Source organism: Vibrio splendidus (assembly GCF_001557875.1).
GTDB lineage: Bacteria > Pseudomonadota > Gammaproteobacteria > Enterobacterales > Vibrionaceae > Vibrio > Vibrio splendidus_F.
In genome coordinates this window covers 115,343-173,013 of sequence record NZ_LNRF01000010.1, presented here as the reverse complement: position 1 = coordinate 173,013, position 57,671 = coordinate 115,343, and the positions used below count along the sequence as shown (strand labels likewise).

Genomic DNA, 57,671 nt, shown 5'->3' with positions numbered 1-57,671 from the left:
AATCATGCAAACTATGGGGTTTGAAGACCCGTATATTCTAGAAAAGTAAATTGATTCTAGTAAAGTAGGTTGCAGAGAAACAATAACTCATCGAACCTGTGATTTCCGCAGGAATCTGAGTTGTAACGTGTGCTATCACACTTCTGATAGCGTTATTTTTTGAGAAATCATGAACGAAGGTAACCCCCCCACTTCTGAGGGAAGTAAAAAATCTGAAGGTCCGAGTAGAAAGTCCTTCTTTGAACGCCTAGGCCAACTATTTCAAGGTGAAGTAAAAGATCGCCAAGAGCTCGTGGATGTAATCCGCGACTCAGAAATTAATGACCTAATTGACCATGACACGCGCGACATGCTCGAGGGTGTTATGGAAATTTCAGAGATGCGAGTACGCGATATCATGCTGCCTCGCTCTCAAATGGTTACAGTTGAACGCACCGATGATTTAGATACATTGATTGCGCTTATTACTGATGCTCAACACTCTCGCTACCCAGTGATCAGTGAAGATAAAGACCATGTTGAAGGCATTCTATTAGCGAAGGACCTACTTAAGTATTTGGGTTCAGAAAGTGCCCCATTTGATATCGAACAAGTGATTCGCCCTGTCGTGGTTGTTCCTGAAAGTAAGCGAGTTGATCGCCTGCTTAAGGAGTTCCAAGAAGAGCGTTACCACATGTCTATCGTTGTCGATGAGTTTGGCGGAGTTTCTGGCCTGGTAACCATTGAAGATATCCTCGAAGAAATCGTTGGTGAAATTGAAGACGAGTTCGACGATGAAGAAGAGCTAGATATTCGTAAGCTGAGTAAGCATACCTTCTCTGTAAAAGCTTTAACTACTATTGAAGAGTTCAACGATACGTTTAACACTGCCTTTAGTGACGATGAAGTGGATACGGTAGGCGGCATGGTTATGACAGCACTCGGTCACCTGCCTGTTCGTGGCGAAATTGTAGAGATTGAAAACTACCATTTCAAAATAACATCAGCAGATAACCGCCGTGTGATTCAGCTACAGGTAACCATTCCTGACGAGCAACCTCTTCCGACTATCGAAGAATAACAACTTCTCTCTAAAGAGATGACAGAAATTAGATGACTAAGACCTTTATTCATCGCCTATTACGGCCGCTTGCGGCCGTTTTTGTTGGCGCTATAACCACCCTTTCATTCGCTCCATACTCTATATGGCCTCTTGCTATTCTCAGCCCAGCTTTGTTGCTGTTACTGATTCATAACCGCTCTCCTAAAAGTGCGCTTTGGATTGGCTACGGATGGGGTTTAGGTCAATTCACGACAGGTATCAGCTGGGTATACGTCAGCATTGATGGTTTTGGTGGTATGCCACTGGCAGCTAACCTATTTTTGATGGCATTACTTGTTGGCTACCTAGCTGTTTACTCAGGTCTATTTACTTGGAGTTTGAACAAGTTCTTCCCTGCTAATAATCTAAGCCGCTTTTTCCTCGCAGCACCTGCATTATGGTTAATCAGTGATTGGCTACGTGGATGGGTAATGACGGGGTTCCCTTGGCTTTGGTTAGGCTACAGCCAAATCGATTCGCCATTAGGGTCCTTTGCACCGATTGGCGGCGTAGAGTTAGTAACTCTAGCGATCATTGTTTCAGCCTCTGCATTCGCTTATACGGTTATCAATAGAGCATGGAGCATCGCAGTCATTCCTGCTGTTGTATTCAGTACTGGCTTTGGTATTCGCAACATCGATTGGGTCACGCCGAACCCTGAAAAAACCACGTCAGTCGTTTTAATACAAGGCAACGTCGATCAAGACAGCAAATGGCTACCAAGTCATCGTTGGCCAACCATGATGAAGTACACCGACCTAAGCAGAGAAAATTGGGACGCTGATATCATCATCTGGCCTGAAGCCGCTATCCCTGCGTTTGAGGTAGAGATTCCTTCTTTCCTACGTAACTTAGATAGCGCAGCGAAGATGAACAACAGCTCTATCATCACAGGCGTGCTTAATCAGTCTGAAGATAAGAAATACTACAACAGTGTTCTTTCACTTGGCGTGAACCCATATGGCGAGTACAGTTACGATCCAGACGAACGCTATCATAAACATCACTTATTGCCATTTGGTGAGTTTGTCCCGTTTGAAGATATCCTACGCCCGTTGGCACCATTCTTTAATTTGCCGATGTCATCATTCAGCCGTGGTGATTTTGTTCAACCAAACATCGTGGCAAATGGACGCCACTTAGCGCCAGCGTTGTGCTATGAGATCATCTTTAATGATCAAGTTAGACAGAATGTGACTGATGAGACTGACTTTATCCTCACTCTCTCTAACGATGCATGGTTTGGTCGTTCTATTGGGCCATTGCAACATATGGAAATCGCACAAATGCGTGCTCTGGAGCTTGGTAAGCCACTTATTCGCTCTACCAACAATGGTGTGACGGCAGTTACCGATTACAAAGGCAACATCATCAAGCAAATACCTCAGTTCGAAACGGCAGTGTTAAAAGCTGAGCTCATTTCAACGGATGGGCAAACGCCTTATCACACAGTAGGTACTTGGCCACTGTATATTTGGGCGATGCTCAGCTTGGTGATTGGTTGGCTAATAAGACAGCCAAAGAGCTAGATTCGAGATTCGACGAAAAGTGATTTTAGATTCGAGGGTTGACTGGTTGGGTCAACCCTTTTTTATTGCCGCGGTTTGAAGTTAATTACATGTTTACGGCTTAAGTGCTTTGCGGCTAAACCCTGTAGAGCCACATTTAATGCATGGAATGATATTGGTTGGGTGGTTATATTCGGTTTGATGGCCACACTCGTCACATACCAAGGTGCCTAACCCAATGACTTCACCCGCTTGATATAAGCCCTGATGTTCAAGATCTTGGAACAGCTCAACCCATTCAACTTTCGTTCGATCGGTTATGTCTAGAAGCCCCTGCCAAATAGAGTCAGCAATCATCAGATAAAATGGACCGCTTTTGCTTTCTTCGTAGCTCTCAGAAAACTCTTTCAAGTCTGACTTCACATAAGCTGAGATCAGCGATAGTTCATCTTTGGTCATGTCATTGGCGGCTTTCGCATATTTGCCTGATGTTTCGATTTTGTTGTTGAGCTCTTCAGGACTATGCTTCAGCGTTTCGATAACCTCTTCAACCACTTCTTCATAGAGTGCTTTTTTCTTCGGCATAACAACCTCCTTAAGATAACCAACGTTATAGTGAGTAAACGAAGCGCTGCTATGCACTCTCGCTTACAAACAAATGCAATTCATACTCTTAAGTATAGTTGCCCTGCGAAATTCAGTGAAAATTACACAATCTACTAGGCAGCAACTGCAAGTATGAAGGGTATAACTATTGTTGTACTCAGCTCCTTTAGGTATTCTATGACGATCTGTAAGATTCTGTTCTAACCGAACTCACAAATTCCAAGATAACCGGATACCATCGATGCAAGAACAATATAACCCGCAAGAGATTGAACAAAAGGTTCAACAACACTGGGATAACAGCGAAACTTTCGTTGTAAGTGAAGACCCAAACAAAGAAAAATTCTACTGTCTTTCTATGTTCCCTTACCCAAGTGGCCGACTGCACATGGGTCACGTGCGTAACTACACCATCGGTGATGTGGTATCTCGTTTCCAACGTCTACAAGGCAAAAACGTAATGCAGCCAATTGGTTGGGATGCATTCGGCCTACCTGCAGAAAACGCAGCTGTTAAAAACAACACAGCGCCTGCGCCATGGACTTACGAAAACATTGAGTACATGAAAAACCAGCTTAAGCTTCTAGGCTTTGGTTACGACTGGAACCGTGAATTCGCGACCTGTACTCCAGAATACTACCGCTGGGAACAAGAGTTCTTCACTAAGCTTTACGAAAAAGGCCTGGTGTACAAGAAGACTTCTTCTGTGAACTGGTGTCCAAACGACCAAACCGTACTGGCAAACGAGCAAGTAGAAGACGGCTGCTGCTGGCGTTGTGACACTCCAGTAGAACAAAAGAAAATTCCACAGTGGTTCATTAAAATCACTGAGTACGCTCAAGAGCTACTAGACGATCTAGACAACCTTGAAGGTTGGCCTGAAATGGTTAAGACCATGCAGCGCAACTGGATCGGTCGCTCTGAAGGTGTTGAGCTATCTTTCGCTGTTAACGGCGAAGAAGCACCACTAGAAGTGTACACAACACGTCCAGATACACTAATGGGTGTTTCTTACGTTGGTATCGCAGCAGGTCACCCTCTTGCAGAGAAAGCATCTAAGAACAACCCTGAGCTTGCTGCATTCGTAGATGAGTGTCGTAACACTAAAGTGGCTGAAGCAGAACTAGCTACGATGGAAAAGAAAGGTATGGATACAGGCCTAACGGCTATCCACCCTCTTAACGGTCGTGTTGTTCCTGTATACGTAGCAAACTTCGTTCTTATGGATTACGGCACAGGTGCAGTAATGGCGGTTCCAGCTCACGATCAACGTGACTACGAATTCGCAACTAAGTACGGCATCGATATCATCCCAGTAATCAAACCTGAAGACGGTTCTGAGCTAGATGTGTCTGAAGCGGCGTACACTGAGAAAGGCTTATTGTTCGATTCTGGTGAGTTCGATGGTCTTGTATTCCAAGAAGCATTCGATGCAATTGCTGCGAAGCTAGAAGCTGAAGGCAAAGGTAAGAAGACAGTAAACTTCCGTCTACGTGACTGGGGCGTTTCTCGTCAGCGTTACTGGGGTGCTCCAATCCCAATGGTAACCACTGAAGACGGTGAAGTTCACCCAGTACCAGCAGACCAACTGCCAGTGATTCTTCCTGAAGATGTAGTTATGGATGGCGTAACGAGCCCAATCAAAGCTGACAAGTCTTGGGCTGAAACAACATTCAACGGTGAACCAGCTCTACGTGAGACTGATACGTTCGATACGTTCATGGAGTCTTCTTGGTACTACGCTCGTTACTGTTCTCCACAAGCAGACGACATTCTAGATCCAGAGAAAGCAAACTACTGGCTGCCAGTTGACCAATACATTGGTGGTATTGAGCACGCTTGTATGCACCTACTGTATTCTCGTTTCTTCCACAAATTACTACGTGACGCAGGTTACGTAACATCTGACGAACCGTTCAAGCAACTACTATGTCAAGGCATGGTTCTGGCTGACGCGTTCTATCACACCAACGAGAAAGGCACCAAAGAGTGGATTGCTCCGACTGACGTAACGGTTGAACGTGACGGTAAAGGTCGCATCGAAAAAGCAGTCGACGATCAAGGCCGCGAAGTTGAACACTCAGGCATGATCAAAATGTCTAAGTCTAAGAACAACGGTATCGATCCACAAGAGATGGTAGACAAGTACGGCGCTGATACAGTACGTCTATTCATGATGTTTGCATCACCTGCAGACATGACGCTTGAGTGGCAAGAGTCTGGCGTTGAAGGAGCTAACCGCTTCCTTAAACGTGTTTGGAAATTGGTTCACGCTCATTCTTCTAAAGGTGCAGCTGAATCTGTTGACGCTTCAGCTCTATCTGGCGACCAAAAAGCACTTCGTCGTGATATCCACAAGACTATCGCGAAAGTAACGGACGATATTGGCCGCCGCCAAACGTTCAACACAGCTATCGCTGCAATCATGGAACTGATGAACAAGCTAGCGAAAGCACCTCAAGAGTCAGTACAAGATCGTGCAATTCTTGATGAAGCGCTAAAAGCAGTAGTTCGTATGCTTTACCCAATGACACCACACATCTCTTACGAAATGTGGATTGCGCTTGGTGAATCAAACGTAGACTCAGCAACATGGCCAACTTTCGATGAGAAAGCGCTAGTTGAAGACGAGAAGACTATCGTTGTAATGATCAACGGTAAGCTACGAGCGAAGCTAACGGTTGCTGCTGACGCGACAGAAGAGCAAGTTCGTGAACTTGGTCTAAATGATGAGAACGCTAAGAAGTTCCTAGATGGTCTAACGATTCGTAAAGTTATCTTCGTTCCTGGTAAGCTTCTAAACATTGTTGCTAACTAATTTCGTTAGTACAGTGCAATTACTAAAGAATTAACGAACTTAATTCATCAAAAGCAGTCTGTAGACAGGGTAGCTAATTGCCCTGTCTACTTATTTAAGCGCTTTAGATTTGAGCCTAACAACTCAAACTAGCTAAAGCCTTTAAATAAGTATTCTACCTTCATGAGAGCCATCAAATAATGCGCCTGATTTCACTATCTTCATTGAAAGTTACTATTGTTGTTTTAACCGTCAGCCTGTTAAGTGCGTGTGGTTTCCACCTGCGTGGTGATTACTCCGTACCAGAAGAACTCAACAAGATCTCCGTAACCAGTTACGACCAATACAGTACGTTTACACGTATGATGAAAGGTCAGCTACGTATGAATGATGTAGAAATTGTGCCACCGGCTGAAAATACCCCTAACCTGCACATTATTAGTGAGAGCGTTGGTGAGCGTACCCTTTCTCTATACCAAAACACTCGTGCAGCAGAAAAAGAGCTGACATTCCGAGCAAGATATCGAGTTACTATCCCGGACCTAGGCTCAAAAACATTCTCAACTAGCGTAACCCGTAGTTACCTAGATAACCCACTGACAGCACTTGCGAAGTCGGTTGAACGCGACATGATCGAAGATGAAATGCGTAAGCTGGCAACAAGCCAAATCCTGCGTCAGATGGCTCGACTAAAAGCCAATATTGCCGCAGGTAGCATGAATCTAGAGTCATTAGAAAATGTTCAAGTTAAAGAGCTTGAGAAACAATACAACATTAAAAATATCGAAGTTGAAGACGTTGAGATCGTACCGGCTTCAGAAGAACAGCCAACAGAAAACGAATCGACTGAGTAATAGGTTTATTTGATGCGTATTTTTGCTGACCGCTTATCAGAGCAACTTGCTAAACAGCTATGCAGTGTTTACCTCATTTTTGGTAACGAACCTCTGCTGTTACAAGAAAGCCGAGAAGCAATTCAAAAAGCTGCAAAACAACAAGGTTTTGAAGAACGTCACCGTTTTGCTATTGATAACAGCCTCGACTGGAATCAAGTCTACGACTGCACTCAAGCACTGAGCCTATTCTCTAGCCGTCAAGTCATCGAACTTGAATTGCCAGAGTCAGGCGTCAATGCCGCGATAGCAAAAGAATTACTCGCGATCTCCGAACATATCCATAGCGATATCTTGTTGATCTTAGTGGGCACTAAATTAACTAAAGCTCAAGAAAGCGCTAAGTGGTTTAAGGCGCTCTCGAATCAGGGCCATTGGATAAGTTGCTTAACACCAGATGTCAGTCGATTACCTCAGTTTGTCCAAGCGCGCTGCCGTCAAATCGGTTTAACGCCAGATCCTGAGGCGATACAAATGCTGGCGCAATGGCACGAGGGTAATCTATTTGCACTAACCCAAAGCCTAGAAAAACTGGCTCTTCAATACCCAGATGGAAAGCTCACATTAGTACGCTTAGAAGAATCGCTAAGTCGACACAACCATTTTACTCCATTCCATTGGAGTGATGCGTTATTAGCAGGCAAAGGAAACCGAGCACAACGAATCCTAAGACAATTGGAAGCAGAGGGTATAGAGCCCGTCATTTTACTGCGTAGTATCCAACGTGAACTTGCCTTGTTGTTGCAAATGCAGCAACAAATGAAACAAATGTCGATTGGTCAAGTCTTCGACAAACACCGTATCTGGCAATCTAAAAAGCCTCTTTATAACGCCGCGCTAACAAGAGTTTCGATTTCTCAATTACACTCTTTGTTCGCGTTGCTCACTCAAGCTGAATTGATGACAAAAACTCAATATGAGCAGTCGCCTTGGCCACTAATTCATCAGTTAAGCGTAGAGTTTTGTATCCCTTCAGCTTCAATACCATTCCACGCATAAAAGCGTGGTATATTCTAGGGTCAACAGCCCCTAAAAAGCTAAATTCAGATTAAAGGAACACCCCGTGTTACGTGAAGAACTAAAAGATTTTCTTGCAGACAAAGCTGACGACATGAAAGCAGAATCGATTGTGACTATCGATGTAGAAGGCAAATCAAGTGTTACTGATTACATGATTGTTTGTACTGGCACCTCTAAGCGCCATGTTGCCTCTATTGCACAGCATGTTGCTGATGAAGTACATAAAGCAGGCATGCAACCACTAGGCATGGACGGCCAGCAAGAAGGTGAATGGGTTGTTCTAGATATGGGCACAAGCATGCTTCACGTTATGCAAGAAGAACACCGTGAACTGTACCAACTAGAAAAACTTTGGGGCTAAGCTTTGAAGATCCAGTTAATCGCAGTTGGTACAAAAATGCCAAAGTGGGTTGAAGAAGGCTTTAAAGAATATAAACGCCGCTTCCCTCATGACATGCCATTAGAACTTATTGAAATCACTGCGGGCAAGCGCGGTAAAAATGCGGATATTGCACGAATCCTTCAAAAAGAAGGCGAAGCAATGTTGGCAGCCGTTCCAAAAGGTAACCGTATTGTCACTCTTGATATCCCAGGTAAAAAATGGGATACCCCACAGCTGGCAGAGCAATTGGAAAGTTGGAAATTGGATGGACGCGACGTTTCTATCCTTATTGGCGGGCCTGAAGGATTAGCACCTGCATGTAAAGCGGCAGCAGACCAAAGTTGGTCTCTATCGGCACTTACTCTCCCTCACCCATTAGTACGCGTTATCATGGCTGAAAGCTTGTATCGAGCTTGGAGCATCACTGCTAACCATCCTTATCATCGAGAATAAGCGTTAATGTTACGTAAACGTAGCCAAATCCGTGACTACAAAGCAGAAGCACGACTATTTACTAGCCGTGCTTTTGTTGCGTTTGCAGGGATCATAGTGATGATGTCGATGTTGGTTATGAACCTTTACAACATTCAAATCAACCAATATCAGGACTATAAAACCCGATCTAACGACAACCGTATCAAGGTCGTTCCAATCGCACCCAACCGTGGTTTGATTTACGATCGCAACGGTGTACTTCTTGCAGAAAACCGCCCTGTTTTCAATCTAGAAATCACACCAGAAAAAATAAAAGATATGGATGACACGCTCGCCCGCCTACAAGCGTTAATCGAGATCCCACCAGAACGTGTCGAGCGTTTTAATCGTGATCGTCGTAATTCACGACGCTTCAAGTCAGTACCGATTCTGAACCAACTCACCGAAGAACAAGTTGCGGTCTTCTCTGTAAACCAACATAAGTTCCCTGGTGTTGAGGTCACTGGCACGTTAAAACGTTTCTACCCTTATGGCGATGTGCTGACTCACGTTATTGGTTATGTATCGCGTATCAATGACCGTGATATGCAGCGCCTAGCACGAGAAGAGAAAGACGCCAATTACCAAGCGACTCGTGACATAGGTAAACTTGGCATTGAGCGCTACTACGAAGACATGTTGCACGGTACCGCTGGTTATCAAGAAGTCGAAGTAAACAGCCGTGGACGAGTGATCCGCACTCTGAAGTTTGTGCCTTCGGTTCCGGGTAAAGATATCGTGCTCAACTTGGACATCAAGCTACAGCTGTACGTACATAAATTACTTGATGGTCGCCGTGGCTCAGCCATCGTTCTCGACCCTAAAGACAATGGCGTGTTAGCCATGGTATCTAGCCCAAGCTACGACCCAAATGCATTTGTGCATGGTATCTCCTCTAAAGGTTATAACGCGCTACTTCAAGACAAAGACCGCCCTTTGGTTAACCGTGCAACGCTAGGTATTTATCCACCAGCATCGACGATCAAGCCATTCATTGCTGTTGCGGCTCTGCAAGAAGGTGTGATTACACCTAATACAACGCGTAATGACCCAGGTTATTGGAAAATCCCTAACTCAAAAACAAGACCATTCCGTGACTGGTTGCGTTGGGGACACGGTGTCGTTGATATCGAGAAAGCGATAGAAGAGTCAGTGGATACTTTCTTTTACCAAATTGCTTATGACCTTGGTATTGATCGCATATCCAAATGGATGATGATGTTCGGATTCGGTGATTATACCGGCATCGATATTTATGAAGAAAGCAAAGCCAATATGCCAACTCGTGATTGGAAAATGGCAAGACATCGTGTGCCTTGGTACCAAGGTGACACTATCCCTGTAGGCATTGGCCAAGGCTACTGGACAGCAACACCAATGCAGATTGCAAAAGCCACATCAGTTTTAGTTAATGAAGGGGAAGTAACAGCCCCTCACCTACTGCGTTCAACCATTGATAACGGTCGCCCATTCGATGAACAAATTATGTCGGATATTGAAACTTATCCACCGCTAACCGGGGTTAAGAAGAAGTATTGGGATATCGCTCAGGAAGGCATGAGACTGGCTAACCACGGTAAGAAAGGCACAGCAAGACGTTCATTCCAGAAGATGTCTTACCAAACCGCTGGTAAATCGGGTACCGCGCAGGTGTTCGGCTTAAAAGAAGATGAAGAGTACAACGCGGATGAAATCGCAGAGCACTTACGCGATCACGCCCTCTTTACAGGTTACGCACCTTTTGAAGATCCTGAAGCCGTCGTGACTATCGTTCTAGAAAACGCAGGTGGCGGCTCTTCTAACGGCGGCCCAGTAGTAAGAAGGATTTTAGACCATATTATCCTTGCAGAAGATTATCAAAGTGAGCCAATTAAATAATGAAACTTGATCCTTCAACTGGACGAAATAGAGCCCTATTCGAAAGGCTGCATATCGACCTACCACTTTTGCTTGGCATTCTGGTTTTAATGGGCTTTGCCCTACTGATCATGTACAGCGCAAGCGGACAAAGCCTTGCGATGATGGATCGCCAGGCGATGCGTATGGCTCTGTCTTTAGGTGTAATGATCTTCCTAGCGCAAATCTCACCTCGCACTTATGAGACCTTGGCACCACTACTGTTTGCAGGTGGTGTCATCTTGCTATTAGGCGTGTTGTTCTTTGGTGAAGCCTCTAAAGGTGCACAGCGTTGGTTAAACTTCGGCTTTGTTCGATTCCAACCCTCAGAGCTGTTAAAGTTGGCGGTACCTTTGATGTTGGCGCGATTTATCGGTAAGCGCTCACTTCCACCCACCTTCCAAACATTAGCGATCTCGCTAGTGATGGTGTTTGTACCTACGATTTTAATCGCAAAGCAACCAGACCTAGGCACATCTATCCTTATCGCCGCATCCGGTATCTTCGTGATATTCCTAGCAGGTATCAGTTGGAAAATCATTGCTAGTGCGGCAATAGCGTTGGGGGCATTTATCCCAATCTTATGGTTCTTCTTGATGCGTGAATATCAAAAAGTACGTGTAAGAACCCTTTTTGATCCTGAATCCGATCCATTAGGTGCGGGTTACCACATCATTCAAAGTAAGATTGCGATAGGTTCTGGTGGTATATCAGGAAAAGGTTGGCTGCAAGGCACTCAATCCCAACTAGAGTTCATTCCAGAGCGCCATACCGACTTCATTTTTGCGGTAATTGCCGAAGAGTGGGGCATGATTGGTATCTTGTTCTTGCTTGCGATCTACCTGTTTATTATTGGACGTGGCTTAGTGCTCGCGAGCCAAGCTCAAACCGCATTCGGCCGAATGATGGGCGGTAGTATTGTACTGAGCTTCTTCGTCTACATTTTTGTAAACATTGGCATGGTAAGTGGCATTCTACCTGTGGTTGGTGTTCCTCTTCCTCTGGTCAGTTATGGCGGTACTTCAATGGTTACCCTTATGGCTGGTTTTGGTATTTTAATGTCAATCCATACACACAGAAAAGCATTCTCAAAGGCGACCTAATCGATGTCTATTACAACGTTTCCAAAAAAAGCATCCTTGGTTGATGAGCTGCCAATCAAAAAAATAGTCTCTATCTTAGGGCTAGCAGTTTTAATCAATGGGTGTTCTTCACAAAAGCCAGCTGGTCGCTACGATATTGATTCAGATATTGCGCCAGACGCACCGATTTCGGTAGAGCATTTAGAAGATGCTCACCCTCAGTATGAACCTTATAGTTTAGGTGGTAATACGGATTACACTCTGCGTGGCGAAGACTACAAGATAGTAAAAAAGACCGAAGGGTTTACTGAGAAAGGCAAGGCCTCTTGGTACGGTAAAAAATTTCATGGTCACTTAACGTCTAACGGCGAGATCTACGACATGTATTCGATGTCAGCAGCTCACAAAACATTGCCAATTCCAAGCTATGTAAAAGTGACGAATACCGACAATGACAAAACCACTATTGTTCGTATCAATGACCGTGGCCCATTCCATGAAGGCCGAATCATTGACCTTAGTTATGCGGCAGCTTACAAGCTCGATGTGTTGAGAACGGGCACGGCAAATGTTGAGATTGAAGTCATTACTGTGGCTATGCCAACCGACGCAAATAAAAAGGCAGCTTTACCGCAATTTATTATTCAAGTCGCGACATCTCCACATGAAGATAGAACCGAAAAGTTAGCGAAAGATCTAGCCGAAAAGCTAGAAGTAGCAACGTTCTTGCAGCCAAATGATGACAACTACCGCCTGATGATTGGGCCATTTCATGACTATGCTCTGACTCAAGAGAAATTAGAACAAGTTAAGCTAATGGGTTACCCGTCAGCTTATATAAAAAAACACACCCTAACTCGCTAATTAATCTAACAGTTACTTCTGGTAATCAGCGCTCTGGTGTGACAGAGTGATTCTGTTAATATATGAATAGTTCACCAAATAATTGCATTCAAAATGATTAAATCTAATAAACTTGTTAAATCGATTTTTGCTACTTCTGTTGCTCTTTCTGCAACGATAGCTACATCGTCATTCGCCGCTCCTATTGTTGTTCCTGATGCACCTCAAATCGCCGCTAAAGGTTTTGTTCTGATGGATTACCATTCAGGCAAAGTACTAGCAGAGAAAGAGATGAATACTCAACTTTCTCCAGCAAGTTTAACCAAGATGATGACGAGCTACGTAATAGGCCAAGAGCTAGAGCGTGGCAACATCAACTTAAACGACGATGTTGTAATCAGTGAAAATGCTTGGGCTAAAAACTTCCCAGATTCATCTAAGATGTTCGTTGAAGTAGGTACAACGGTTAAAGTTGAAGAACTGAACCGCGGTATCATTGTTCAGTCAGGTAACGATGCTTGTGTTGCGATGGCTGAACACATCGCCGGCTCTGAAGATGCATTCGTTGACCTAATGAACGCGTGGGCAAGCTCTATCGGTATGAAAGACACGCACTTTGCTAACGTGCACGGTCTAGACAACCCGAACCTATACTCAACGCCTTACGATATGGCGCTACTTGGTCAGGCGCTGATTCGTGATGTTCCTGATGAGTACCGTATCTACTCGCAGAAGAAATTCACTTACAACGGCATCACCCAGTACAACCGTAACGGTCTGTTATGGGATAAGAGCATGAACGTTGATGGCATCAAAACGGGCCACACAAGCAATGCAGGTTACAGCCTAGTAAGCTCAGCGACCGAAGGCAAAATGCGCCTAGTTGCTGTAGTTATGGGTACCAAGAATGCTAATGCTCGTAAGACAGAAAGTAAAAAGCTGCTTAGCTACGGCTTCCGCTTCTTCGAAACAGTGGCACCACACACAGCGGGTGAAACCTTCGTAGAAGAGAAGATCTGGATGGGTAGCAAGGACACAGTTGCACTGGGTGTCGACGAAGATACTTTCGTTACGCTACCTCGTGGTCAAGCTAAGAACCTGAAGGCAAGCTTCGTTCTTGAGAAAGAGCTAGAAGCGCCAATCAGCAAAGGCGATGTAGTTGGTAAACTATTCTACCAAGTAGACGGTGAAGACGTTGCTGAATACCCACTACTAGCACTTGAAGATGTAGACCAAGGCAGCCTATTTAGCCGTCTATGGGACTACCTAGTTCTTCTGTTCAAGGGTTTATTCTAAACAAGCCAAAGGTTTGTTCTAGGTAAAACCTAAGCTTGTTGTATAGCTAACCTAATGAGTAAATTCATGATTTACTTATTAGCGAACCAAAAGCCGCCATGTGCGGCTTTTGTTGATCTTGAGTTCGGTGATATTTACACGTAATATTCCGCCTTATTACTCGTGTCTGTTGACCGAACACGCTTTTTATCGACATTTCGCCAATTTGCGAGCGTCTAGCCTTTTGGAGCTAATCATGAACATCAATTCTGATGCAAAACTAAAAGACCTCTTAGAGTTCCCTTGTTCATTCACTTACAAAGTAATGGGCCACGCTAAGCCAGAACTGACTGAGCTAGTACTAGAAGTGATCCAGCGTCATGCTCCTGGTGACTACAGCCCAACGCTAAAACCGAGTGCAAAAGGTAACTACCACTCTGTTTCTATCAATATTACTGCGACTTCAATTGAGCAAGTAGAAACTCTTTATAAAGAACTGGGCGAGATCGAAATCGTTCGTATGGTTCTGTAATCTCTAGTTGCATATGAGAAAACAGCGGCTTATTGCCGCTGTTTTTGTTTAAAGCCCCGTAAAGAACTCAAATTCACTCAACTTAATTTTCAATAAATACAAAGAAAGTTGAAAAACCTTGCAGTCCGTCTGTAGTTAGAATCATGTTTCGCGTTTATAATGCGTTCACTTTATTAATCCTTGAGGGAGTGCAGCTTTGCAAAATAAGCTAATCGTAAAAAAATTAGGCCGTCAGGATTACGAACCTGTATGGAAAGCCATGCATAAGTTCACAGACGAACGCACGGAAGAAGACGTAGACCAAGTTTGGTTGGTTGAGCACAACCCTGTCTTCACTCAAGGACAAGCAGGCAAAGCTGAGCATGTATTAAATGCCGGTGATATCCCTGTAATACAAAGCGATCGCGGTGGCCAAGTGACTTACCACGGTCCAGGCCAATTAGTTGCTTACTTTCTGATTAACATCCGCCGCAAGAAATTCGGAGTACGCGATTTGGTTACTCATATTGAGAACCTCGTAATCAACACTCTGAAAGCTTACAATATAGATTCAGCTGCCCGACCTGACGCTCCTGGTGTTTATGTCGATGGCAAGAAAATCTGTTCACTCGGATTACGTATTCGACGTGGCTGCTCATTCCACGGGCTAGCATTGAACGTCGATATGGATCTGTCTCCGTTTCTACGCATTAACCCATGTGGTTATCAAGGTATGGAAATGGCACAAGTCAGCCAACTTGGCGGCCCAAGTGAACTAGAAAACGTTGAGCAACAGTTAATACAAGAGCTCGTAGAGCTACTCGGCTATGACCAAGTAGACATTCAAGCCACCAGTAACATTACAGCAGAAGCATAAAATCATGAGCAAACCAATCCAAATGGAAAAAGGCGTTAAATATCGTGACGCTGACAAAATGGCATTAATTCCCGTAAAGAATATGCCTGCTGAACAGAAAGAAGTTCTACGTAAGCCTGAATGGATGAAGATTAAACTTCCTTCAGACAGCCATCGTATTCAAGAAATCAAATCAGCAATGCGCAAAAACAACCTGCACTCAGTTTGTGAAGAAGCGTCTTGCCCTAACCTAGCCGAGTGTTTCAACCACGGTACGGCAACGTTTATGATTCTTGGTGCTATCTGTACTCGTCGCTGCCCGTTCTGTGATGTTGCCCATGGTCGTCCTGTTGCTCCTGAAGCAGAAGAGCCGAAGAAACTGGCTAAGACGATTAAAGACATGAAACTGAAGTACGTAGTAATCACTTCAGTTGACCGTGATGACTTGCGTGACGGCGGTGCTCAGCACTTTGCTGACTGTAACCGTGAGATTCGCGAACTAAACCCAAATATTCGTATCGAAACACTGGTTCCAGACTTCCGCGGTCGTATGGACGTTGCACTTGATCTAATGAAAGACAACCCGCCAGATGTTTTCAACCACAACCTAGAGACAGCGCCACGTCTATACCGTAAAGCGCGTCCAGGTGCGAACTACAAGTGGTCTCTTGATCTACTGAAGAAATTCAAAGAGCAGCACCCTGATATTCCAACAAAATCGGGTGTGATGATGGGTCTTGGTGAGACGAAAGAAGAGATCGTTCAAGTACTGAAAGACCTTCGCGAACATGGTGTGACTATGCTGACACTAGGCCAATACCTAGCACCAAGCCGCCACCACTTACCAGTAGAACGCTACGTGCCGCCTTCTGAGTTCGATGAGCTGAAAGAGATTGCTCTAGAGCTTGGCTTCACTCACGCAGCTTGTGGTCCATTTGTACGTTCTTCTTACCATGCAGACTTGCAAGCTCAAGGTATGGAAATTAAGTAAGTCATTACTTAACTCCCCTCTATTTGAAAGGCGCATCCCCTCAGGTATGCGCCTTTTTAGTATCGACAAACTGTCACGTTACATCGCCATCATTCAGATACAACAAAGCCGCTCTATGAGAGCGGCTTGGTTAAATTAAGACGAGTGAACAATAGACAAGCAAACAATAATGGCTAATTAGCCGAAAGAAGCCCAGATAACCGTTGCTACCAAGATTGGGCACACGAACTTCACATACATAGGCCAAACCTTACCAAACCAACCAAGTTGAAAGTCCGGACAACCTTGCTCAAGCTCTTTCACTTTCGAAGCTCGGCTCCATACCCAACCACCAAATACACAGAACATCAATGCAGCGACCGGTTGAAGGTACTGAGTCGCAATCATCGCAACCATGCCAAACATCGCAGCAAAGTTGTAAACAATCACCACACTAAACAGCGCGATAGCACCACCAATTACCCAGCTTGTTGGCGTACGTCTAGTATTGAAACGCTCACTCACTAGCGCAACCGGGCCTTCAAGCATCGAAATAGAAGAAGTCAGTGCAGCAATCGTTAGTAATAAGAAGAACACAATTGCGAAGATCTGGCCAAGCACACCTAAACTATCAAACATCAACGGCAGAACCGTGAACACTAGCGTGTCAGAACTTAATAGTGAGCCGTCTTCAGCGTAGATTTGAACGCCTTTTTGCATCGCAACAAACATCGCAGGCATCACTACTAAACCAGCAATAAAAGCAACCGCTGTATCAACCAGAGTAACGTTCATTGCCATTTTTGGCAGGTTCTCTTTCTTGCTTAAGTAAGAGCCATAAACCAACATAGAGCAACCGCCAATAGTGAGCGAGAAGAAGCCCTGTCCCATTGCCGCCAGAATCAGTTTTCTATCCCACACTTTCTCAAAGTCTGGCACTAGGTAATGTTTTAAGCCTTCCATCGCGCCAGATTGCGTCATAATGTAAACAAACAATAAGCCAAATAAAACAAATAGCGCAGGCATCAAACGAGTCGACCATTTCTCAATGCCTTGCTTAACACCGCCCTGAACAATCAAGATAGTCAGAACATAGAACGCGACGGTACCAAATACGTTTCGCTCAACACTGAAGCCTTTAAACCAATCAGCAGCAGCCTCTAGACCGATAAGATCCGCGACTGCACCAATTAGGAAGCAGATTAACCAGCCACCAACAATACTGTAAAACGCCAACACGGCGCTTGGTACACTCAGTCCAATCCAACCGACAAACTCACCGACTTTCTTACCCAAAGGGTTTGTCGTCAAAGATCGCATGCTATCAACTGGGTTTGCTTGGCCGTGACGGCCGATAGCCATCTCTACCACCAGCATAGGGAAAGCAACCACGAAGATCATGATCAAATAGACCAAAAGGAAAGCACCGCCACCATTGCTGGCAACTTGAGTCGGGAAACCCCAAATATTACCCAAGCCAACCGCTGCACCAGCCGCTGCTAAAATGAAGCCTAAACGAGAGCTAAAGTGCTCTCTTGAAGAGGAAGATTGTTGGTCCATATCGCCCGCATTAAAAATCAGTGAACTAGTTGAGGAGTACAGTAATAAAAAGCAATGATAGGCACAACAAATAAATGAACAATTCTCTGATTTTTACAATCAATGCGCTATTTAGAACCACAAAATTAACAAATAACCAGTCTTATCGTTCAATTAAAAGCAATAAAGCGAGGTGGCAGGCTTGATAAGGGAATGGATTAAATTGAGATAAATACTCGCCGTGTGGTTCCATTTATACAAACAAAAAGAGCACCAGTCGGTGCTCTTGCTATTCATCACTAGACTCGAATTAGATCGTGAAGACTTGATAGTCTTTTAGGTTCGGAATGATTTCATGCAACTCTTGCTCTTGTTCCGCCATCTCATCAAGAGAATCACAGAACTCGTTTGCTTCTTCTTGTACTTGTTGAGAGTGTTCTTTCATTCGCTCTTCAACTTTAAGCTTTAATTCAGCCATACTGTCAGCCAGTTCGGTAAGGTTTAGACCACCGTCTTGTTTCATTTTCTCTGACATCGCATTAAAAGCACTAGAGATAAATTCTTGGTTAAAGATTTCTTTCGCCTTCTCGAAATCTTCAGACCAACCATTGGCCATCGAATCAAAGCTTTCTGCTGGTAGCACTAACTCGCCATCTTTATAGTAACGCGCTTCCAGCTCAGCAAAGTAGGTTTTCATTGATTCTTTTACATTATCAAATGACTCAGGTGAATCCAGACTAGCCGCAATATCATCAATCACGTCATTAGCTAACGCTAGGCTATCGTTCGCCATTTGTTTTGCGCGTGGTAAGTACTCACTCATGTTATCGCGGTATTTCTCAATCGCCGCTTGTTGGTTGGCATCAAGCTCAACCTTCTCACCATGAATATAGAGATCGTTGTTGCCATCAAAAACGGCAGTATCGCCATTCACTTGATGGATTTCGACTTTTTGATCATCGATTCGTAATTCATTCTTCAAATCAACGCGACACTGAGCAGCAAAAGTTGGCAGGCTCACAACAGAGATTACCGCTGTTAACGATGCGATTAATAGATTGTTTTTCATAAATACATTGCTTTTCATAACATCCTCTCATCAATCTGACAAATTACTATACCTTGGGTTTATGCTTCTTTGTCAGAGCAACGTCTTATATTCCTTAGCCAATTATTCAGTAAACCGATACCACTTCGTAGCAAAACTGTTTATCAGCAACTTTAAATTCAATTTCATCACCGACTTCTTTACCCATTAACGCCTGACCAAAAGGTGCATTTGCCGTCACGATAGCTACTTCATTATCATTCCACGTGACAGACAGCCCCCCAACTCTCGGCCCCATAAAGAAGTGTTTATATTTATCTCGCTCGTCAATGACCACAACATAGCTGCTCACCGTAATCTTCTCACTATCACGCAGCACTAAGTTACGATAACACTGAATGTCGTCCTCACACTCTTGCACCCTCACCGCTTGACCATGGGCGAGATACGAAGCTTCTAGCGCCAATGTATCGTACTTATGCTCAGGCACTGTCTCTTCATCTGTCGCAGCGTCAATCGCGCGTTGAGTAGCAGATTGTGCGATACGTAATCGGGATTCGAGTTGCTCTATGATTATTTGGCGAAGCTCAGACTTATTCATACTATTGGGGTGCTTTTCTATAGGAGCTACAGAATAGAATTAGGTACAATCAGGTGCAAGACATTTGATTCATCAAGCGACGCTATCATGAATAGGCGCCCGCTTTAGCATCAATACGACACTTAATAACTCAGGTAGAACATAAATGATTGAGCAGAAGCTAAAACAAGTATTCGGATTCGACTCACTGCGTAATGGGCAAAAGCAAGTCATTGATAACGTTCTATCTGGTCACTCGACTGCCGCAATATTCCCGACAGGCTCAGGTAAATCGCTGTGCTATCAATTACCAGCATTAGAGCTGCCGCACTTAACCTTGGTGATATCGCCACTGTTAGCTTTAATGAAAGACCAACTCGCTTTCCTGCACAGTAAAGGCATTAGCGCAGCTGCAATCGAGTCAAGCCAAGACAGACAAACCACACAACAGGTTATGCAGTCGGTACGTAACGGTGACACCAAGATCCTCATGATCTCCGTTGAGCGCTTGAAAAACGAACGCTTTCGCCAGTTTATCTCCCAAGTGCCGATCTCGTTACTGGTGGTAGATGAAGCGCACTGTATTTCAGAATGGGGACACAACTTCAGACCAGATTATCTGAAGCTTCCTCAATACCAGAAACAGCTCAATATTCCTCAAGTGCTGCTACTGACAGCAACCGCGACGACATCTGTTATCCAAGATATGAAGTCGAAGTTTGAAATTGATGAGGAACGCGTTGTGGTTACGGGGTTCTATCGTCAAAACCTCGACCTGTCGATTCAACCTTGCGAACAAACCAGCAAGCTAGAAACCTTGTGTAATGTCGTTAACCAAGCTTCTCTCGCTCCGACTATTGTTTATGTCACCCTTCAACAAACAGCAGAGATGGTGGCTCAGCAACTTCGCAATGCTGGCGTTAATGCCGTGGCTTACCATGCGGGTCTTAAGCCTGAAAATAGAGATGCTATTCAACATCAATTCATGAATGATGAAGTGAGCTGTATCGTCGCAACCATTGCGTTTGGTATGGGTGTGGATAAGTCCAACATTCGCCGAGTAATTCACTTTGATTTACCAAAATCGATAGAGAACTACTCACAAGAGATCGGCAGAGCTGGCCGAGATGGTCAAGCGTCTGAATGTATTCTACTCGCTAACAAACATGGTTTAAGCACACTCGAGAACTTCGTTTTTGGTGATACACCCGACAACATATCGATCCAGGCAGTATTGAAAGAGATCTACGAAAATCAAAACATTGGCGCTGCTGGCTCGAACCAATGGGAGATCATGCTTAACCAGCTATCACGTGAATCCAACATTCGTCAGTTACCGCTTAAAACACTACTGGTGTATCTCGAAATTGAAGGGGTGATTGAGCCGAAGTACAGCTACTTTGCCGATTACAAATTTAAGTTCATTCGCCCAAAGCAGCAGATCACAGACCAATTTCAAAGTGAACGTCGTCAATTTGTAGAAGCGATTTTCCAATGCTCACCTCAAGCAAGAGTGTGGTGCCAAGTCGACTTTGATGCGCTTTGGACTCATTTCCAAGCTGATCGTCAGCGTGTAGTTGCAGCTATCGATTACTTCAATGAACAAGGTTGGATTGAATTGGAGAGCAAGCAGATCACGGATGTCTACACGATCCACAATACTTCTGAAGATATGATGCAACTGTCCGAGCGTCTCACTGAGTTGTTTAAAGCAAAAGAGAACAGCGAGATAAACCGTCTTAACCAAATGCTGAATTTCTTTGAGGCGGATACTTGCCTCAGCTCACGCCTTGCGAGTTACTTTGCTGATGATAAAGCACCAACAAACTGCGGTCACTGCTCTGTATGTCGAGGAGAAGTGGCAATCTTACCAACCGTTGATGTTGAACCTGTCGATGATGAAACGGTGATGACATGGATACATGAGTTCATCTCTGCTAGCCAACAATTGATTACCGACGAAGCTATTACTCGCTTCTTATGCGGAATCGCCACCCCTCTTTCAACCAAGCTTAAAGCCAGCAAAATGGTTGGTTACGGTAAGCTAGAGCAGCAACCATTCAGTGATACCTTAGCGCGAGTTAAGCAGCTTCCTAGATAAGCTAATTTCCTTGATTAGAAAAAACCGACTAGGTTATCAAGTCTAGTCGGTTACATATGGCTTAGATTCCTTAGCCCCGAGATTCAGCCTTCTTCTCTTCTATAAACTGCGACCAATTTAATCATCCCTGCCATTAAAAACCTCAAAAACAATCAATAACCTTCAAAAACTAGACACCCTTTCAAATTGGTTAACAATCGGCCAACTTTCAAATTTTGATTAATACCCCCTATCTTGTATTAAAGGAACCATAGAATGGTCAAGAAGATATCCCTATCTTTTCTTATAGTTATGCTCGGTTTATTTTTGACCGCATTAACATCTGCAAATCACTATCTCAACAACTGGAAATGGGAAAACATTCAAGTTAATAACGACGAAGTGGTCAGTGTTGTTTCTCAAACGTTTGAGTCGAACCTAGAAGATACAAAGTCTATGATTCAACAATTCGCGTTTCTACTTCCATATTACGGAACTGACGCCCCTTTTGATGAATCTCGAATGCTCCGAGTATTAGATAGAGTTCATTCCGCAAACCCTGCTTTTATCGATGTTTATTTTGCAGACATAAATGGCACCCCATTTAGTGCACTATCCAAAGGCTGGGTGAAGGATTTTAATGTTATCAAAATGCAGAGAGAGTGGTTTCTCGCCATATCCACAAAAGGCAATACTAGCTATATATCAGCTCCCTATGTTAGTAACACAGGCGAACGAGTTATTTCAGTATCTGCACCAATTAAGAGAAGTGGACAGTTAGTTGGAGTATTTGGTGTTGATATAACACTGTCTGAGTTAATGCCGGAGTTTGGTGTCGAATTTGCTATTACAACAAAAGATGGCGAGATTGTGATGGCAGACGCCTCAACCAGAGAAACAGGCTGGGTGAATAAAAATATCTATGATTTACGCCCAAACTTTACAACACTGACCAACACCCCCTATCTATATAAAGCTGAGGGATCTGACAAACCGTACACAGTCTCAAAGCAGCCACTGACAGATAGCTATGACTTGTTTGCATGGACTAACCAAAGTCATGAAGACACTATGAACAAAAGCCTAATGACAGGGATCATAGGGTTGTTCGCATGTATTGGTATTTTACTGATGATAACTGTTTATGTCGCGATTCAAAGACAGCTTAGAAACCTACCGATTATGGTATCAACGCTTGAAAAAATGTCCATCGGTGAATTCACTCCTATTGAGTCCAACTCAAGTAATAACGAACTCGATCAGGTACAAACTTCATTACAACGGTTACAACAAAGTATCTCTAATATTGTCGAACAGTCGAATATTAAGATGTCAGATTTAGCCGTACAACAAACTAAGATAGAACAGTTAATCGATGATACAAACACCAATGCAAGCTCTGGGTTTAATAATGTAGAGCAAGTAGCAACGGCGGCAACTGAGTTATCAGCAGCGGCGTCTAGCGTATCAGACAACGCTGCGCACGCAGACAGAATGGCAAAAGCCACTATGCAGGTTATTGAAACCAGTGCCAACGTCATCAGCGAAGCCGATAATATAAATCATGATGTGAGTTCAGCGATGGCGGAATCAGCCATTATCGTAAATGAACTAAGGGAGCATTCTGAACACATAAACTCGGTGGTTGAAGTTATCAGCTCAATATCAGAGCAAACAAACTTACTTGCTTTAAATGCTGCAATAGAGGCAGCGCGTGCTGGGGAACATGGACGTGGGTTTTCAGTAGTCGCTGATGAAGTAAGATCTCTTGCAAAGAGAACTCAAGTATCTACGGTGGATATTAAAAACATCATCACTCAACTGCAATCTCAGTCCAGAAAAGCTGACGAATACATGTCTTCAAACACAGTATTGGTTCAACGCTCGCAAGAAATGATGCTTGAACTTTCACAAGCCTTCTCCGATATCAGACAACAAGTTATAGAAATATCTGAAATGAACACCATGGTATCTTCTGCCTCAGAAGAGCAAAGTATCGTGACGCAAGATATTACCGAACGTATTGAAGGTATTAACACAACAGTAAAGAACAGTGTAACCAGTGCTCAACATACTCAAGGCGCCAATATCGTTATTTCAGAAAAGACGGCAGAACTCAAAGAGGTATTAGCCTTTTTTAATATTAGTCAGATAGGTAACAGAGGCCGAGACTAATAATTTCTGCGCTAATAACCCAAAAAAATACGCTTAATAAGGCGTTCGAGTAATGAACGCCGAAACATCTTAGGTAATATGTCGCATGACGAATGCCCAATAAACAATGCCCTAAAAGAAACTCAGCTGACGCATTTGATCTTTGGGTTGCAGCATCACACTTAAACCAAGCAGGCGTATCTCTCGCCCCTGTTGTCTTTTCAGTATTTCACTTAGCAGTTCTTTGAAGTGTTCACGATCTAAAGAGGCATGGATGTGTTCAATCGTGGTTTGTTGAAAGTCAGCGAACTTGAGCTTGATACCCTGCTTGATGATCGCTTTGCTTGGACTGGCTTTTTCTAAGCGAGTTTCGAGTTCAGGAAACAGCTTGTCTTCGATTACCTGCCAACATTCTGCGTAGGTTGAAATGTTTTGGGTGAAGGTGCGCTCTACCCCTACCGATTTTCGCTCGCGCTCGATGATAACTTCTCGATCATCAATACCATGACTGCGCTTCCAAAGTGATGCACCTTGACGACCAAACTTGAGGAGAAGGTCGCGATAGTCAGACTCTTTAATATCCTTACAAGTAAAGAAGCCAGCTTGATGGAGCTTTTCAATGCTCACCTTGCCGACACCGGGAATCTTTTCAAGTGGCAGCTCATCAATCACTGATTGTACGTCTTGGGGAGGTATTACAAATTGACCATTAGGCTTATTCAGATCCGAGGCCACTTTCGCCAAGAATTTAATCGGCGCAATTCCTGCAGAAGCGGTCAGGTTAAGCTCACTCCAGATATCACGGCGAATCGACTCGGCAATGAGTGTTGCTGAACCGTGGCACTGCTTAGAATCGGTAACATCTAGGAAAGCTTCATCCAAGGAAAGAGGTTCAATGATTGATGTGTATCGAGAGAAGATTTCGCGGATCTTTTTAGATATCTCGACATAGACCGACATCCTTCCCGGCACAACCAATAGATTAGGACAAAGCTGTAGGGCTTTTCCGGTCGGCATTGCAGAGCGAACACCAAACTTGCGCGCTTCGTAATTACAGGTACTCAAAACACCGCGTTGCTTCTCATGCCCACCAACAGCTAGCGGGCGATTTCGGTAAGCAGGGTTATCGCGCATTTCTACGGCCGCATAAAAACAATCCATATCGACATGAATTATTTTTCTTATTTTCTCTTCGCCTGCGCTACACATCTAGGAATTGCTCGACCTTACAACTGTATCTATAAACAGTATAATCCAATTTTTATCAGATTTAAAACGATCTCGAGTTCAGCTAAAAAGGTTTCGCTTCAATAGTCATAAGCTCTTCTGATACTATTGTTAACGAGTATTTAGTCTATAAGTAGGGATCGCTTGTGAGTGAAAAAATACTAGTGGTGGAAGATAGCCGAGCATTCCGCAACTACCTGTACCAACAGCTTAAAAATAGCGGTTATGAGGTCGCACTTGCTGAATCGATTGCAGAAGCAAAAAACATCTTGGAACAAGAGACGGATTTCTTGTGTGCCGTATTAGATTACTGCTTACCTGACGGGCAAGACGGTGAGATCATTGATCTCGTATTAGGCTATCAACAGAAAATAATTGTTCTTACCGGGATGTTCGACAATCAACTGCGAGAGCAAGTCCTAGCAAAAGGCGTTATTGACTACATACTTAAAGACAGTATGTCATCAGTAAGCTACCTACTCCCTCTGGTTCAAAGAATTTCGAATAATCGCCACCACAAAGCATTGGTTGTCGATGATTCAGCGGTTGTTCGCCGTTACATAGCTCAACTTCTAGAACACCAATATATCCAAACTATCCAAGCCGAAGACGGCGAACAAGCATTAAAGCTTCTTCATAACGACCCTGAGATTACATTCGTTGTTACAGACCATGATATGCCGAAGAAAGATGGTATAGCGATGATCCGTGATATTCGACGTGATCATGATAAAAACCAATTAGCTATTCTAGGACTGTCAGGCAGCGATGATCGCACCATGACGGCTCGGTTTCTGAAAGCAGGAGCTAACGACTTCCTTTACAAGCCTTTTAACCAAGAAGAATTTTTCTGCCGAATCCATCAATTGCTTGATATGAAAGAAGCGGCCAATGAGCTGTTTCGACATGCCAACGAGGATGCTCTTACTGGCTTATGGAATCGTCGCTACCTGTTCAATCATCCTTGTAAGGGCTGCGATCAACGAAATATCGCGATGATGGATATCGACTTCTTTAAGAAAGTGAATGATACCTTTGGCCACGATGGTGGTGATGCCGTGCTGATCGATGTAGGGAAAATCATCAAAGATCATTTTAAAGACGATGTCGCTGTACGCTTCGGGGGTGAAGAGTTTTGTATTCAGTCATGCGGTGCGTTTGAGAGCTTTGTTGACAATTTAGAGTCCATGAGAGAAGCCATTGAAAGCCACGTTGTTGAGCATGACTCTCAAAGAATCAAGGTCAGTATCAGTATCGGCGTAACCGATTTAAACGCGAAGTTGGATGAACAGATCAAAGCCGCTGATGAGCTTCTTTATACGGCAAAAGAGCAAGGTAGAAACCAAATAGTGTTTGCGCGTAACAGCATGCAAATCGAACAATAGGCATTCGTTTTTGTTTCCATTTTTAATCAGCCAAGATAAATGACTAAGCCCCAAAACCAAAAAAGCTCAAGACGATAATCTTGAGCTTTTCAATTTAAGGGTACAGATAACTCTATCCCTATGACTGTCACCAATTAGGCGATACGGTCTTTACTCCAAGCCGCTTCTTTTTGTTGACGCTCAGCCAGCTTCTCTTCACGGTAAGCTTCACGAGCTTCACGCTTCTTACGCGCGTCACAAGGTTCAGGGCAGTTACATACTTTATCAATACCAACAGCACCTAAGCCACCACAGCTACCTTTCACAACTTTCTTTTGGATAATGTAGCCAATTGACATCGCTGCGATTACTGCAAGAAAAACACCAAATGTAATCAGAAATGTATTCATAATTATCTCGCTTACCTTATTTACCTAAGTATGGCTTAAATGCTTCAGAAGCAATTTCTTTAAAGCCATCTGCTGTTTTTACCACCATGAACACTGGAATGTTATGTTGGTTTGCGACTTCCATTCCTTTTTCCTCACCTAAGACCATAAGGCCAGTAGATAAGCCGTCTGCAGTCATTGAAGACGGGTTTAAAACAGTCACAGAAACCACTTTATGATGAAGAGGCTTTCCTGTTTCTGGGTTGATAATGTGTGAGTAACGAACACCATCACGCTCAAAATAGTTGCGGTAGTCACCAGACGTTGCAATCGCCATATCACCAGGTTCAATGATCTCTTGAATGTTGCGTTCATCAACACTTGGCTTCTCGATGGCAATACGCCAGCCTACATTTTCTCGGTTTAGGCCTTTCAAACGGATTTCACCGCCTACTTCTACCATGTAGTTGTGAATACCAATTGAATCAAGGTAATCAGCAACAACATCAACGCCCCAACCTTTTGCAATGGTTGACAAGTCGACGTACAGATTAGGCAAGTCTTTAGTTAACTTGTTGCCTTCAACGCTCAAGTGATGAATACCAACTTTAGCTTTACGAGCAGCAAGCTCTTCATCTGATGGAACCACTTCTGGGCGAGCTTCGGGTCCAAAACCCCAAAGGTTAACTAATGGACCAACAGTAACATCCAGCGCACCTTCAGTAAGACCGTTCAAACGAATGGCTTCTTTCACAACGATAGCGGTTTGCTCAGAGACTTCGAATGCTTCCGCACCTTTGTGTTGGTTGAAACGACTCAGCTCTGAGTCTTCACGGTAAGTCGACATTTGATCATTCACTTCTTCAAGTAGACGATCGATCTCAGTATGAACTTCGTTAGACTCCGGAAATTCATCACCATTGATGTATTTAATATTGTAACTGGTGCCCATTGTCGGGCCACTTAAATGCACTTGCTCTCTTGGCTGTTCACAGCCAGCAAGAAAAATTAAAGAAGTTAATGCAACAAGCCAAATTCTCACTTGCTTACTCCTGTCTAATGTTGAGGATTTATATAAGGAAAAATAAGAGTAAAAAATAGGTATTTTGAATGCCTTACTCTTTCTTATATAAGCCAGTATGTTGTCAAAAACAGTCTTAGAAAAACAAATGGCTGACTCGTGAGAGTCAGCCATAATATCAATCACTTAAATGGATTAACCACCGAAGTCATCTAGTAGGATGTTTTCATCTTCTACACCAAGATCTTTCAGCATGCCGATAACAGCCGCGTTCATCATTGGTGGACCACACATGTAGTACTCACAGTCTTCAGGAGCTTCGTGATCCTTCAGGTAGTTCTCGTACAATACGTTGTGGATGAAACCTGTGTAACCGTCCCAGTTGTCCTCAGGTTGAGGATCAGACAGTGCACAGTGCCACACGAAGTTCTCATTTGCAGCCGCTAGGCCATCGAAATCTTCAATGTAGAACATCTCACGCTTAGAACGTGCACCATACCAGTAAGACATCTTACGAGTAGAGTTAAGACGCTTAAGTTGGTCGAAGATATGTGAACGCATTGGCGCCATACCTGCACCACCACCGATGAATACCATTTCATTGTCTGTGTCTTTAGCAAAGAACTCACCAAATGGACCAGAAATAGTACATTTGTCGCCTTCTTTAAGAGACCAGATGTATGAAGACATCACACCAGGAGCTACGTCAGGGTTGTTTGGCGGCGGAGTTGCGATACGCACGTTAAGCTTGATGATGCCTTTCTCTTCTGGGTATGAAGCCATAGAGTAAGCACGGATCGAATGCTCTTTAACGATAGACTCGTAACGGAACAAGTTGAACTTATCCCAGTCACCACGGTATTCCTCAGGAATATCGTAATCTGCGTATTTCACGTGATGTGGTTCAGCTTCAATCTGAATGTAACCACCCGCGCGGAACGGTACTTCTTCACCTTCAGGGATTGCTAGAGCAAGTTCTTTGATGAAAGTAGCTTCGTTGTTATTCGAGATAACAGTACATTCCCACTTTTTAACACCAAAGATATCTTCGTCTAGTTCAATCTCCATGTCAGTTTTCATAGCAACTTGACATGCAAGACGTTCGCCTTCGCGAGCTTCACCTTTTGTGATGTGATCAAGTTCAGTTGGTAGGATGTCGCCACCACCAGACTTAACTTTTACACGACACTGACCACAAGAGCCACCGCCACCACAAGCAGAAGATACGAAGATACCAGCGCCAGCTAGGGCACCAAGTAGCTTGCTACCAGGTTGAGTAACGATCGCCTTTTCAGGGTCGCCGTTTACTGAAATAGTGATGTCACCTGATGGTACCAGCTTAGACTTAGCGAAAAGAATCACTAGTACTAGAGCCAATACAATAATGGTAAACATCGCTACGCCAAGAATAATGCTTTGCATTTGTTATTCCTTATTACTGGGTGCTTACCCTACAGTTGAACACCAGAGAAAGACATAAAGCCTAACGCCATCAGACCAACAGTAATGAACGTGATACCAAGGCCACGTAGACCTGGAGGTACGTCAGAGTACTTCATCTTCTCACGGATACCCGCAAGAGCAACGATAGCTAACATCCAACCCACACCAGAACCAAAGCCGTAAACAACAGATTCAGCAAAGTTGTAGTCACGAGTTACCATGAAAGATACACCACCAAAGATTGCACAGTTAACTGTGATCAGTGGAAGGAAGATACCTAGTGCGTTGTACAAAGGTGGGAAGAAACGGTCTAGAACCATCTCTAGGATTTGTACAAGTGCCGCGATAACACCGATGAATGCGATGAAGTTAAGGAAACTTAAATCGACACCTTCAACAAGCGCGTTTTCTTTCAGGATATGTGTGTAAACAAGGTTGTTTACAGGAACAGCGATTGTAAGTACTACAACTACCGCAACACCAAGACCAAAAGAAGTTTTAACTTTCTTAGATACCGCTAGGAATGTACACATACCTAGGAAGAAAGAAAGCGCCATGTTTTCGATGAAAATCGATTTAACTAGCAGACTAATATAATGTTCCATGACTACCTTACCCCTTCGCTTCTACTTGTTCTGGTTTGAACACACGAATTGCCCAAATCAAGAAACCAATTAGGAAGAATGCAGAAGGTGCTAGAAGCATCAAGCCGTTTGGCTGATACCAACCACCGTTGCTCACTAGAGGTAGCACTTCCATACCAAATAGTTTGCCAGAGCCTAGAAGCTCACGGAAGAAACCAACAGTGATAAGAACGAAACCGTAACCAAGACCGTTACCAAGACCATCGATTAAAGACGGGATTGGCGCAGACTTCATTGCGAATGCTTCAGCACGACCCATTACAATACAGTTAGTAATGATTAGGCCAACGAATACAGATAGCTGCTTAGAGATATCGTATAGGTATGCTTTAAGCACTTGGTCTACCACGATTACTAGTGATGCGATAATTGCCATCTGAACGATGATACGCACACTGTTAGGAATGTGGTTACGGATCAAAGAAACGAAGAAGTTAGACAGAGCAGTAACAAACATTACCGCGATAGTCATAACAAATGCTGTTTCTAGCTTAGTGGTTACCGCAAGAGCAGAACACACACCAAGAACCTGTAGCGCGATTGGGTTGTTGTCCAACACCGGCGCTAAGATGCTCTTTTTAATTTCTTTTGCACTAGACATTAGTTCAGACCTCCGTCACGAACTTTTGCTAGGAACGGACCAAAGCCCATATCACCTAACCAGAAGTCAAATGTATGTTGAACACCAACGCTAGTCAGTGTCGCACCAGAAAGGCCATCTACACCGTGCTCAGAACCTTGAGGAGCGCCACCTTTAACAACCTGAATAGCAGGTTTGTGGTTTTCGTCGAATAATTTCTTACCAACGAATTGAGCACGCCAAGTTGGGTTCTCAACTTCACCACCAAGTCCAGGAGTTTCACCTTGCTCGTAGTAAGTGATACCAGAAACTGTGTTGCCATCAGTTTCTACCGCAACGAATGCGTACATCATTGACCATAGACCGTTACCGTGAACAGGGATGATAACTTTAGAAGTTTCAGCGCCATCTTTCACTAGGTATACAGTACCCGTGTTAGCACGACGAATGATCTTAGCGATGTCATCTTCAGCTGAAAGCTTGATTGACTGAGCTGGATCTTTTGCCGCTTTACGTTGGTCGTATGCAGCAGCGTCGCCGTCAACGAAATCGCCAGTAGCGAAATCAACTAGACGAGGTTCAATGTTCTCTGCGTACAGTGCTGGAATATTACCCGCAAGTTCAATGCCCGCAACTTCAAGGATCTTAGTTTGCTGATCCAGAACTGCGTTAGCTTGTTGCTTAGGTTTAAGAACAACTGCAGCTGTTGAAACGATGATTGAGCACACTAAGCTCAATGCGATAACAACAAACAGCGTCTTTTTAATGCTATCGTTATTACTTGCCATAGCGCGCTAGTCTCCGCTTAATGTTCTTCTCGATTACAACGTGGTCAAACAGAGGAGCAAATAAGTTTGCGAATAGGATCGCAAGCATCATGCCTTCTGGGTATGCAGGGTTAACTACACGAATCATTACACACATTGCGCCGATTAGGATGCCGTACCACCACTTACCACCATTGGTAAATGACGCTGATACAGGGTCTGTTGCCATGAAGAACATACCAAACGCGAAGCCACCTAGAACTAGGTGCCAGTGCCAAGGCATGCTGAACATTGCGTTCGTGTCAGAACCGATCACATTAAACAATGTTGATACAGCAATCATACCGATCATAACACCAGCAATGATGCGCCATGAAGCAATGCCCATGTATACGATCATTGCAGCACCGATCATAAGTGCAAGCGTTGATACTTCACCGATAGAACCTGGAATGTTACCAATGAATGCGTCCATCCAAGTGATCGTCTCACCAGATACCGTGTTCATTAGCGCGCTACCACCGCCTTGAGCCCATTGGCTAAGCGCTGTTGCACCAGAGAAACCGTCAGCTGCAGTCCAAACTACGTCACCAGAAATCTGAGCAGGGTATGCGAAGAATAGGAACGCACGACCAGCAAGTGCAGGGTTTAGGAAGTTACGACCCGTACCACCAAAGATCTCTTTAGCAACAACAACACCGAAGGTAATACCTAGTGCAGCTTGCCATAGAGGAAGTGTTGGCGGAACGATAAGCGCGAATAAGATAGAAGTAACAAAGAAACCTTCGTTAACTTCGTGCTTACGCACCATACAGAACAGTACTTCCCAGAAACCACCAACGATAAAGACCGTCGCGTAGATAGGTAAGAAGTAAGTCGCACCCAAGAGCATCTTACTGCCCCAACCTGCATCGGCTCCTAAGGAGGCTCCAAGCATTTCGGTTAGCCAGTAGTGCCAGTTACCATCAATGATAGAAACTAGTTCTGCACCTGAATACATGTGGTTTAGTGCTGCAATAGCTTGACCACCTGCGTTGTACATACCCCAGAACATTGCTGGGAATACCGCAAGCCAAACCATGATCATGATACGTTTTAAGTCAACGCTATCACGGACATGCGAGCTTTTCTTTGTAACTGTACCTGGTGTGTAGAAAAGTGTTGCTGCTGCTTCGTAAAGCGCAAACCACGTTTCGTGTTTACCACCTGGTTCAAAATGATGCTCGATGTCTTCAATAAACTTTTTAAGGCCCATGAAAATTACCCTTCCTTCACAATTGTATCTAGGCATTCACGAAGTAACTGACCGTACTCGTACTTACCAGGACATACAAAGGTACACAGTGCTAAATCTTCTTCATCTAGCTCTAGCGCACCAAGTGCTTGTGCACTATCAACGTCGCCAGCACATAGATCGCGAAGCAGCAAAGTAGGCTCCATATCTAATGGCATTACTTTCTCGTAGTTACCAATTGGAACCATAGAGCGATCACTACCGTTTGTTGTCGTTGTCATGTTGAACAACTGACCTTTAAACACGTGACCAAGGAATGAACGAGTAACAGAGAACTTGTTCTTACCAGGCATAGCCCAGCCGAATAGCTCTTTATCACGACCTTCACGAAGAACCGAAACCTGTTGATGGTAACGGCCAAGGTAAGCATGTGGACCTGAAGCGTGAACACCAGATAATACTGAACCTGAGATCAGGCGAACTTCACCTGGCATCAACTCGCTGTCCGTCAACTCTTCAAGGCTAGCACCAATTTGAGTACGAACTAGGCGTGGGTTATTAACTACTGGACCAGCCAGAGAAACAACACGCTCAGAGTAAATCTCACCAGTAAGGAACAACTTACCGAATGCGATAACGTCTTGGTAGTTAATGCTCCACGCTACATTTTGTGCATTTACCGGGTATAGGTAATGCATATGCGTGCCTGCAAGACCTGCAGGGTGTGGGCCATCAAAAACATGTTCTTCAACGTTAGACTGAGCTGAACGAGGTAAGCTAGTACCTTTTTTACAAACGTACACTTTACCGTTAGTCAGAGTTGAAAGAAGATCTAAACCAGCAACGAAAGCATCAGACTGCTCGTTAATGATTAATTCTGGCTCAGCTGCTAGCGGATTAGTATCCATAGCAGTAACGAAAATAGCCTGAGTTTCAGAATCAACTGCTGGAACCTTGCTGAACGGACGAGTTCGCAAAGCGGTCCATGCGCCAGACTCAACTAACTGAGCTTTAACCGTTTCACGGTCAAGACTTGCTAGTTGGTTAGCTTCATAGCTATTGAACGTGATTTGCTCATTGCCTGCTACTTCAATCACTACTGATTGAAGAACACGCTTAGCACCACGGTTCACTTCAATAACTTTACCGCTTGCTGGAGAAGTAAATACAACACCTGGGTTCTTTTTATCTGCAAAAAGAACTTGGCCTTTCTTCACTTCATCACCAACGCGAGCATGCATCGTAGGACGCATACCAACGTACTCTTCGCCAAGCAAGGCGACTTTAGTGATGGACTTACCATCATTAATCACCTGGGATGGAGTTCCTGCGATAGGAAGATCCAAACCCTTCTTTATTGTAATCATACGCACTTGCACTACTTTATCGGGAAAAAGATTCTTTTAATTGCGTAAATTCAGGACGTTTTAAAATCGCCCTTAGACACGACATTACAGTGTCCGGTCTTGGTAAATTTGAGATACCAAAATCGCAACATTACATTAATAAATTCACCACAAAGATTATGTGAGATTTATCAGGTGCCGTATTCTAGCATTTTTTGACAACTTGATGCCATGACCAATAACTTGAATACGGCCTATATTTGGTGAGATTTGAAGCATATGGACTCTAAAATATGTATAAATTTGACGAGCCGCACAGATAAAATGGCTTTTGAATCGTGTTTTAAACAAGAGATTAATACTCTGTCACAAACTCATATTTTTCGAGTTATGTTGAAACACTGTTAATAAAAACACTACTCGTTGTGGGTATTTTCAACCGCTCGATTTACCATCAGTTTGAGTGATATAACAACGGAAAACAGATGTATTTGGCAACAAAAAAGGTGGCATCGCCACCTCTTCTATATTCGATTACTCTACTATTTCCCACCGCCCATACACATTGGGCTATCTGGCACGTTATCTAGCTGCTTCAACCATTCATCTTTTGTATAAGTGTGAATGGACAGTGCGTGAATATTGTTCGCAAGCTCTTCTGAAAGAGCTTTATTTACCGCTCGATGACGAGCAATAAGGCGTAAGCCTTCAAACGCATCGCTGACAACAATCACTTTAAAATGACTCTCAGAACCAGCCGGAACATTGTGCATATAGCTCTCATTGATCACGTTTAAATGACTTGGTGAAAACTCATTGTGCAATTTTGTTTCGATAACTTCTTGGATCATTGTGATTCCTTAATAACGTATTGGCATTATCCGTGGGGTGAGTATAAACCCTAATAGGTCGAGTGTCTGAGTATTTAATAGCGAACGGCATAGGTTTGGTTGAGTTTTTTCTATCTTGTTCAGGCTGCATTTGAGACAATATCTTTGTTATTTCTTATATAAGTATCTCAAGCAATGAAAACCGAACTTACCCTTCACGACAGAACTTTGACCTTACATCGTTTCCCAAAACGTTCAAATGAAACCCTTCAAGCTTGGGATGCGGGCGACGAATACATCATTAGTCACGTTGAAGAGATGAACCTTGAACCTGGTAAACACATTCTGATCATGAACGATAGTTTTGGTGCTCTATCGGCTTGGTTCTCGAAAGATCATGATGTCACAATGATGAGTGACTCATTTATCTCTCACCGTGGTGCCCTGAAAAACTTACAGCGCAATCAAAGTAACCGAGTGAACTTCTTGAACACAATGGATGATATCCCACACGGTATCGATCTTGTGATCATGCAGTTGCCAAAAACAAATCGTCACCTAATTTGGCAATTGAGCCAACTGCGCCAAGCTTTGCCTGAAAGCTGCCAAGTGATCGGCGTCAACAAGGTAAAAGAGATTCACACATCTACGCTTAACCTTTTCGAAAAGTACCTAGGCGAAACCAAAACATCACTAGCGAAGAAAAAACACCGCTTAGTATTCTCTTCTCCAAATTGCCAGCCAGTTCAAACGGTAGAGCCTTTTGTTGAGTGGGATGTAGACGGTGAAGATATCCGCCTGAAAAATTTACCAAATGTTTACTCAGGGGAAGCACTCGATCAAGGCGCTCGCTATATGCTAGAGCATATTCCTCAAGATCCAGAGCTGCGTCATATCATCGACCTAGGCTGTGGCAACGGTGTATTGAGCGTAAAAGCAGGGCAATTGAACCCACAAGCTCGTATTACCTGTGTGGATGAAAGCTTTATGGCTGTGGAGTCAGCACGCCAAAACGTCAAGGATAACCTTGGTAAAGACGGCAACTTCCAGTTCATCGCCAACAACTGTTTAGATAGCTTTAAGAAAAACAGCACCTACTTAGTGATGTGTAATCCTCCATTCCATCAGCAACAAGCGATTACTGATCACATTGCATGGCAAATGTTCTGTGATGCAAAGCATGTTCTTAGCAATGGAGGCAAATTAATTGTTATTGGCAACCGACACCTCGGATACGATGTCAAACTAGCAAGACTATTTGGTGAAGCTAACGTTGAAACGCTTGAACTAAACCAAAAATTTGAGATATTACAAGCAACAAGAGAGCCTGCGAATTTTAATAAATAAGCAGAAACGACTTCACAAGAATTTAAGATACCGAGCTTCTGGTGTGAATTTAGAAAGGATAAAGGAATGAAAAAACTGATTTTGGCTGCTTCTATTATGGCTTTGACAGCATGTTCAGCCCCTCAGCAAGAACAAATCAATGTAATGCCAGAAGCTTCACTAAGCTCAAGCAACCTTGTACAAGGCAAAACATACACACTAACCAGTAAAGATGTTCGTGCCGCTCAATATGTTGCATTGGTTGATAGTGGCCGTTCAAACATTCAGCCAATTCATGCTAAGCAAAACATGCGTATTTCTCTAGAAAACGCTATTGCTCAACAGTTAGAGTCTCAAGGTTTTCGTGCAAGCGTAAACAGTGAAAACTCAATTGTTTTGGAGATTCAAGAAGCGCTTGTTACCGTAGAACACACCATTATGGAAAACAAAATGGACGGTAAAGTAACGCTTGAAGTTACGGCTGAAACGCCTGAAGGCAAGTTAGTGAAAACATTCAACGGTACTGCAACGCGCACTGGTGCCTTGAGTGCGTCAAATGACGACATCTCTATGGTTCTTAATGACGTGATTAACTTGGTTCTTACGGAAATCGCTAACGACCAAGAGCTACAAACTTACATGAAGGAACGTTTCTAATGGTTCGTATTTTATCTTCTATCGCATTAATGCTAGTGAGCGTGAGCGTTTGGGCTGGTCCTAAAGTGAACGTAGAAACAACATTAGGCGACTTCACAATTGAGCTAAACCAAGAACAAGCACCGGTTAGCGCGGAGAACTTCCTAAAATACGTTGCAGACGGCAGCTACGAAGGCACTATCTTCCACCGTGTTATCCCTGGTTTTATGGCGCAAGGTGGCGGCTTCGATCAAGATATGAATCAACAAGCGACTTATGCTCCTATCAAAAATGAAGGCAGTAACGGCCTAAAGAATGATACAGCAACGATCGCTATGGCTCGTACCAATGCACCTGATTCTGCAACTCGCCAGTTCTTCATTAACTTTTCAGATAACGATTTCTTAAACGCTAAAGGCGGTAACCCAGGTTACGCTGTATTCGGCAAAGTAACTGAAGGTTTTGATGTTGTACAAAAGATGGCAACAATTCCAACTAAGCGAATGGGCCGCATGTCAGACATTCCAGTCGACCCAATCGTCATCACTAAAGTGACCCTTCTTAAGTAATCCAATGTAACGCCCTTATTTCTTAAGGGCGTTTTTCTATACAAGGACGCCCTATGTCATCAGGCACTCCCTCTCTTTCTTGGATGCAGACTTTTCGCAGCTACCTAGATAAACGTCTACTTTGGGTGTTTATGCTTGGCTGTTCGAGTGGCTTCCCATGGGTTCTTATTGGATCCAACATGTCTGGTTGGCTAAAAGATGCAGGTTTAACGCGTGCTGCCATTGGCTACTTTGGTAGTGTTTTTGCCGTGTATGCGATTAACTTTCTATGGGCACCATTGGTAGACCGAGTAAAATTGCCAGTGCTTCATGCAATACTCGGCCAGCGCCGCAGTTGGATCTTTTTCTGCCAAACCATTGTTTTAATCGGCACCTTATTCATCGCTGGCGTCAATCCCGCAGAGAATTTGGCGTTTACCTCAATGTTGGCGCTCGCTATTGCCATTGCCTCAGCCACGCAAGACATCGCGATTGATGCATTTCGTATTGATACCTTCCCAAAATCCGAAGCATCAAAACTGCCGCAAGCTTCTGCAATGGCCGTAATTGGGTGGTGGACGGGTTATTCGCTACCAGGCTACCTTGCCTTTATTAATGCAGACTCAATCGGTTGGAATGGCGTGTATTACGGAATGGCAGGTGTCGTTGTTGTATTAATGCTGTTTACTCTTTTTGTCGGAGAGCCAAATACAGAACGTGAAGCCCTACAAGAACAAGCACAGCAGCGACACAATAAAGTGGTCGGCTCAAAGCTTGTCGCTTGGTTCAGTGTGACGGTAATTGAACCGTTTTATGATTTCTTCAAAAGAAACGGAGTTCAAGTTGCCATTACTCTATTGCTGTTTGTGTTCCTATTTAAGATCGGTGAAGCCTTCCTAGGTCGCATGTCGATCACCTTCTATAAAGAGATAGGTTTCAGTAATGAACAGATCGGTCATTACTCCAAGTTAATTGGCTGGGGAGCAACCATATTCTTCACTTTGGTAGGCAGTGTCTTCAATGTGAAATTCGGTATTGTACGCGGACTGATGATCGGCGGTGTGGCAATGGCGGCCAGTAATCTAATGTTTGCGTGGATCGCTCAAACTGGCCCGAGTGAAACCTTGTTCTTGGCAACGATCATTGTCGATAACTTCACGACCGCCTTTTCGACAGTAGCCTTTGTCTCTTTCTTAACGTTATTAACTGGGCAGGCCTTCTCTGCAACCCAATATGCATTACTCGCATCCTTGGGTAACTTCGGTCGCACCACACTGGCTTCATTCAGTGGTGAGTTGGTTGATTACCTCAATGATTGGTCAACCTTCTTTATACTTACCGCACTTATGGTGATTCCAAGTTTGATCATGCTCTATTCGTTGCGCCACTTTTTCACAGATTTACTGGAAAAAGCCAAAAACAACCACGAATAAGAAGAAAACAAAAGGAAAGAGGGTAGCATCACGCTACCTTCTTTTACTTTGTCACTACCAATCTAAGAAAAGCTAATCGGTTGTATCACTAACAATAAGATTAAAACCCGTTCCCATCGAATCATCAATCGCCACAACTTGATACACCACACCATCAGCTAAGGTTGCTGGCGCAGAGTCGATAGCCACAACTGACGGCTGACCCGCTACAGTAATCGTCACAAAGTAAGACCCCGCCGCAACATAAATACCATTCACATAATCTTTGAACTTCACATCACTTAGCGCTGGAGTGCTACCAGAGATCCCCGCGTTTTCTGTTAAGTAAATATCCACCGATGCCGCAATTGGGTTAGCAGCGGCGTGGGTAATGTTTAGCACTGCGCTGGTCGCAACCGGACGACGGTTTTCAGGAATAACCAATGGTTCCAAACTCAGTGGAGTTACCGTACCTACCGCATAGATGCTGTAATCCATGCCAGCAAACACAGCCACCCCGTCAGCATCAATCAATGCGTTGGTCGTTGTGCCATCAGCAAATATGTCAATGTCATAACTTCCGGCTGCTAAGTCAAGAAATCCTCGGATCTCTTTAAACATCAAATCAGCAAGAGGTGCAAATGCAGCTCCGTTGACAAAAACATCTACATCTGGGGCGCCATCAACGAGATGACCGACTCTCACTTCGGAAGTTTCAGACATGTCGTAGATTAAAGAGGAACCGCTACCATCCATCACCATCAACTTCACTGGAGATGCACTATTTGAGTCAGCTCTTGGCACAGCCGCAATCGTTAGCTCGCTACCGCCAGACAGAGTTATTTCTCCAGAGTCAAAAGTAATAGCACTGCCGCTCACGGTTTCTAATCTCACACGATATTGTCCTGCAGGAATATTGAGTACATCAGTAAAGTCTTTATATCCCAGCGTACCAAGCGGAGCGCCCAATGGATCACTCGGTCCTGTCACATATAGGTTTACATCGCCGACGCCCGTAGCAGCATGAACCACTTGCACGTCTAAGGTAGAGCTGGTTGCCGTCCCCTCAGCAGGTCGCGTCACGACTAAAGCCTCAACCGGGTTATTAGAACCGTCAGCGTCACCAACCACCATCACGGTGTAATCTAATTCACCGTTCAAATCGAATTGACTTGGCGAAATTACAGTGGCAACTGCGTCACCTGGGAGTTGGACATCGACCTGAAGAGTTGTCTGGCCTTGATTGACTGAAGTGTATCCGGATGCCTGAGCATAATCGACACCACTCCAACGAGCCTGACTGTTCACTAGAACATTGGCTAAGGGAGCATCTGGCGATGCATGCGCAGCTTGCAGTTGTGTTGTCGGTTCATCGTCATCGTCACACCCAACAATGAACAGGGCTGATATCGCTACGGCGAGTATTGGTGAATATTTCATCGGTCTTCTCTCCAAAAAAGTTTGACTAGTTCGTCACACAACAGAGCAATCTAACAACCAATATTTAACAATCGCCTCATGGTTTAGTGCTGTGAACTGTCATTAATTCTCAGTGATTCGAAAAGTAGCTAGATTCCAATTTCTAATCAGTCATCACATGAGATGTTCATCAATTGATTCAAACTGCAGTACGAAGTTGGTTAAAAATGGATCAAAGACTGGATTGAGAGGTGGGTTGAATGAGTCACTTTTTACGAGAAAACGGTTAGAAAGGAATACTGTTGATTTTGATATGCATGTCACTCAATTTAGTAGAATCGTTTGCTTAGAGCAGCATTTCGCCGATTTATCCACAAAATAATCTAATTTCACAAAATCAATAGAATTAAAGGTGCATCAAGATGCATTGCCATCTTAAAGTTCCATCATTTAGATCGTTAGTGTGATCACCCTCACCTTAATAATTGTAGTTTTCACTCTGTCTCACTTTTATTTGAGAACAAAATCGCTATTATGCTCGGCATTCGGACATCATAAACACGCACGGATTAGCGGGTTATTCATTTTTAACATAGAGAGTTCCATTATGCGTAAATCACTTTTAACTCTTGGCCTACTTGCAGCAACTTCTGCTCCAGTAATGGCAGCGGATTATTCTGACGGCGACATCCACAAAAACGATTACAAGTGGATGCAGTTCAACATCATGGGGGCAATCAACGAGAAAGGTCCTTACGAATCTACTCATGATTACCTAGAGATGGAATTTGGTGGTCGCTCTGGAATCTTCGACCTTTACGGCTATGTTGATGTATTTAACCTAACATCAGACTCAAGCAGCGACAAAGCAGACAAAGATGGCAAAATCTTCATGAAATTTGCTCCTCGTATGTCTCTTGACGGCTTAACTGGCAAAGACCTTTCTTTCGGTCCAGTTGAAGAACTATACCTTTCAACTCTTTTCGAGTGGGATGGTAACAACGGTGGTGTTAACACTCAGAAAGTTGGTCTAGGTTCTGACGTAATGGTTCCATGGTTCGGCAAAATGGGTCTAAACCTTTACGGTACATACGATTCAAACCAAAAAGATTGGAACGGTTTCCAAATCTCAACTAACTGGTTCAAGCCTTTCTACTTCTTCGAGAACGGTTCATTCATCTCTTACCAAGGTTACATCGATTACCAATTCGGTATGAAAGATGAGTACGCTCAAGTAAGCAACGGCGGCGCGATGTTTAACGGTATTTACTGGCACTCAGATCGCTTTGCAGTTGGTTACGGCTTGAAGCTATACAGCGATGTATACGGTTTTGAAGACGGTGCAGACCTTCCGTGGGATCCTACTTCACAAGCTGAATCTTCTGGCGTAGGTCACTACGTAGCAGTAACTTACAAGTTCTAATCGAACTTCTAAGAAAGTTTCCAAAATGGCACCCTCGGGTGCCATTTTTTATTGCTTTCATTTAATGCCTCGCTATCCTTGCAGCATCACTTTCTTATCTCGGTATTGCTGTGAACATCACTATTGTTGGACCTGGAGCAATTGGCTCTTTATGGGCAATAAAACTACTTCAAGCTGGTCATAATGTCTCTTTGTGGAGCCGCTCCCCTGAAACCTCAATTGACCTATCACTTGATGAGCAAGCTTCACTTTCCTTCAGTAATAACAATATAGAAAAGCTATCTGCAAGTGACTTAGTGATCTTTACGGTCAAGGCTTGGCAAGTAGAAGAAGCCACCACTCCGTTACTTCAATATCTCGACTCTGATACCATTCTCATGTTCATGCATAACGGAATGGGCGCAGTTGATCAGATAGCAGCTCAAATTAATGACCACCCGGTAGTACTAGCAACCACCACCCAAGCTGCATTCAAACCTGATCGTAATAGTGTATCTCACACTGGAGTTGGCCAAACTCAACTGGGTGCTTTTAACCTCAATGGGCAACAGTGCACTTTTTTAGTTAATGTATTGGATCATGCTCTCCCCGCTGTGAGTTGGAACCCAGAGATTAAAGCCGCGCTTTGGACCAAACTCGCCATCAACTGTGCAATCAACCCGCTGACTGGGTTAGAACAAGTCAAGAATGGCGAACTTGCAGACCAAAAGTTTGGAGATACTTTAATCTCTATAGTTGAAGAGCTCACAAAAGTTATGCAGGCAGAAGGTATTGATTGTTCGATCGAAGAGTTAGAAGCGAGCGTCAACAAGGTTATTCACGCCACAGCACAGAACAACTCTTCAATGAAGCAAGATATGCTTTATCAAAGAAAGACTGAGATCGACTTCATCACTGGGCACCTGATAAAAACAGCAAATAAGCATCAGATAGAAGTTCCCGTTAACCAAAAGCTGTTCGATCAGGTCAAAGAGCAAGAAAATAGCTGGAATCATCAAGATTAGTCAGCAACGGTTAACAAGTCGCGATAAAATAATGATACCGCTTAGCATTAAGCTAGCACCAATTTCCAAGATTTAGGTAAGAATAGATGCTTGATATCAATCACATCCGAGAGCAGTTTCCTGCGCTATCACAAACCATCAATCAACAACCATTGATTTACTTAGACAGCGCGGCAACAACACAAAAACCTCAGGTAGTTATTGATGCCATTAGCCAATATTACTCCAAACAAAATGCCAATGTTCACCGTGGTAGTCATAGCTTAACGGCGAACGCGACCAGTCAATTTGAAGCGGCAAGAGACAAGGTCGCTCAGTTTATTGGCGCAACCTCATCGAAAGAGATTATCTGGACTCGCGGTGCCACCGAAGCACTCAACCTTATCGCTCAAACCTACGCTAGAAGTACCCTCCAACCGGGCGATGAAATCCTAGTGAGCGAAATGGAACACCACGCCAACATTGTCCCTTGGCAAATTGTGGCAGAACAAACCGGTGCTAAGATCATCAAAATCCCAATGACATCTGACTGCGAATTCGACCTTGCTGCTTTTGATGCACTGTTGACTGAACGAACCAAGATCGTAGCTCTGGCTCAGATAACCAATGTGACGGGTTCTCGCCAACCGATTGAGCAAGTTATCGAAAAGGCACATGAGATGAATGCCGTGGTTGTCGTCGATGGCGCACAAGGCATTGTCCATGAACCATTGGATGTTGCCACTTTGGGCGCAGATTTCTACGTATTCTCAGGGCACAAACTCTATGCTCCAGCAGGGATTGGTGTGCTTTACGGCAAACTAGAATTGCTCGAAGCGATGCCGCCGTGGCATGGCGGTGGCAAAATGGTTGAACGCGTCTCTTTTTCTGGCACTACGTTTTCTAAACTGCCTGGTAAGTTCGAAGCAGGCACACCAAACGTAGCAGGTGCCATCGCTTTAAGTTCAGCAATCGAGTGGTTACATCAGTATGAACAACAAGACGTGGAAGATCATATCCACCAGCTACAACACAAAACCCATCAAGCACTCAGTCAATTGGATGACATCCAGATACTCGGTTACAAGCCAAATTCGAGCGTAATTACCTTTGTGATGAATGGCGTTCACCATCAAGATATTGCAACGTTACTCGACCAACAAGGTATTGCCGTTCGCGCTGGTCACCACTGTGCGCACCCATTAATGGATGCACTTGGAGTGAAAGGAACGGTTCGAATTTCATTTGGTATTTACAACAACATGGATGATGTTGAAAAGCTCGTAGCGGCGATAGAAAAAGCCGTTGATATGCTTTAGCCGAGTCGCGAGCGAAATTATTTAGGGTTGGCGTTTAGCGTCAACCCTTTTTGTTTCTGTGTGTCTAAGAAATGTTAAGCACTTAGCTCTTGGATTTGAGCAACAATCGCTTTTAATCCATTACCGCGAGATGGGCTTAGATGGGTAATTAGACCGATTTTTTCGAAGTATTCATCAATATCGAACGCTTGAACCTGCTCTGATGTTTTTCCATCATACGCAGCCATCACTAATGCAATCAGACCGCGAACGATGCGAGCATCAGAATCAGCACAAAAGTACCAAACACCGTCGATGTTCTGCGAAACTAACCATACTTGGCTCTCACAACCAGATACCACAACCTGCTCACTTTTCAGTTCATCAGGCATAGTTGGTAGTTTCTTACCCCATTGAATCACTTGGCGATAACGGTCTTCCCAGCCGCTGAATGTCTGCATTTTCGCGACGATATCATCACTGGTAATTTCAGTGCCGAATGGAGAGCTTGGGAATGTGGTCATTTTAATATCCAGTCGATTATTAATTGAATAGAAGACGTTACTTAGCGTGCTTTTGAATCAGCTTTTCTACAATACGCGAAACAGCCACAAAACCAAAAGTCGCCGTTACCACGGTTGCCGCACCAAAGCCTGTCGCACAATCCATGCGCTTTGGACCTTCAGCTGTTGCTTTCGCAGCACATACACTGCCGTCAGCTTGAGGGTATTTCAGCTGTTCAGTCGAGAACACACAATCGATACCAAACTTACGCGCTGGATTCTTAGGGAAATTATGATGACGACGAAGGGTATCTTTTAGCTTCTTCGCTAGCGGATCTTGAATCGTTTTAGTCAAATCGGCCACTTTGATTTGCGTTGGGTCGATTTGCCCCCCCGCACCACCAGTGGTGATTACTTTGATTTTGTTACTGCGGCAATACGCCAATAGCGAAGCCTTAGCTTTCATGCTATCGATCGCATCCAACACAAAATCGAACTCTTTCGATAAGTACTCCGCCTGATTATCAGGACCGATGAAATCGTCAATCAGGTTAACTTTACACTCAGGGTTAATCAGCTTAACACGCTCGGCCATCACTTCGATTTTGCTCTTACCAACCGTGCCCGACATTGCATGAATTTGACGGTTGATGTTAGTCACACACACATCATCCATATCGATCAAAGTCAGCTCACCTAAACCAGTACGAGCAAGTGCTTCAACAGCCCATGAACCTACACCGCCAATACCGATAACACACACGTGTGCTGCTCTAAGTATATCGACTTCACTATTGCCATATAGGCGACGGGTGCCACCAAATCGTTGGTCATAGTTTTCTGAAGCTGGAGTGGTCAATTCACGCATTGTTGCCGCCAATTTATTTCTGAGAAAAAGAAAAGAGTGCGTTTTATACGCACTCTTGAATAAAAAGTCTAGGGGATTAGCGATTCGCTTTCAATGCCCTATTTTATTGCCGCTTACTCGACCTTTTCAGGTGGTAAAGCCCAAGGCGCTTCGGTTGCGCTGCCATCTAAGCCAAGCTTCCACACGCGACCAAAATGCTTGTAGTGACCCGCTTCAGTGCCTGCTCGCGGCCCCATACCATGGTAGAGATCCAAATGGTTCTGCTTAACTGCGCCGCCCGTATCCAAAACCAATAACAATCTTAATTGGTGCGCACCGCTCCAAGTACCATCCGCATTCAATAAAGGAACCTCAGCCAGAATTGGAGTTCCCATAGGCAAGATAGAGCGATCGCCAGCTACTGCAGCCATTGGCAATAGAGGAATCCCAGCACTGCCCATTACTGACAAGTCGTCTCTCGCTTCAAAAAACACGAAAGATGGATTTTGCTCAAGCAACTCTTTGACCACTTCAGGATCGTTTGCCAATACCCACTCTTTGATTGCTTTTAGTGACATTTTTTCGCGTGGAACTAAGCCTCGCTCAATCAAAACACGGCCAATGCTCACATAAGCTTTATTGTTCTTACCTGCGTATGCGAAATACTGCAGCGTATCATCATCACCGAAGTGCACGAACCCACTGCCCTGCACTTCCATCATAAATGGGTCGATACGGTTTGCTGAGTAACCTAACTCAAGGCCTTGACCTTCTAGTGCGCCGTTGTAAATCTCTTCGCGTGTTGGACACTCTTTACTACACTCAGGAAGCCCGTAAACTGGGTAACGGTATTCTTCATTCGCTTCGTGGCGCAGTTCCATAACAGGAGAAAAGTAGCCCGTAAACAAAACATTGCCTTGTTTATCACCACCACCTAGTTGAGCAGTTTGAACGCCAAAATTAGCGAGTTCGCTTGGATCTCCACTCAGCATCGCCCACTCATTGAGTTGTTGATAAAGCGGCTCATAGATTTTAGCCATCGAAGGGGATTTAGAAACCACCATCTCAGCTTGTTCTGCAAATGCGGTGTAGTCTCTTGGTTTATTGGATTCAACCTGATCGACCTTATTCAAGGTACGAGGAAATTCGTCATCAAGGTGTTGTTGAGCAAGATCAGTGGGTTGAGCACAGCCAAATAACAAAGAGGCAGCGACAAGGGGAAGCCATTTTTTAATCACAAGAGTCATCCTAAAAATTCTATGCATCGAGGATGACAAAAACAGTCAGATAACACAATCGTAGATTGTAAGAGTTTACAAGAAGATAACCTATCGGACGGAGTTATCGATATGGCCTTTAAGGCGGAAGATGGGATTGTAGTGACTGTCAGAATCGAGCACCATTTCTGTATTGTCAGAATTGGTCATGCGGAAGCGATAGGTTTTATCACCCGCCTTATATTCAAAGTAGCTACCGTCAAAGTCAAAGCTCGTCGAAACAACAGACCCACGAACTGATACACCATTAGCATTCAGAACAAACTCATCCGTCGCATAATGTGCAACATCCTGCTCTATCCAAGTACCATATATTAGATGATCAGGCGTCGCCGCATCTTGCACTCGGGAAAGCACATCGCCGAACAAAGAAACCACCGCAAACGAACCCACCAAAGCTAGAACCATTAAACAACGTTCAATGATCTTACGCTTCAACTTAGATTGATTGCGCTGATCAGCTTCGCTGTAGAGACCTTTGGTTATCTCATCGATTTTGTTGTTTGTCGCTGGAGCTTGTTGCATTCGGTGACTACTCATAAGGATGCTATGCGCATTCTACACTGAGACAGTTTATATATTGAAGCCTAGATAAGAATAGTTTGCGCTTTATTCCAAAAAGGTGTTGTTTACATTTGAATTTAAATGCTAAATTATCGAATAAATAAACAAAATGGACTTGTTCTGTGAAATTAAGAAGTACAGCGCTAGTAAAAGGTTTCAGACAATCAACCCCTTATGTCAATGCTCACCGTGGCAAAACCATGGTCATTATGCTGGGAGGCGAAGCCGTTGCCGACAGGAACTTTGGTAACATTATTAGTGATATAGCCTTGCTCCACAGCCTTGGAGTAAAAATTGTTCTCGTTCACGGGGCAAGACCGCAGATCAACCAATTGCTCGCTAAGCAAGATTGCCATACGCCTTATCACAAGAATATTAGGGTCACTGATGAATATTCTCTGGGCGTCGCTATGCAGGCTGCTGGCCAACTACAACTTGCCATCACTGCTCGACTTTCGATGAGTTTAAACAACACCCCGATGGCAGGCACTCAACTCAATGTGATGAGTGGTAACTTCATTACGGCTCAACCGCTTGGCGTGGATGACGGTACGGATTATTGCCACAGCGGGCGTATTCGTCGAATCGATATCGAAGGGATCAATCGCACACTTGACCAAGGTTCAATTGTACTGCTTGGCCCTATTGCCAGCTCCGTGACAGGCGAAAGCTTTAACCTACTTTCTGAAGAGGTCGCTACCCAAGTTGCTATTCGTCTAAAGGCCGACAAGCTTATTGGCTTTTGCTCCGAACAAGGGGTAACAGATGAACGCGGTAACGTGCTCGCCGAACTCTTCCCTAAAGATGCCAAGCAAATTCTAGAACGATTAACGGAATCTCAAAATCCTGCCGAAGACATGAGCACAGGAACACTGCGCTTCTTGAAAGGAGCGATCTCCGCTTGTCGTGCCGGGGTGCCTCGTTGTCATCTAATCAGCTACAAGGTAGATGGCGCGTTAATCCAAGAATTGTTCTCTTTTGATGGTATTGGGACCCAAGTGGTTATGGCGAGTGCTGAGCAAGTAAGACAAGCTCAGATTGACGATATTGGTGGCATCTTTGACCTTATTCGTCCTTTGGAAGAACAAGGCATTCTCGTTCGTCGTTCAAGAGAACAATTGGAACAAGAAATTCACCGTTTTACGATCATCGAAAAAGACGGTCTGATTATTGGTTGCGCTGCACTATATGCGTATCCGGAAGATCACATGGCAGAGATGGCGTGTGTGGCGATTCATCCTGATTATCGCGATGGAAACCGTGGGCAATTGCTGCTGGATTACATGCGCCACCAATCAAAATCTCGTGATATCGACCAGATCTTTGTCCTTACTACGCACAGCCTTCACTGGTTCCGTGAACAAGGTTTTTACGAGATAGCGGTTGATGAATTACCGATGGAAAAACAAGGGCTATACAACTATCAACGTAACTCAAAGATCTTGGCGCTCAACGTATAAATAAAGTTTTGGAGCACAATCTCACTTCAGAAGAAAAATAATTGCAAATGTAATCGTTTTCCATATGAGATTTATCAACTATGCACTTTCACTCACACGTATAATTGTATAGAATTTAAACGCTTTAATAATCTTAACAAATGTTTTTATTGGAATTGCCATCTCGATAGTCATATCGAACTCATTGAGGTGGTCACTGCACGGATTGCTATACCCGTTGACGGTCAGCACGCTAACATTAGCTCTGCTCGTTAATATAAACAGCAAAAAGAGCAACATTGATATGAGAACCATTGTTTGTAACTCGCTGCAAAGTTTTTGGGATATGGCTGATAACCAATTCTTAGAAGGGCTAGACGTACACTGCGTGTTCCCTGTTAGCGAGAATCTAAAAGAGTTTATTTTGAATTGCCAAGCAAAGTACAAGATAAACCACATATCGTTTACTCGAGCGTTTTTAAGCAAAGAGTCTTAATAACGTTCAAAGCAACCAGGGATGGTTGCTTTGTGTTTATCTAGCTTAGGTTCAAGTCCTTTCTAGCAGTAACTAACAACTAATTCGTTAAGCGACTGCCTAAACCACTCACTCGCTCTGTTTTCACCTTAATCCCACGCTTTAATACGTTAGTATCACTGAACATCATCAGTCGTTTCTTCGCGCGCGTAATACCTGTGTAGATAAGCTCTCGCGTCAAAATTAGGCTGAAATCTGGCGGCAGGATCATTAAGGTCAGATCAAATTCACTGCCCTGAGATTTGTGAATCGTCATCGCATAAGCCGTTTCATGATCTGGTACTCGGCTTGGTAGCACCGCCTTTACGCTGCCATCGGGCAACTCAAAATAAACCTTCAATCTAGGTGCAGAGTCAGAGTGGCTTGAATCCGATTCAAGCATGCAGATACCAATATCACCATTGTATAAACCCAAGCCATGATCGTTACGCGTTACCATTACAGGTCGCCCGTGATACCACAATTCATCATTGTGTGGATTCACTAAACGCCTTGCGGCAAGCGCTCTTTCAATTCTGTGGTTGAGGCCTTTAACACCAAAATCACCTTCACGAATAGAACACAACAGTCGACATTGGCTGAACAAATCGAGTACCGATTTGGCTCTCGCTTCTTGAGTTTCTAACTCTTCCAACGGTACATTCATTCTATTGAGATACGCACCATACTCATTAACCAAGGTACGCAGCATCAAGTTATAGCTGTCACTCGATAGAGGATGGTTCTCAATATCGCCAAACCCTTTGGCAAACACTTGGTCTACTTGATTCGCAGAGCCGTTATTGATTGCTTTTGCCAACTGCCCAATACCTGAGCGCGCATCGAAACGGTAACTCTTCTGCAGCATACATAGGCTGTCAGCAATCGCCGGAGGATTAACGGCTCCCGCTTTTGCTTGTGGTGTCTTCGCTATCGCATCGAAACCTGTCATCTCCGCAATCAAGTTGCCTTGCGCGCTGCTGTAACCTGTAGAGTTAAATGAACAGATATCACCTAAAACTGCACCGGCCTCAACGGAAGCCAGTTGGTCTTTATCCCCAAGCAGAATCAGCCTTGCGTGTTCAGGGAGCGCATCCACCAGCTTATACATCATCGATAAATCAACCATCGAAGCTTCATCCACTACCAATATATCAAGGTGAAGTGGATTACGTCGGTTATGTCGAAACTCAGCACGGGTGGGAATAGCACCAAGCAATCGGTGCAAAGTGCTCGATTCCGTTGGTATGTTGGCTTTCACTTCAGGCGCTAATGGTAACTGTTCAATCGCTTTACCGATCGATTCAGTTAAACGCGCCGCCGCTTTACCCGTTGGTGCCACGAGCTTTATCGTTGGCGTTTTACCTTGGCTTAGTGATTGCTCGACCATCGCTGACAGTAATTTGGTTACCGTGGTTGTTTTACCAGTACCCGGCCCACCAGAGATCACTGCAAAGCGACGACTTAGAGCTACTGCTGCTGCCACTTTTTGCCAATTCAAACATGCCGATAGCGGTACCAAGCTGTCTAGAACATCTAAGTCCGTTACCTGCTTGGCTTGAACAATCGCTTGGTCAATTGCGCCCCAATTCAAAGATTGCTCATCGACAATATCAAGATGATCACACACCAACTGTTGGCGCAGTACCTGAGACGTCTGCTGATTTGTTTCAGCCTTGGCTAAGGCGTTAAACAGAAAGTGATAACTACGTGCGAAAAGCTGATTGAGTGTTTCCGTCAGCGCCTTTTTCTGTTCAATATTGAACTCTACCGGCTTACTTAAACGATTTAAGGTGTCAGCCAGCACAACCTCATAGTTCCAGTAACGCTGCAAGTAGACGCGCCGTCCATCAAACATCAGAGGCTTAACACAGTCATTAGTTGCGCCAACGAGGTTAGATGATTGCAAAACAGTCACCCAATCAATACCTAATAGCTTTTGATTCAATTGCAGCGCCGTTTCACCGTACAACCCAAGTAACTGGGCTATATCTGCCGTTTGTGCAGGGCCTATCGTATGCTGCTGTATAAGCTGAGTACAAATGTGTCCTTTGCCTAATTCATGGCTCACTACCCCAGCGAGAAAGCCGATCTCTTGAGAGTAACTCGTGGCTTGCTGAGCAATAAAACGGGCAAACTGATAATCCAACTGACGAATCGAACCCTTATCTGCAAGAAACTTGAGTACATCCATAAGTTGCTCAGGAATAAGTGAAACTGGCTTCGTTGTGTTCGCTGTTTCTATGCTGGTATTAGTGGTCGTTGTTGTCATTATAAAAGCCCCATCTGTCCAGTTTCATCGTCATTCAATTGTGCTGAACGTCTGTCTATCACTTTACCGTCAATCAATTGATCCATTTCATCAAGTAACGCCAGTGTTGGTTTCGCCGAGAAAATACCTTGCTGAGATTGACCGTCCATTCCTCGTAAGAACAAGTAGTACACGCCGCCAAAATGTTGTTCGTAGCTGTAATTGGCAACACGACTACGCAAAAAACGGTGCAGCGCCAATGCATAGATCTGATATTGCAGATCATAACGGTGGTCAGCCATCGCCGATTTCAATGCCTCGCCATGGTAGACGGCAACATCATCACCTAAATGATTCGATTTCCAGTCAAGAACATAGTATTTACCTTGATGCTCGAACACCAAATCGATGAAGCCTTTCAGCATACCTTGCACGGTTTGAAAACCTAGGTCGCCCGCTTTGGCTGACAATGGATCATGATATTGAATGGTTTGATTCAACTCTGATGAGGCCAATACTTCAATTGGCAGTAAGAACTCCATCTCAACTAAGCGTTGTGTTGAGTCTTTCTCGCTTAGTTTTAAGTTCTTGCCGTCTAATGCGGTGTTCAGCACTGTATCGACCAGTTGCTGAAGCACAGGTAGCCACTCTAATTCATATTGCTCTGATTCTAATAAGTGATTGATTACTTGCGTGTTATGTTCACTGGTTGCTGGCTCGGTAAATTCAACCTCCTCAAACAAGGTGTGCAAGAAAGTACCTGGGCGAGCACCACGAGGGAACGTAAATATAGAGCGTTCAGGCTCAATCAACTCAGACTCATCCTGCTCATCAGCCGAATCAATATCAAAGCCAGACACCTCAATGGTCGCGTCATGACTCGCACCGTGACTGCCTTGCTTTACAAGCCCCGAATAACTGGTGATACGCCAAGCCCTGTCGATTGAAGCCTTGAGCTCGTTCGCATGTAAGTCTTCACTCACTTGCTCTGTTTGTACAAACACTTGATCGTGGGCGGTTGGTGTTTCGGCTAACAGCACACTGGAGTTCTTGCCCTCAATGGTTGCAAGAGCCTGATGCAATTCGGCAATGCCTTGCTCTTGACCGTTTTGAACCAAATAGCCCATCGCACTCAAATGCACGCCGGTAGGCTCTTTGGTTGAACGCCCTTTACGCAGTGGTGCCATACCAATGAAACAGCCATAAACCGCGCGAGTCAGCGCTACATAAATCAAACGCAAGTCTTCCGCTAATCGTTCTTTATCGGCTTGGGCTAAGGCACTATCACTACCTGTAATATCCAGTACTGTGGTATCTGAATCATGATCGTAGAATTTGCCTTCGCTCGCTTCTCGGTAACTCGCGACAAATGGGAGGAATACTAAGTCATATTCCAAACCTTTCGATTTGTGAATAGTAACGATTTGAACCAAGTTTCTCTCTGACTCAAGACGCTGAATGTCATCCTCACTGCCGCCTAAACCATTTTGAGCATCGGAAATCGCTTCTGCTAACCAACGCAACAAACCATAATCACTATCGAGTTCCTGCCTTGCTTGTTGCAGCAATTCGCCAATGTGCATTAAATCGGTAAGTGAGCGCTCACCATTTTCTTCTTCCAGTAAACGTTCCGCGAGATGTCGCTTGCTGATCACGCTACGAAGCATTGGTAGCACGCCACGCTGCAGCCACAACTTACGATATTCTCGAAATTCGTTAACCACGTTTTCCCACACCACTTCATCGTTGTTGAGTTCATCCAATGAAGCCGCATCTAGAGCAAATAACTCGGAGGCTAGACTCGCGCGCAATGCTCGGTCGTTTTCTGGTGTCAGCACCGCTTGCAGCAGACGTTGAATATCTTGCGCAACCAAGCTGGTGAATACACTGTCTCTGTTAGACAAATACACACTTGCAATGCCTTGCTCAGACAGCGCGTTCTTGATCAGACGACCTTCACTGCCGGTTCGAACCAAGACAGCAATATCACCCGCATTCACGGCATGCTGTTTTTTGCCATTATCAAAATAGGCTTGTTGATTTTGAGAAGCGGTCAGAATAGTTTGAATTTGACTCGCTGTCGCTTCTGCCATAGCTTTGTGATATTCGCCTTTCGGCAATGGCTTGTCTTCAGCCTCTTGCAGCCAAAAGGTCAGTGCATGTTGAGTCTGGCCATTCATCACCCATTGGCGCTTGTCAGCAGATGGACTGGCAGCAACGGGCAAAAATGGAATGTCTTGATCGTAGATAAACGGGCTATCCGAATTCATAAACACTTGGTTTACTGCGCTGACCATATCTGCACTCGAACGCCAGTTAGTCCCTAACGTATAGTGAGCACTAACTTGGTTTCTTGCCTTAATGTAGGTAAAGATATCCGCGCCACGGAAACCGTAGATAGCCTGCTTCGGGTCACCGATCATAAACAGACCACACTGCGGGTTATCGAGGTAGATTCGGCTAAAAATACTGTACTGCAGCGGATCGGTATCTTGGAATTCATCGATCATCGCCACTGGGTATAAGGTGCGAATTCTTTCCACCAGCAATGACTGCTCATCGACATCGATCGACGCAGATAACTGAGTCAGTAGGTCATCAAATGACAACCACTGCTTCTGCTGTTTTGCCTTGGCTAACATAGTTCGACAATGGGTAATCGCGTGCGCCAATAACGGAGCCTTCAAGTCGGCTGGGTTATTTAGGAAATCATCAATGGCTTCGAAAACGGCATGCTGAGGCGCGGTGCCTTTCGGTGTTTTTTCAATTAACGTGGCTTGAGAGAACTTTTCTAACTTGTCTGGATATTGATAATCATGAGTGTCGCTCTGCGCCCATGCCGTTACAGCCTCTAACCATGTTGGTAAAGACTTCTTGGTATAGCTGCGCTTGTTCACATCCGAGCCTGAGATCAAAGCCAAAAAGTCCGCTTCAGATTCACACCACAGTGCTTTAAGTTGCTTCACTTTATCTAGGTTTTGGTTGTGCAGAGTTTGCAAGTCACCCGACATTGCTTCTACCGTCAACTTCAAAGGAGAGCCCGTCAGATAACGATTTACGTCCGCTAATAACGCAGCAGGGGAACCCCAAATGTTACGAACCTCACCAGCCAATTGAATAGGTAGCGGGTAAAACTGCTTACGCCAATAGTCAGCAACCACTTGCGCTTTTAGGTGACTTTCATCGGTCACAAATTCATTATCAAAGCGGCTGCCAGACTCGAAGGCATTTTGAGTCAACATTCGCTGACAGAAGCCGTGAATGGTGTAGACCGCCGCTTCATCCATTTGTCTTTCAGCGTTAAGCAGAGTTTTAGCTGCGCCAGCGTGGTCTTCGATCTCTTGCAACAAAGGCGCAATCACTGGGTCGTCACTTTGCCCGCGAGCAAATGCAATGCGCGCATCATGGATTCGTGCACGGATGCGATCTCGCAATTCTGCGGTTGCCGCTTCGGTAAAAGTCACGACTAGGATTTGATCTACAGTGAGCGGCTCGTGATGTCGGGTAGCTTCTGTAAGCTCATCTTGTGGTGCTGCCGTACCGTGTCCGAGCAGTAGGCGTAAGTACAAGCCAGCGATGGTAAATGTTTTACCTGTACCCGCCGATGCTTCAATTAAACGCGCACCATGAAGTGGAAACGTCATGGTGTTGATTGTCTGTGGAGCAATTACCTGAACACTGCTTGTGGTCGTCATGCCTTACTGCCTTCTGATAAATATGTTGTTACAAATGTGACCTAGCGTGGAAAACGTCATTCAATTTACGTCCTACGCTGATTTGTTAATAGTTAGTGCGATCTCTCTCACGGATCAATTCGGATCGCCTCGCTACTATGCGCCCACGAGTTCAGGAGCACGATTCGAGTTTTATACTCATTGCCTACTTAGAACCACAGAATAATGGTCCCTCTGACCTGTGGCCGTACAGCGAACGCCCTACACTAATAATGATTTACTGGCGGCCACTTTATTTCCTGTACCTTGCTTCTCTTCACCCTGCTTACCTTCACTTGGAAAGTAAGCATCCCAAATGCTTACTAGCGACTCTATTTCGTCTTTCATTAAGTCAGCGCATACGCTATTGATCTTGTCGATCACAGCTACTTACTCCTGATCTTCCAGATCGGCAGCAGCCAACCTTGCCGCCTGTAGTACAAGCGTTGAATACATACGTGACTCAGCAGCCAGTTCATCATCCCACTTAGGCCAAATGCGTGAGATGTAGGTATCTCGCCCCTCGCCCGTGAAAGCGAAGCTGTCATTAAAAGTATCGGCCATTTTCTTGAGCGACTTCTCTTCATCATCGACCCATTTACCACGGCTAAAGCCCGCTTCAACCCCAGCTAATGCCGTTTTCGGGAAGTAAGGCAGCGGTGCAGTCATGCCTTGATAGAACAGTCGCACTAACTCAGCCAATAAGCTCTTCGCCTGCTGCGCATCAGCAATCGGTTGTAGCGTTTGGTGAACCACGCCCTCTTTTCTGTCATAGCCAATAATATGAGTCGTTTTACCGTGCCCCATCACCGCACAACACAAGTGATCGACCCACGCAGCCAAGTAATCTTGCGAGCGTATTTTGCCGCTACGGAAACGCACTAGACCTGATTGATAGTTTTGAGTTAACCACCCCATCAAGCGAACAGGCTTACCTTCGCCCAACACATCAAATTCGATATTCATTTCGAGATCTTGCTGCGGTGATCCGCTCACAAATCGAATCTCTTTGGCTAAGTCTTCCGCTTGAACACGGTTGGTTTCAAATTCGATGTCACCGAAGGCACCAACAGGTAATCGACCTTGTGCTTTTTGCTCAGAGACAAACAGGCGCACCGCTTCATCCGCCCCTTCAGGATGATCCAGTAACACTTGCAGCAGCGCATCTTTAAGCTGGAAGCTTTCTAAGCCATTAAGCACGAACGGCTCATCGTCTTCCATTACAGGAAGTGGCGGTTCAAACACGACTTTTAGACGGCGATTAAAGAAGTACTGCACCGGCAAGCGCCAGAAACGTTGGAGTTCAACTAGATCCAATTCCAACGGATACGTTGCACCCAACAAATAGTCGTCCAATGCTCGGTTGAATTCACCACTGCGTTCACCGGAACGGTTAGCCGCAGGAAGCCATTCTTTGGCGTAACTCAGCACATGGCTTGCATCACCTTGAGTAAACGCAGCGGGGCTGAACGGTGTCATGGTGTGTTCAAAACTGATCGCTTGAGTCAGCTTGATACCAGAATCATCACTTGGTAGCGCTTGGTCTTCACTTAAACAGTAGTTCTGTTGGCAGTACTCAATCAACTCTGAAACCAATACTGACGGCACTCGCTCTGTATTATCTTGAATCGAGCGGCCGACATAACTGATGTACAAACACTCTTGTGCTGACAGCATTGCTTCTAGGAATAGATAACGGTCATCATCACGACGAGAACGATCGCCCGGTCGTGTGCGTCCGTTCATTAAGTCAAAACCTTCTGGCGGCATTGAGCGAGGGTAAACACCATCATTCATGCCTAACAAACAGACGGTTTTGAACGGAATAGAACGCATCGGCATCAAGGTACAAAAGTTAACTTGTCCCGCTAAGAAACGCTGACTGATACGGGCGCCCGACAGTTTATTATTTAAGTACTGATAGATAATGCTTGGCGACAACTCTTGTTCGTACAATGCATCATCAAGCTGTTCATTCAATTGAGAAAGCGCATCGCGAATCGACTTAAGTACCACCTCGCCTTCTAGCTCAACAGCGAAGAAATCATCAATCATTTGCAGCAAGGTTTCACGCCACATATCGATGGATTGCGTCTCAGTAAGGCGTTGACGGTAATGAGCAATGCGGTCAATAAAGTGCGCTAATTTACCCGCAAGTTCGGCGTTAATGCCCTGAACTTCGTTATAAGCCGCGATTGGAGAGTGTTCGCTCTCAAACAGACCAGCAGAATCAGACATCGCATAGCCCAGTAGCATTCGCTGGATACCAAACAACCAGGTATTTTGCTCGGTGGCAGGCAAGTCAAATTCGGTTGCCGTAGAAGAATCGACGCCCCAACGTATACCCGCTTCTTCAACCCATTGCTTGGCTTGATCAAATTGAAATTCATCAATACCAAAGCGTGCCATCATCGCTGGAATTTCTAGTAGCTCTAGAAGTTCAGACGCTAGACAGCGCGTGTTTGGTAGCGCGACTAGCTGCATGAAGGCGGTCAGAATTGGGCTCTCTTGGTCGGCCGTTCTATCTGAGATTGAGTAAGGGATGTAACGCTCACCCGGAGCATTACCAAATACCGCCTGAATCGCAGGGCTGTAGGCATTGATATCTGCCACCATCACGATGATATCGCGTGGTTTTAGACTTGGATCAGCGTCGAACATCGCCAACAGCTGATCGTGAAGGACTTCAACCTCGCGCATTGGGCTGTGACAAGCATGTACAGTCAATGAGCGATCGCCCAGCTCAACCACCTGTTTGTGGTTGCTGGAGTCTAAGATGTGATCGTCTTGATGCTCTTCTAACTGGAGAATATCCGCTTGCAGTTGATGCAGCAGGCTGTCTCTCTCGACATCAATAAAGAATTCATGCTCTTCGCTGTCTGATTGAGACAACAAGAACAGGTTGTCTCTGCCTAGCTTACCCATAGACGCAAGTAAGCTATTGCCGACAGCTTGGCTGGTGTGTAGTTCATCTTCAACATTGGCTTCAATACCATCTTTCAATGGTGATACTTCGCCTTCTAGTTGAGGTAAGCCACCAACCAACGCAAACTGCTTACGACGCTGCGCTTCCACTCT

General features: G+C 44.5%; 50 protein-coding genes (2 of these 50 running past the window's edge). 27 read left to right on the top strand and 23 right to left on the bottom strand.

The annotated features are described in order from the left end of the window. The 3 genes from ybeY to lnt all read left to right on the top strand — a co-directional run. Positions 1-49, top strand: partial view of an rRNA maturation RNase YbeY gene (gene ybeY, locus ATB74_RS19685; RefSeq protein ID WP_061019515.1) — the end only. Its footprint begins 413 nt before the window's first position; the window shows 49 of its 462 coding nt (coding positions 414-462); its start codon lies beyond the left edge, outside the window; it ends in the stop codon at positions 47-49. A 120-nt stretch (positions 50-169) separates the two neighbouring features. Further along, entirely contained in the window at positions 170-1,060 is an 891-nt protein-coding gene (gene corC / locus ATB74_RS19680; RefSeq protein ID WP_012603382.1) for a CNNM family magnesium/cobalt transport protein CorC, read from the top strand. A gap of 32 nt (positions 1,061-1,092) precedes the next feature. Further along, positions 1,093-2,610: an apolipoprotein N-acyltransferase gene (gene lnt, locus ATB74_RS19675; RefSeq protein ID WP_060983370.1), complete on the top strand. Its 1,518-nt coding sequence runs from the start codon at positions 1,093-1,095 to the stop codon at positions 2,608-2,610. A gap of 93 nt (positions 2,611-2,703) precedes the next feature. On the opposite strand, the gene ATB74_RS19670 is transcribed toward lnt, so the two are convergent. Beyond that, entirely contained in the window at positions 2,704-3,174 is a 471-nt protein-coding gene (locus ATB74_RS19670; protein WP_012603380.1) for a zinc ribbon-containing protein, read from the bottom strand. A gap of 262 nt (positions 3,175-3,436) precedes the next feature. Between ATB74_RS19670 and leuS the strand changes: the two genes are divergently transcribed. From leuS to lipA, 12 genes are all read left to right on the top strand, one after another. Further along, entirely contained in the window at positions 3,437-6,013 is a 2,577-nt protein-coding gene (leuS, locus tag ATB74_RS19665; protein ID WP_061019514.1) for a leucine--tRNA ligase, read from the top strand. A 179-nt stretch (positions 6,014-6,192) separates the two neighbouring features. Further along, on the top strand, positions 6,193-6,846 hold the full coding sequence (lptE, locus tag ATB74_RS19660) for an LPS assembly lipoprotein LptE (RefSeq protein WP_061019513.1): 654 nt from the start codon (positions 6,193-6,195) through the stop codon (positions 6,844-6,846). A 12-nt stretch (positions 6,847-6,858) separates the two neighbouring features. Then, complete coding sequence (holA, locus tag ATB74_RS19655) at positions 6,859-7,884, top strand: DNA polymerase III subunit delta (RefSeq protein WP_061019512.1); 1,026 nt, start codon at positions 6,859-6,861, stop codon at positions 7,882-7,884. 64 nt (positions 7,885-7,948) lie between these two features. Continuing rightward, positions 7,949-8,266, top strand: coding sequence for a ribosome silencing factor (gene rsfS, locus ATB74_RS19650; protein ID WP_061019511.1), 318 nt, complete (start codon positions 7,949-7,951; stop codon positions 8,264-8,266). A gap of 3 nt (positions 8,267-8,269) precedes the next feature. After that, positions 8,270-8,740: a 23S rRNA (pseudouridine(1915)-N(3))-methyltransferase RlmH gene (gene rlmH, locus ATB74_RS19645; protein WP_004735246.1), complete on the top strand. Its 471-nt coding sequence runs from the start codon at positions 8,270-8,272 to the stop codon at positions 8,738-8,740. A gap of 6 nt (positions 8,741-8,746) precedes the next feature. Then, positions 8,747-10,639: a penicillin-binding protein 2 gene (gene mrdA, locus ATB74_RS19640; protein WP_060983366.1), complete on the top strand. Its 1,893-nt coding sequence runs from the start codon at positions 8,747-8,749 to the stop codon at positions 10,637-10,639. Next, positions 10,639-11,760: a rod shape-determining protein RodA gene (gene rodA, locus ATB74_RS19635; protein WP_048607962.1), complete on the top strand. Its 1,122-nt coding sequence runs from the start codon at positions 10,639-10,641 to the stop codon at positions 11,758-11,760. The genes mrdA and rodA overlap by 1 nt, the downstream gene beginning before the upstream one ends. Positions 11,761-11,763: 3 nt before the next feature. After that, positions 11,764-12,603, top strand: coding sequence for a septal ring lytic transglycosylase RlpA family protein (locus ATB74_RS19630; RefSeq protein ID WP_061019510.1), 840 nt, complete (start codon positions 11,764-11,766; stop codon positions 12,601-12,603). A gap of 93 nt (positions 12,604-12,696) precedes the next feature. Then, positions 12,697-13,878 carry a serine hydrolase gene (locus tag ATB74_RS19625; RefSeq protein ID WP_017067140.1) on the top strand — a complete coding sequence of 394 codons (1,182 nt, stop codon included), beginning with the start codon at positions 12,697-12,699 and terminating at the stop codon, positions 13,876-13,878. A 232-nt stretch (positions 13,879-14,110) separates the two neighbouring features. Further along, positions 14,111-14,389, top strand: coding sequence for a DUF493 family protein YbeD (gene ybeD / locus ATB74_RS19620; protein WP_026084358.1), 279 nt, complete (start codon positions 14,111-14,113; stop codon positions 14,387-14,389). Positions 14,390-14,585: 196 nt separating this feature from the next. Then, entirely contained in the window at positions 14,586-15,245 is a 660-nt protein-coding gene (gene lipB / locus ATB74_RS19615; protein ID WP_004737632.1) for a lipoyl(octanoyl) transferase LipB, read from the top strand. A 4-nt stretch (positions 15,246-15,249) separates the two neighbouring features. Beyond that, entirely contained in the window at positions 15,250-16,215 is a 966-nt protein-coding gene (gene lipA / locus ATB74_RS19610) for a lipoyl synthase (RefSeq protein ID WP_017059920.1), read from the top strand. A 177-nt stretch (positions 16,216-16,392) separates the two neighbouring features. Here the strand turns inward: lipA and ATB74_RS19605 are convergent, their stop codons facing one another. The 3 genes from ATB74_RS19605 to ATB74_RS19595 all read right to left on the bottom strand — a co-directional run bounded on the left by ATB74_RS19605 (position 16,393) and on the right by ATB74_RS19595 (position 19,382). Next, positions 16,393-17,754 carry a sodium-dependent transporter gene (locus ATB74_RS19605; protein ID WP_060983363.1) on the bottom strand — a complete coding sequence of 454 codons (1,362 nt, stop codon included), beginning with the start codon at positions 17,752-17,754 and terminating at the stop codon, positions 16,393-16,395. Positions 17,755-18,043: 289 nt separating this feature from the next. Beyond that, positions 18,044-18,820, bottom strand: a complete 777-nt coding sequence (locus ATB74_RS19600; protein WP_061019509.1) for a YggN family protein — start codon at positions 18,818-18,820, stop codon at positions 18,044-18,046. Between the two features lie 88 nt (positions 18,821-18,908). After that, positions 18,909-19,382, bottom strand: coding sequence for a GreA/GreB family elongation factor (locus tag ATB74_RS19595; RefSeq protein WP_061019508.1), 474 nt, complete (start codon positions 19,380-19,382; stop codon positions 18,909-18,911). A gap of 145 nt (positions 19,383-19,527) precedes the next feature. Here ATB74_RS19595 and ATB74_RS19590 point away from each other — a divergent pair, with 145 nt between their 5' ends. Both ATB74_RS19590 and ATB74_RS19585 read left to right on the top strand, forming a co-directional pair. Then, positions 19,528-21,462, top strand: a complete 1,935-nt coding sequence (locus tag ATB74_RS19590) for a RecQ family ATP-dependent DNA helicase (RefSeq protein WP_061019507.1) — start codon at positions 19,528-19,530, stop codon at positions 21,460-21,462. Between the two features lie 255 nt (positions 21,463-21,717). Further along, complete coding sequence (locus ATB74_RS19585) at positions 21,718-23,616, top strand: methyl-accepting chemotaxis protein (RefSeq protein WP_061019506.1); 1,899 nt, start codon at positions 21,718-21,720, stop codon at positions 23,614-23,616. Between the two features lie 111 nt (positions 23,617-23,727). On the opposite strand, the gene dinB is transcribed toward ATB74_RS19585, so the two are convergent. After that, a complete protein-coding gene (dinB, locus tag ATB74_RS19580; protein WP_061019505.1) occupies positions 23,728-24,804 on the bottom strand; it encodes a DNA polymerase IV in 1,077 nt (358 codons plus the stop codon). Positions 24,805-24,968: 164 nt separating this feature from the next. Between dinB and ATB74_RS19575 the strand changes: the two genes are divergently transcribed. Next, entirely contained in the window at positions 24,969-26,207 is a 1,239-nt protein-coding gene (locus ATB74_RS19575; protein ID WP_061019504.1) for a GGDEF domain-containing response regulator, read from the top strand. A gap of 134 nt (positions 26,208-26,341) precedes the next feature. Here the strand turns inward: ATB74_RS19575 and nqrM are convergent, their stop codons facing one another. From nqrM to bolA, 9 genes are all read right to left on the bottom strand, one after another. After that, complete coding sequence (gene nqrM, locus ATB74_RS19570; RefSeq protein ID WP_009848378.1) at positions 26,342-26,596, bottom strand: (Na+)-NQR maturation NqrM; 255 nt, start codon at positions 26,594-26,596, stop codon at positions 26,342-26,344. 16 nt (positions 26,597-26,612) lie between these two features. Next, the gene (locus ATB74_RS19565) at positions 26,613-27,617 is read right to left on the bottom strand and encodes an FAD:protein FMN transferase (RefSeq protein ID WP_060983358.1); all 1,005 of its coding nucleotides are present in this window, start codon (positions 27,615-27,617) and stop codon (positions 26,613-26,615) included. 174 nt (positions 27,618-27,791) lie between these two features. Next, the gene (gene nqrF, locus ATB74_RS19560; protein WP_010439056.1) at positions 27,792-29,018 is read right to left on the bottom strand and encodes an NADH:ubiquinone reductase (Na(+)-transporting) subunit F; all 1,227 of its coding nucleotides are present in this window, start codon (positions 29,016-29,018) and stop codon (positions 27,792-27,794) included. A gap of 29 nt (positions 29,019-29,047) precedes the next feature. Next, positions 29,048-29,644 carry an NADH:ubiquinone reductase (Na(+)-transporting) subunit E gene (gene nqrE / locus ATB74_RS19555; RefSeq protein WP_009848375.1) on the bottom strand — a complete coding sequence of 199 codons (597 nt, stop codon included), beginning with the start codon at positions 29,642-29,644 and terminating at the stop codon, positions 29,048-29,050. 7 nt (positions 29,645-29,651) lie between these two features. Then, complete coding sequence (locus tag ATB74_RS19550) at positions 29,652-30,284, bottom strand: NADH:ubiquinone reductase (Na(+)-transporting) subunit D (RefSeq protein WP_008223083.1); 633 nt, start codon at positions 30,282-30,284, stop codon at positions 29,652-29,654. Beyond that, positions 30,284-31,051 (bottom strand): Na(+)-translocating NADH-quinone reductase subunit C, encoded by a 768-nt coding sequence (locus tag ATB74_RS19545; protein WP_004735209.1) that lies wholly within the window; start codon positions 31,049-31,051, stop codon positions 30,284-30,286. Before ATB74_RS19545 ends, ATB74_RS19550 begins: the two co-directional genes overlap by 1 nt. Next, positions 31,041-32,285 carry an NADH:ubiquinone reductase (Na(+)-transporting) subunit B gene (locus tag ATB74_RS19540; protein ID WP_010439046.1) on the bottom strand — a complete coding sequence of 415 codons (1,245 nt, stop codon included), beginning with the start codon at positions 32,283-32,285 and terminating at the stop codon, positions 31,041-31,043. Before ATB74_RS19540 ends, ATB74_RS19545 begins: the two co-directional genes overlap by 11 nt. Before the next feature lie 5 nt (positions 32,286-32,290). Next, positions 32,291-33,631, bottom strand: coding sequence for a Na(+)-translocating NADH-quinone reductase subunit A (locus ATB74_RS19535; protein ID WP_032545690.1), 1,341 nt, complete (start codon positions 33,629-33,631; stop codon positions 32,291-32,293). Positions 33,632-34,152: 521 nt separating this feature from the next. After that, positions 34,153-34,461 carry a transcriptional regulator BolA gene (gene bolA / locus ATB74_RS19530; RefSeq protein ID WP_004737616.1) on the bottom strand — a complete coding sequence of 103 codons (309 nt, stop codon included), beginning with the start codon at positions 34,459-34,461 and terminating at the stop codon, positions 34,153-34,155. A gap of 174 nt (positions 34,462-34,635) precedes the next feature. Here bolA and ATB74_RS19525 point away from each other — a divergent pair, with 174 nt between their 5' ends. The 4 genes from ATB74_RS19525 to ATB74_RS19510 all read left to right on the top strand — a co-directional run bounded on the left by ATB74_RS19525 (position 34,636) and on the right by ATB74_RS19510 (position 38,383). Beyond that, on the top strand, positions 34,636-35,787 hold the full coding sequence (locus ATB74_RS19525) for a methyltransferase (RefSeq protein ID WP_061019503.1): 1,152 nt from the start codon (positions 34,636-34,638) through the stop codon (positions 35,785-35,787). 66 nt (positions 35,788-35,853) lie between these two features. Continuing rightward, on the top strand, positions 35,854-36,423 hold the full coding sequence (locus tag ATB74_RS19520) for a YajG family lipoprotein (protein WP_017067736.1): 570 nt from the start codon (positions 35,854-35,856) through the stop codon (positions 36,421-36,423). Further along, the gene (locus ATB74_RS19515; protein WP_017071274.1) at positions 36,423-36,971 is read left to right on the top strand and encodes a peptidylprolyl isomerase; all 549 of its coding nucleotides are present in this window, start codon (positions 36,423-36,425) and stop codon (positions 36,969-36,971) included. The genes ATB74_RS19520 and ATB74_RS19515 overlap by 1 nt, the downstream gene beginning before the upstream one ends. Before the next feature lie 53 nt (positions 36,972-37,024). Beyond that, on the top strand, positions 37,025-38,383 hold the full coding sequence (locus tag ATB74_RS19510; protein ID WP_060983355.1) for an AmpG family muropeptide MFS transporter: 1,359 nt from the start codon (positions 37,025-37,027) through the stop codon (positions 38,381-38,383). A 72-nt stretch (positions 38,384-38,455) separates the two neighbouring features. Here the strand turns inward: ATB74_RS19510 and ATB74_RS19505 are convergent, their stop codons facing one another. Continuing rightward, positions 38,456-39,802 (bottom strand): DUF4397 domain-containing protein, encoded by a 1,347-nt coding sequence (locus tag ATB74_RS19505; protein ID WP_061019502.1) that lies wholly within the window; start codon positions 39,800-39,802, stop codon positions 38,456-38,458. A 586-nt stretch (positions 39,803-40,388) separates the two neighbouring features. On the opposite strand from ATB74_RS19505, the gene ATB74_RS19500 reads away from it, so the two are divergent. The 3 genes from ATB74_RS19500 (at position 40,389) to csdA (ending at position 43,506) form a co-directional block, all read left to right on the top strand. Then, positions 40,389-41,204, top strand: a complete 816-nt coding sequence (locus tag ATB74_RS19500; protein ID WP_061019501.1) for an outer membrane protein OmpK — start codon at positions 40,389-40,391, stop codon at positions 41,202-41,204. Positions 41,205-41,314: 110 nt separating this feature from the next. Further along, the gene (panE, locus tag ATB74_RS19495; RefSeq protein WP_061019500.1) at positions 41,315-42,208 is read left to right on the top strand and encodes a 2-dehydropantoate 2-reductase; all 894 of its coding nucleotides are present in this window, start codon (positions 41,315-41,317) and stop codon (positions 42,206-42,208) included. An 86-nt stretch (positions 42,209-42,294) separates the two neighbouring features. Next, entirely contained in the window at positions 42,295-43,506 is a 1,212-nt protein-coding gene (csdA, locus tag ATB74_RS19490; RefSeq protein ID WP_061019499.1) for a cysteine desulfurase CsdA, read from the top strand. A 74-nt stretch (positions 43,507-43,580) separates the two neighbouring features. On the opposite strand, the gene csdE is transcribed toward csdA, so the two are convergent. The 4 genes from csdE to ATB74_RS19470 all read right to left on the bottom strand — a co-directional run bounded on the left by csdE (position 43,581) and on the right by ATB74_RS19470 (position 46,637). Further along, entirely contained in the window at positions 43,581-44,009 is a 429-nt protein-coding gene (csdE, locus tag ATB74_RS19485) for a cysteine desulfurase sulfur acceptor subunit CsdE (protein WP_061019498.1), read from the bottom strand. 37 nt (positions 44,010-44,046) lie between these two features. Continuing rightward, a complete protein-coding gene (gene tcdA / locus ATB74_RS19480) occupies positions 44,047-44,856 on the bottom strand; it encodes a tRNA cyclic N6-threonylcarbamoyladenosine(37) synthase TcdA (protein ID WP_017059899.1) in 810 nt (269 codons plus the stop codon). A 113-nt stretch (positions 44,857-44,969) separates the two neighbouring features. Further along, positions 44,970-46,082: a murein transglycosylase A gene (gene mltA, locus ATB74_RS19475; RefSeq protein ID WP_061019497.1), complete on the bottom strand. Its 1,113-nt coding sequence runs from the start codon at positions 46,080-46,082 to the stop codon at positions 44,970-44,972. A gap of 81 nt (positions 46,083-46,163) precedes the next feature. After that, the gene (locus tag ATB74_RS19470) at positions 46,164-46,637 is read right to left on the bottom strand and encodes a DUF2850 domain-containing protein (RefSeq protein WP_061019496.1); all 474 of its coding nucleotides are present in this window, start codon (positions 46,635-46,637) and stop codon (positions 46,164-46,166) included. Positions 46,638-46,798: 161 nt separating this feature from the next. On the opposite strand from ATB74_RS19470, the gene argA reads away from it, so the two are divergent. Both argA and ATB74_RS19455 read left to right on the top strand, forming a co-directional pair. Beyond that, on the top strand, positions 46,799-48,136 hold the full coding sequence (gene argA, locus ATB74_RS19465; protein WP_017065782.1) for an amino-acid N-acetyltransferase: 1,338 nt from the start codon (positions 46,799-46,801) through the stop codon (positions 48,134-48,136). A gap of 283 nt (positions 48,137-48,419) precedes the next feature. Continuing rightward, the gene (locus ATB74_RS19455) at positions 48,420-48,611 is read left to right on the top strand and encodes a hypothetical protein (RefSeq protein WP_004735192.1); all 192 of its coding nucleotides are present in this window, start codon (positions 48,420-48,422) and stop codon (positions 48,609-48,611) included. Between the two features lie 79 nt (positions 48,612-48,690). On the opposite strand, the gene recD is transcribed toward ATB74_RS19455, so the two are convergent. The 4 genes from recD to recC all read right to left on the bottom strand — a co-directional run. Next, complete coding sequence (gene recD, locus ATB74_RS19450) at positions 48,691-50,901, bottom strand: exodeoxyribonuclease V subunit alpha (RefSeq protein WP_061019494.1); 2,211 nt, start codon at positions 50,899-50,901, stop codon at positions 48,691-48,693. Beyond that, entirely contained in the window at positions 50,901-54,575 is a 3,675-nt protein-coding gene (gene recB, locus ATB74_RS19445; protein WP_061019493.1) for an exodeoxyribonuclease V subunit beta, read from the bottom strand. Before recB ends, recD begins: the two co-directional genes overlap by 1 nt. Before the next feature lie 240 nt (positions 54,576-54,815). Further along, positions 54,816-54,977, bottom strand: coding sequence for a hypothetical protein (locus ATB74_RS24165; RefSeq protein ID WP_155645158.1), 162 nt, complete (start codon positions 54,975-54,977; stop codon positions 54,816-54,818). Positions 54,978-54,983: 6 nt separating this feature from the next. Next, positions 54,984-57,671, bottom strand: partial view of an exodeoxyribonuclease V subunit gamma gene (gene recC, locus ATB74_RS19440; RefSeq protein ID WP_061019492.1) — the 3' portion only. 789 nt of this gene lie beyond the right edge of the window; only the last 2,688 of its 3,477 coding nucleotides appear in the window; its start codon lies beyond the right edge, outside the window — the gene reads right to left on this strand; its stop codon occupies positions 54,984-54,986.

What these genes read in the sequence shown, in the direction of transcription:
- corC (WP_012603382.1), top strand. Translation starts at nt 170, where the DNA reads ATGAACGAAGGTAACCCCCCCACTTCTGAGGGAAGTAAAAAATCTGAA.
- lnt (WP_060983370.1), top strand. Translation starts at nt 1,093, where the DNA reads ATGACTAAGACCTTTATTCATCGCCTATTACGGCCGCTTGCGGCCGTT.
- ATB74_RS19670 (WP_012603380.1), bottom strand. Translation starts at nt 3,174, where the DNA reads ATGCCGAAGAAAAAAGCACTCTATGAAGAAGTGGTTGAAGAGGTTATC.
- leuS (WP_061019514.1), top strand. Translation starts at nt 3,437, where the DNA reads ATGCAAGAACAATATAACCCGCAAGAGATTGAACAAAAGGTTCAACAA.
- lptE (WP_061019513.1), top strand. Translation starts at nt 6,193, where the DNA reads ATGCGCCTGATTTCACTATCTTCATTGAAAGTTACTATTGTTGTTTTA.
- holA (WP_061019512.1), top strand. Translation starts at nt 6,859, where the DNA reads ATGCGTATTTTTGCTGACCGCTTATCAGAGCAACTTGCTAAACAGCTA.
- mrdA (WP_060983366.1), top strand. Translation starts at nt 8,747, where the DNA reads ATGTTACGTAAACGTAGCCAAATCCGTGACTACAAAGCAGAAGCACGA.
- rodA (WP_048607962.1), top strand. Translation starts at nt 10,639, where the DNA reads ATGAAACTTGATCCTTCAACTGGACGAAATAGAGCCCTATTCGAAAGG.
- ATB74_RS19630 (WP_061019510.1), top strand. Translation starts at nt 11,764, where the DNA reads ATGTCTATTACAACGTTTCCAAAAAAAGCATCCTTGGTTGATGAGCTG.
- ATB74_RS19625 (WP_017067140.1), top strand. Translation starts at nt 12,697, where the DNA reads ATGATTAAATCTAATAAACTTGTTAAATCGATTTTTGCTACTTCTGTT.
- lipA (WP_017059920.1), top strand. Translation starts at nt 15,250, where the DNA reads ATGAGCAAACCAATCCAAATGGAAAAAGGCGTTAAATATCGTGACGCT.
- ATB74_RS19605 (WP_060983363.1), bottom strand. Translation starts at nt 17,754, where the DNA reads ATGGACCAACAATCTTCCTCTTCAAGAGAGCACTTTAGCTCTCGTTTA.
- ATB74_RS19600 (WP_061019509.1), bottom strand. Translation starts at nt 18,820, where the DNA reads ATGAAAAGCAATGTATTTATGAAAAACAATCTATTAATCGCATCGTTA.
- ATB74_RS19595 (WP_061019508.1), bottom strand. Translation starts at nt 19,382, where the DNA reads ATGAATAAGTCTGAGCTTCGCCAAATAATCATAGAGCAACTCGAATCC.
- ATB74_RS19590 (WP_061019507.1), top strand. Translation starts at nt 19,528, where the DNA reads ATGATTGAGCAGAAGCTAAAACAAGTATTCGGATTCGACTCACTGCGT.
- ATB74_RS19585 (WP_061019506.1), top strand. Translation starts at nt 21,718, where the DNA reads ATGGTCAAGAAGATATCCCTATCTTTTCTTATAGTTATGCTCGGTTTA.
- dinB (WP_061019505.1), bottom strand. Translation starts at nt 24,804, where the DNA reads ATGTGTAGCGCAGGCGAAGAGAAAATAAGAAAAATAATTCATGTCGAT.
- nqrM (WP_009848378.1), bottom strand. Translation starts at nt 26,596, where the DNA reads ATGAATACATTTCTGATTACATTTGGTGTTTTTCTTGCAGTAATCGCA.
- nqrF (WP_010439056.1), bottom strand. Translation starts at nt 29,018, where the DNA reads ATGCAAAGCATTATTCTTGGCGTAGCGATGTTTACCATTATTGTATTG.
- nqrE (WP_009848375.1), bottom strand. Translation starts at nt 29,644, where the DNA reads ATGGAACATTATATTAGTCTGCTAGTTAAATCGATTTTCATCGAAAAC.
- ATB74_RS19550 (WP_008223083.1), bottom strand. Translation starts at nt 30,284, where the DNA reads ATGTCTAGTGCAAAAGAAATTAAAAAGAGCATCTTAGCGCCGGTGTTG.
- ATB74_RS19545 (WP_004735209.1), bottom strand. Translation starts at nt 31,051, where the DNA reads ATGGCAAGTAATAACGATAGCATTAAAAAGACGCTGTTTGTTGTTATC.
- ATB74_RS19540 (WP_010439046.1), bottom strand. Translation starts at nt 32,285, where the DNA reads ATGGGCCTTAAAAAGTTTATTGAAGACATCGAGCATCATTTTGAACCA.
- ATB74_RS19535 (WP_032545690.1), bottom strand. Translation starts at nt 33,631, where the DNA reads ATGATTACAATAAAGAAGGGTTTGGATCTTCCTATCGCAGGAACTCCA.
- bolA (WP_004737616.1), bottom strand. Translation starts at nt 34,461, where the DNA reads ATGATCCAAGAAGTTATCGAAACAAAATTGCACAATGAGTTTTCACCA.
- ATB74_RS19525 (WP_061019503.1), top strand. Translation starts at nt 34,636, where the DNA reads ATGAAAACCGAACTTACCCTTCACGACAGAACTTTGACCTTACATCGT.
- ATB74_RS19520 (WP_017067736.1), top strand. Translation starts at nt 35,854, where the DNA reads ATGAAAAAACTGATTTTGGCTGCTTCTATTATGGCTTTGACAGCATGT.
- ATB74_RS19515 (WP_017071274.1), top strand. Translation starts at nt 36,423, where the DNA reads ATGGTTCGTATTTTATCTTCTATCGCATTAATGCTAGTGAGCGTGAGC.
- ATB74_RS19510 (WP_060983355.1), top strand. Translation starts at nt 37,025, where the DNA reads ATGTCATCAGGCACTCCCTCTCTTTCTTGGATGCAGACTTTTCGCAGC.
- ATB74_RS19505 (WP_061019502.1), bottom strand. Translation starts at nt 39,802, where the DNA reads ATGAAATATTCACCAATACTCGCCGTAGCGATATCAGCCCTGTTCATT.
- ATB74_RS19500 (WP_061019501.1), top strand. Translation starts at nt 40,389, where the DNA reads ATGCGTAAATCACTTTTAACTCTTGGCCTACTTGCAGCAACTTCTGCT.
- csdA (WP_061019499.1), top strand. Translation starts at nt 42,295, where the DNA reads ATGCTTGATATCAATCACATCCGAGAGCAGTTTCCTGCGCTATCACAA.
- csdE (WP_061019498.1), bottom strand. Translation starts at nt 44,009, where the DNA reads ATGACCACATTCCCAAGCTCTCCATTCGGCACTGAAATTACCAGTGAT.
- tcdA (WP_017059899.1), bottom strand. Translation starts at nt 44,856, where the DNA reads ATGCGTGAATTGACCACTCCAGCTTCAGAAAACTATGACCAACGATTT.
- mltA (WP_061019497.1), bottom strand. Translation starts at nt 46,082, where the DNA reads ATGACTCTTGTGATTAAAAAATGGCTTCCCCTTGTCGCTGCCTCTTTG.
- ATB74_RS19470 (WP_061019496.1), bottom strand. Translation starts at nt 46,637, where the DNA reads ATGCAACAAGCTCCAGCGACAAACAACAAAATCGATGAGATAACCAAA.
- ATB74_RS19455 (WP_004735192.1), top strand. Translation starts at nt 48,420, where the DNA reads ATGAGAACCATTGTTTGTAACTCGCTGCAAAGTTTTTGGGATATGGCT.
- recD (WP_061019494.1), bottom strand. Translation starts at nt 50,901, where the DNA reads ATGACAACAACGACCACTAATACCAGCATAGAAACAGCGAACACAACG.
- recB (WP_061019493.1), bottom strand. Translation starts at nt 54,575, where the DNA reads ATGACGACCACAAGCAGTGTTCAGGTAATTGCTCCACAGACAATCAAC.